A 57,671-nucleotide genomic window follows, 5' to 3' on the forward strand; every position below is an offset into this window, starting at 1 on the left:
CGGTATCGGCGAGTTCATCTTGGCTCTCGGTAATGTCAGCTGTCATTACACCCGAGAGGGACGCCGCAGTGACACATTTACCTTTTCATATTGAATTCTTATTCAAGTGTCTTGGTAACAAGAATCAACTATCAATCTCAGAAAACGTAACCGCTCGGAGGAATTCGTTCGACCGGGTTACCGGGTCGGTACGCCGACCACGGGAGTACTGCAAACAGAAACAGTTGGAGATATTTGTGCGGGAGTAGCGGAACCGCCGACGGCACGGACGGCGACGAGTCGCGAATCGGTGGCCCGACGGCGCTCTACGCCCGGAAAATCGGGAGATACGGACCGCCCACTACCGAGCAACTATGAATCATCATCCTAGTCAATGAGATAAAAGCCGATACAATTTTATATCATACTTTTATAACGTGAAAGCATGTGGGACGTTCCTCAGTTGTTTCAAAATACGGTGAAGAGTGCGCCCGAACGGACTGCTATCGTAGACCCGATAGCCGAACAGCGGTTTAGCTACGCCGAAGTAGACGAGAAGGTAGACCGAATCGCCGCGGGTCTCCAGTCGTTCGGTATCGAGAAGGGTGACAGAGTTGGAGTGGCCCACCGCAACTCGCCGGAGAACGTCTTCGTTCTGCTCGCCATCCAGCGAGTCGGTGCCGTCGCCGTTCCCTTCAACTTCGACATCAACAACGACAAACTCCGCTACTTCGTCTCGGACGCCGACATGTCGATGCTGGTGTTCGGGGACGTGATAGCCGACCAAGTGATGGACCTCCGCGAAGAGTTGGAGTGCAACACGTTCGTCACGACGGCCGACGTGTCGGCACCCGACGTGACCGACTACGAGGCGTTGCTCCGGGAGTCCGACGCGCCGGACCCGGTGTCGATAGGTCCCGACGACACCAGCATCATCCAGTACAGTTCGGGGACCACCGGCGACCCGAAGGGCATCGAGATTACCCACCGCGGCGGCATCAACCGAGTCTTTCTCAACATCCACAGTCAGCGAGTCTTCGACAGGGAGACCGTCCTCGGCCGGATACACCTCTATCACACGCTCGGATTCCACGGACTGCTCCTCTCCGCGTTCGTGACGGGCGGCACCTTCATCCCGTTTCCCGAGTTCGACCCCGACCTGTACCGTCGCGTGATAGCCGAGGAGGATGTCACGGTCCTCCACGAGGCACCGGTCATCTACCAGCGACTGCTCGACCCGAAAGACGAATTCGAGCAACCCGACGCGGACGAGGACCGCGAGACGTTCGAGTCCGTCGAGACGGTTAGCTTCTCGGCGGCACCGATGAGCGGAGAACTGTTCGGCGACATCAAGCGAATCATCGACCCCGACCAACTCTACAACATCTACGGGATGACCGAAATCTTCTCGTCGTACACGAAGGTCAACCTCCGGGAGAAGAACAACCCGGCGATATTCGCGTACGCCGAGACTGCCGAGGACATGCGAATCGTGGAAATCGACGAGCGCGACCCGTCGGCGGAAGTCGGCGTCGGCGAGGAAGGAGAACTCATCGTCCGCCACGACACCCCCGGCGCGTTCGAGGGCTACCTGCGCGACTACGAGACTGCTGGCGACTCCTTCGAGGGCGACTGGTACTTCACGGGCGACGCCTGCCTCGAAACCGAGGACGGATACTACAGGCTGACCGGCAGACTCAGCAACCGCATCAAGTTCATCGGAGAGAACATCTACCCGAAGAACATCGAGGCAGTCCTCCGGTCGCACCCGGCAGTCGAAGCGACCACCGTCGTCGGCATTGAGGACGACGAGTGGGGCGAGGTTCCGAAAGCCTACGTCGTCGCCGACGGCGACGTGACCGCCGAACAACTCCAAGACCACTGCGTCGAGAGCGAAGCGATAGAGGACTACAAGAAGCCACGCGAATTCGAGTTCGTGGACACCCTCCCGAACAGCGGTAGCAAGATATAACTCGCCGCCGATAGCTGAACGGCCCACACTCTCCGTGGTCCCCGCGGCGACGGATTCGCTCGCACTAGCGTATCGAATCTCAGACATTTGAACCACATACCTTATTTTATTAAATTTACGAAGATATAGGAGTTATTTTCTTGAGGAAACGTTATAAGTGCCGGGTGAAAACGCGCTCCCGTACACGTCCGTCCGTGAGCAGGGTCGAGAGTTCGCTCGGCGCGCACGGGCGGTATCGTGTCGAAGGACAACTATCAGTCATGAACGTCAGACGATTCTTCGAGGACGACGGCGCGGTCAGTCCCGCCGTTAGCGTCGTTCTGATGGTCGCGGTTACGGTCGTCTTAGCCACCACCATCGGAACGTTCGTCCTCGGGTTCGAGGACCGAGTGAGCGAACCGCAACCGAACGCCCAGTTCGCGTTCGAGTATCGGGAGGACGCGATGGACGCCGACGGCGACCACGGGCGGGTGGACGAGGCGGTCAACATCACCCACGACGGCGGACAGGCGGTTGAAGCCACGCAGTTGCGGGTGACGATAGACGGCGTGGTCGCTTACGAGAACGGCCGAATCAACGAGTCCGGACCGAGCAAACCGTACCCACAGCACTTCACCGGGTCGAACGAGGGATGGACCGGCGAGATTACCGCCGACGACCGCATCGTCATCACGGAGAACGAAGAGACAGTCTACGACTCGATTCGGGACGGCGACGTGGTGCGAGTCGTCTGGACCGCGCCCGGTAGCGACGACACCGCCGTCGTCGGCGAGTCCGAGGTCAGCCTCTGAGTCGCCGCGGGTCGCCACCAGTCAGAGGACGCGAAACACCCGGACGGTATCGCGCTTGCCCGGTTCACAGAGGAGTTGGGCGAGACCCAACTCCGAGAACACTTGCTTCCAGTCGCGGTGGTACAGCGGAAAGTCGTCGTGGACGCAACTCACCTCGGCACCCTCGCGGCCGCGATTAGGGCTGTTACCCTCGTTTTCGGCGGTTATCAGCAGGTCGGACGTGACGCGGGCCAACTCCTCGAACGCCCACGCGTTCTCGGGGTGGACGTGTTGGAGCGTCTCGACGGAGTAGACGACATCGAACTCGTCGTCGGGGAAGTCGGGAACGATGTCCTCGATTGCGCCCGTGTGGAACGTTCCGGTTTCGGCGAGTCGCGGGTAGTGGTCGGCCATCACGTCGAAGGAATCGTCGTTGATGTCGATGCCGGTCAGGTTCTCGAACCCCTCGTCTAACAGGTGGGCGAGATGTCTCCCGGAACTGCACCCGACTTCTAAGATTGCGGCGTCGACGGCGGCGTAGTGGTCGAGTACCGCCGCGAGCGTCTCGGTGACTTCGTTCTGTCCGATTTCGGCGTAGTGGGTCGGCGAGAACTCCGCCGAGCGGTTGGCCCAGTAGCGATGGTTGTCTTCCGGTTCCATGCCCGACGGTACGGGGTCGGAGAGTAAAGAGGCGATGAAGTTCCGGCCGACAGCAAGCAGTACTACGAAGTGCGCCGTAGTCGTCGTGGCGAACGCACGTGGACCACGTACGCGAAGACGACCGAATCGTCGTCCGCCTCGAACCGGGCGAGGAAGTCCTCGAATCGCTCGACGCGGTGCGCGAGGAGTACGACATCGAGAACGGCTTTCTGACGGGTATCGGCGCGGTGGACCGGGTGACGCTCGGCCACTACGACACCGACGCACAGAAGTACAGCGAAGAGGAGTTCGCGGGCCAGTTCGAAGTGACGAACTTTTCGGGCAATATCGGACCGGACAAGATTCACACCCACATTCAGGTGGCCGACGACTCCTTCGAGGCGTTGGGCGGTCACTGCTCGGGGGCCAGAGTCTCGGGCACTTTCGAGATACTCGTGACCCTCGGCGAGACGCCGCTGACCCACCACCTCGACGAGCGGACCGGTCTCGACGTGTTCGACATCTGACTGCGGTTCGAGTGCAGGGCCACAGACCACCGCTTCGTCACCCGTCGTTCGTCGGGGGTTGGTTTTTCTTCGTCGGGAGTTCGACGTAGTGAGGAACGTACGCGGGGGATTGGGCGGCCGAGGGGTCGGTTCGTTCAGTAGTAGAAGGCGTTCAAGGCGGCTTCGAGGCTCGTTTTCTCCGGAATTGGCTGGGTGTCTGTAGATTCTGGCCGCGACAATTTCTCTGCATCCGACATAATAGACCCGTCTAACACCACGCCCTTATAGATAAGCCGTTAATACGCTGTCAGAAACGCCAATTACAATATCACAAATAGGTGAAATATATTTTCGAGAATGTATTTTCGAACAGGATTTCGAGCGTCGGCGCGTTCGTAAGCGCCGGATTGTCCGCCGTGACGACTTCGGGGACCGAGAAGGCTACGGGGCGATTCGGAACCACGCGATAGTGTCAATCCGGATGCGCCAATCCGTCCAAGAGATAAATATAGTTATCTTTCACAACTATTTGTATGGCTATAAGACTTCTATCTATTTTCTTAAAAATTATGTTCCTATTTTTCCGGCGTCACGGCTTCGGCGCTCCGATTTCGGTCGTCGGACTCGGAACATCCGGACAGAGTTGCTTCGCTCACCGACGCGGCCGAGCCGTCTGTCTATTCGTTCGGCGTTGGGGGTTCGGAAGCCGGTTTCGTGTCCGGCGTCCACTCGAATCCGCGAGGGTCCGACGGCGGGGAGAGGGGACTCCCCGGCAGGTCCGTGGCGAGTCCCGGGTCGTTGTACGCCCGCGGAGCGGTGTCGTTCGGCGCGTCGGGGTAGAACAAGGACGCGAGCGCCTGAATGTGCTGACGGCCCACGTCGAGTTCGAACTGGCCGCCGCCGTACATCCGGATGTCCCGTTCCCGACAGTACTCCACCGTGTCGAGGAGCGACTCAACCGTGCCGAAGCGCGAGGGCTTGACGTTGAGATACTCCGGTTCGAAAGGGAGGGCTTCGACGCTCTCGACGCCGGTAATCGGATGGTCCCACGTCACGCGGCCCTCGATGCCGTCGAACGTCGGACGGGTCTCGTCTGTCAACGCGGGGTCTTCGAGCAGTGCGTCGGGGAACGCCTCGGCGACTTGCTCGTAGACCTCGGGAAGCGGAGGTTGGGCCACCGGTACTTTCTCGTACTGGCCTTTGAAGTCGAGGATGCGTACGGCGTCGGTAGCGGCGAGTTCGTCCATCAGTTCGGGAGTCCACTCGGGGTTCGGGTCGAGTTTGAACTCCAAGTCCGGGTCGTCGTCGAGCAACCCGCGCACGCGGTCCGTACTCGGTGGGTCGCCGAGACCGGTGCTGACGACGAATCGCAGGGGGTCGTACTCCTCGTCGAGGGCCTCGGCGAGCGTCAGGTCCGATTGCTTGAGCGCGAGGTCCAGCGCGGCACTCTCGAACGCCCATCGCCGGAAGCGGTAGTCCGAGTCGCGCGGCGGCGTGCGGTCGGGAAATAAGTCGGTCTCGTCTAACAGCGCCGAGAACTCGTCGAAGGTGTACTCGCCCGCGAACGGGAACTCGACCGTCGTCTCGCGTAACGCGCGGTGGTCCTCCTCGGTGTAGATAACGTCTTCGCCGCGGCCGGTCTCTCCGTCGCCGTGGAGCGAGACGGTGGTGGTCACTCGAGGAAATCCGGTGTCTTGGTGGTTGCGCGCGAACTCGTAGCCCTCGATGTCGAGCGAGAGGTCGGCGATTCGGTCGTAGAGCGTCATGGACCAGAAGGCACGTCGCCGAACCATATCTTTTTTGCACTAAAATTCTCTGCCGGAGCAAATCGCACTGACGGCGACTGTCGGGGACAGTCAGCGGGACTCGACGCGAGACTGCGATTGTTATTTGTATTGTCAAAAAACGATGCTCTTATATATTATTTTCAAATACGAAGTTAATAAATGAACGTCTGTGAGAGATTCGATAGAGTTGCGGAAAACAACGACGACATCGCTATCGAAAATCCCACCGGCGAGGACAAGTCCTACCGACGACTCCGCCGGGAGTCCGGATACGTCGCCGCGTTGTTGAGAGACGAGGGCGTCGAGGCGACCGACCGAATCGCTCTCCACCTCCCGAACGACCCGGCTTACCTGTCGGTCGTGCTGGGGATTTGGCGAGTCGGCGCTATCGCCGTTCCGATTGACGGCCGATGGGACGCCGACGTGACCGACCACGTGGTCGCGGACTTGGAGCCGGAGATGGCGATTACCACCGACGAGTACGCCGAGAAACTCCGAGTGCAGACGAGCGACGACACCTTGACGGACGTTCCCCTCGAACAGATCTGCATCGGTGCGGACGGGGACCTCGGACTGTCCACCGTCGAACGGCCCTCTTTCGAAATCGAGAAGCAACTCGACGAGGACATCGCAAAAGTGGTGTACACCTCGGGGACGACCGGCGTCCCGAAGGGCGTCATCCACACCCACAGAAACGTCACCGCTTCGACCCAGATGTCCATCGACGTGTTCGACATCACGGCGTCGGACGGCTATCTCGCGGCGGTGTCGCTCGCGCGAAGCCCCGGAATCTACGGGTCGGCCCTCCCGGTCCTCTGCACTGGCGGGTCGGTCGTCGTCCAGTCCGACTGGGACGCCGAGCAGTGGGCGCGACTGGTCGAGGAGTACGAACCCCGCCTGTCGCTGTTGAAACCCGAACAGGTCCGTGAGGCAATCGACGACGAACGCGCCGCGGAGTACGACACCTCTTCGATGGAGACCTGTCTCGTCACGACGGGTCTGCTCCGCGCCCAGTCCACGTTCAACGACTTTCGGGACATCTACGGCATCGAGAACGTCATCAACTACTACGGCCAGACCGAATCGCTCGCGGTGAGTATGGCGCGACTCTCCGAGGACTCGCGGCCCAACTGCATCGGGGAACCGGTCAGCGTCGTGGAGACGAAACTCGTGGACCTCGATAGCCGCCGAGAACTACCGCCCGGCAACGAGGGCGAACTGCTCCTGCGCGGTGACGTGGTGACGCCGGGGTACTGGAACCGGAACAACGAGGCGTCGGAGTTGTTCACCGACGGATGGCTTCGCACCGAAGACGTGATTTATCAGGACGAGGACGGGTGTCTCTACTTCCGGAACCGTCTCGACAACCGCCGAGACGACTGATTTCGTCCCGTCACGTTCGCTCCACCCCGTCCGCTCCACCCCGTCCGCTCCACCTCGTCCGTTCGTCCCCCTCGACGCGTCACACGTTCTAAACATTCTACACCGTCCGGAAGTTGCACACATTTCAAACAGTGCGGAATTTCTCCGCGCGGTCGCCCGTCGGAAGCATTATACACTCGTGTGTAGACTGTTTACAATGTGTAGCGTGTCCGAGCGGGTCGCCCTTCGACCGGCATTCGGGTGTCCGACTCGGGCGCGCGAGGGAGTTACGCGAGTCGGACCGCGGTCCCGTAAGCGATGACTTCCGAGCCACCGTTTGCGATTTCCGAACTCTCCAGTCTGACGTTGACCACGGCGTCGGCACCCATCGCTTGGGCCTCCTCCTCCATGCGCGAGAGGGCCTCGTCGCGGGCCTTCGTCAGGAGTTCGGAGTAGGCCTTGAGTTCGCCGCCGACGATGTTGCGGAGTCCCTGTGTGATGTCTCGGCCGACGTTTCGCGCTTCGACGGTGTTTCCGCGCGCGATGCCGAGACTCGCTTCGATTTCTTCGCCCGGAATCGTTTCGGTCGTAACGGTTTCCATACCGGGACATGTCGCCACGCCGATTTAAACCCCGACGCCGGACTTCAGTCTGTGAAGACGGCGACTCGCCGCGCGGTTCCGTCGCCTGCCGGTTGCTGAACCCTTTTCCGACCGTCACCCGTAGCGATAGGCGTCTATGACGAATTTGGACGCACTCGACCTCGATTTCGTCCGACTCGGTGGGACCGGCGTACAGACGAGCGAACTCCAGTTCGGGACGTGGCGATTCGGGAAGGAGACCGAAGAAGGGAACGTCGAAATCGGCGAGGAACGCGCCCACGAGTTGCTCGACGCCTACGAGTCCGCTGGCGGGCGGTACATCGACACCGCCGACGTGTACGGCGGCGGCGAGTCCGAAGAGTGGATTGGCGACTGGTTGGCCGACCGGGACCGAGAACGGTTCACCATCGCCTCGAAGATTTACTGGCAGATTCGTGACGGCGACCCGAACAGTCGGGGCACCAACCGCAAGAACCTCCGACACCGCGCCGAGAAGATTCTCGACCGACTCGGCACCGACTACGTGGACGTACTCTACATCCACCGCTGGGACGACCAGACGCCCACCCGCGAGATGATGAAGACGCTCAACGCCCTCGTCGAGGAGGGCAAGGTCCACTACCTCGGGGCCTCGACGCTCCGACCGAACGCGTGGAAGGTGGCCAAGGCCAACGAAATCGCCCGCGCCGAGGGCTGGGAGCCGTTTACCGTCCTCCAACCCCGGTACAACCTCGTGGACCGCGAAATCGAGGGGGACTATCTGGAGATGGCCCGCGCCGAGAACCTCGCGGTCTGTCCGTGGAGTCCGCTCGGACAGGGCTTCCTCACCGGGAAGTACTCGCGCGAGGACGGACTCACCGGCGAGTCCCGCGCCGCCGAGTCGAGTCGCTTCGTGGATTCGTACCTGACCGAGGAGAACTTCGACCTCCACGACGAACTCGACGCGGTGGCCGACGAAGTTGACGCCACGCCCGCCCAGACCGCGCTCGCGTGGCTGATGCACCGCGACGGCGTGACCGCGCCCATCGTCGGCGCTCGCACCGTGGACCAACTCGAAGAGAACCTCGCGGCGGCCGAAATCGACCTCTCTGACGAGCAGGCCGCCCGTCTCACCGAGGCCAAGAGCGGCCCCTACCCCGGACTCTGAGGCGTCTCGGCGGGAAACGACCGCTTTTGCTCGACTGCTAATACGACTTCGAGCGGCGAGTCGCTCGAAGCACTCTTTTTCGTTCTCTTAGAAAGAAAACGGATTTAGTGACAAATAAATAGATTGCTAAAGAAAACGTATAGGTTTCTCAGACCCGACCGAAACGCTCTCGTTTCGTCCGACAGTCGAACGGTGTCCACCCCTCCCGCCCCCGTAGTCGGGATTACTCCGTCCGGGCTACCCCCGTCGTAGCGACACGCTGTCACTACTTCCGACCGAGTGGGTCATCCACGGTCCCTGCGTCTCGTTCGGATTTCGATACCCGAGGGCAAGCGCGAGAGCGTTCTCGTGGCCCTCTACGGGGGGAAATCGCCGGATGTCACCTCAGGACTGTCGCCTCACGCCCGACGCGAGGTAGCTAAAAAAGCGTTACTCGGAGACGGTGACGACGAACTTGTGGTCCTCGGCGTCGGCCCGATTGCCGCAGAACGGACACCAGTCGTAGTGGTGCAGTCCGTCCTCGACGTTGAATCCGTCGGTTCGGTCACAGGAGATACGGGTTCGGACGGCGGGTGGGGGAGTTTGGCGTCTCATCTTCTCGGTTTGCGTTAGCAAGTAACGCAGTACGTTCCACGGATTTAAGCGTAGCGAGTTGACTCGGCGCGACGGGCGTCGGTTATCCCACGACCCGGCGGGCGAAATCGCGGCTTACGGTCCGGTAGACCGGGTTTCGCGGCGACTCTCCCCCGGGAGCGACCCGCTTCCGTCGTGAACAGCCAACGGTCGGTAATCGGCGATACCGCGGAGATGGCCGTCGTTTTCGACCTGAACGCTTGCCACCGTATAAACCGACCGGTGGCGAAGGCCCGTCGGGGGACAAACACAGTGAGCGAACTCGTCGTCCTTTCGTTCGACGGCAAAGATAGCGCGTTCGAGGCCCGAGACAGGCTAATCGAGTTACAGAAAGAGCAACTGGTCACACTGAAAGACGCCGCCGTCGTCGTCCGAAACGAGGACGGCGGCGTCGATGTCAAGCAGGCCCAGAGTCTCGTCGGCGCAGGTGCGCTCGGCGGCGCGTTCTGGGGGATGCTCGTCGGACTGCTGTTCTGGATGCCGTGGCTCGGGTTAGCAATTGGCACGATTACCGGCGCGATTTCCGGCAAGTACGCCGACTACGGCATCGACGACAACTTCATCAGGGAAGTCGGCGACACCATCGAACCCGGCGACTCCGCGCTGTTCCTGTTGGTCGAGGATGTCGTCGCCGACCGGGTTATCGAAGAGATGAAGCAGTTCGACCCGGAAGTCGTTCGGACCAACCTCTCGGGCGACGAGGAACGGAACCTTCGGGACGCCTTCGCCGCCGAGGAAATCGAAGCCTGAACTCCGCGGTTCCGTTTTCGCGGGGTGTCTCCGACCCGGCGGCGGACCGCACCCGCTCGGACCCGGAAACGTCGCGTTTCCGGGACTCTCTCGGTTGCTCGACAGTTGGACGGTAGTAATCGTTTTTCGGAGTCCCGACCTATCGGATACCGAGAGGGCCGTCGGTCCGATTCGTGGCCGGTCGCCGGTCGGCGACCGGCCCGTGACCGGCCTCTCGGGGGGAACGCCAACATGAGTCAACAACTACCCGAAGAATGGTTTATCAAGGACACTCGAATCAACGCGGCAATCGCGTGGCTACTCGTCGGCGTCCTCGTCGCCGTGGCGATAACCGCCTTCCTCGACGTGTTGCTGGTCCGGATGGCGCTGGCGGCCGTCGCCGCGTTCGTCGCAATCGCGCCAGCGTTGGTCAGTCGGTCGTGGACCCGCACGGTGCCGTGGCCGCTTCTGTTGGTGTGTTCGATACCCCTCGCGGCCGGGGCCGTCGGACTCAGTTTCTTCGCCGACTTCGTGACCGGTCTCAGCATCGCCGCGCTCGGAATGCTCGTCGTGGTCGCGCTCCAGTTGACGAGTTCGGTCCGGATGACGCCGAACTTCGCGGTGTTTTTCGTCGTCCTCGCAACGATGGCGACGGCGGGGTTCTGGGCGGTGGGGTCGGCGGCGTCGGCCCGGTATCTCGGCACCGCGTTCGTGGAGACCAACGACGACCTGATGATTATCTTCACCGCCGCGACCCTCGCGGGGTTCGTCGCTGGCGGTCTCTTCCGAGTGTACTTCCGGCGGCGTCTCAGGGCGAACGTAGACCAAGTCGGCGGCGAGGGAGTGACGGTCCCGTGAGCATCCGGAACCGACTGCACGTCTCCGACCGCGTGCAGGCGAGTCTCGTCAGAGTCCTCCAAGCCGTGATGGTCGCCATCTTCGCCGTCGGGTTGTACATCGGCAACCCCGGCATCGCGGTCAACGCCGCGGTCGGACTCCTCGTCACGTTCCTCCCGGCGGTCCTCGAACGGCGGTACCACATCACGATGGACGTGGCGCTCGTCCTCTGGATAACGATAGCGATGTTCCTCCACGCACTCGGGACGGTTCCGCTCCCCGGTATCGGCTTTCTGACGCCGTACAAAGCGCTGTGGTGGTGGGACCACATGACCCACGCCCTGTCGTCGTCGCTGGTCGTCGGGTCCGCCTACGCGGTGACGCGGGCGTTGCAGGAACACACCGAGTACATCAACATGGGACCGAAGTTCACCTTCGCGTACCTGCTCGTGTTCGTGATGGCGTTCGGCGTGTTCTGGGAACTCGTCGAGTTCTACATCGCCGTGACCGCCGAGTTGGTCGGCATCCCGAAGGTCCTCACCCAGTACGGTCTCGAAGACACGGTTCTCGACCTCTTCTACAACACGATGGGCGGTCTGTTGGTCGCCGTCTTCGGGACGGCCCACCTCTCGGGCATCTCCGACGAACTGCTCGCTCGCTTCCAGTCGGAGTCCGCGAACCGGTGACTCACGCCCCCTGCCCTCGCTCGCCGGTGGGCGTGCCGCCGCGGGCGGCGCGTCTGCTCTTCATGCCGACCATGACCAGCGTGATGCCGGTGACGAGCAGGTTCACGCCGAACAGGAGACCGACGGCCCACGCCGCAGTCGACGGGAATCCGGCGAAGAGCAGGACCGCAACGGCCAGCGACAGGACGCCGCTTGCCAGAAGCCACACCCACCCGTCGTTGTCCCGGCCCGCAATCGCCCAGACGATTTCGACCACGCCATCCACGAGGAAGAACGCGATGACGAGGAGCGTCAACGTCGCTAGCCCGACGACCGGGTTCGCCATGAACGTGATTCCGGCGAACCCGTAGAGGACGCCGAGGACGACTTGCCAGACGGCCCCCCAGAAACTCCCGGCCGAGAACGCGTGGGCGACGTGGACGATGGCACCCACCACCAGAAGCGCGCCGAGGATGACCGCGAGCGAGAGTCCGGTGAGCAGCGGCGAGAAGACGGCGACGACGCCGAGCGCCGAGATAATCGCTCCCGCGACGATGCTTCCGCGGATTGGTGTCGATTCCGTCTCGAAGGTCGTGGTTTCACTCATGGTTATTCGTTCTGCGAGTTCGACGCCCGAAGCCAAAAAGCGGTCAAATCGTTCAGAAGGTCGTGACGCTCCGTGCGGCGTCCACCGGGGCGTAACGTCGAGTAATTGGGGATGAAAACGGCGGCGTGTCACAGTTCCGAGAGACCGGGGACTGTCGGGCGTCGGGTCCGAGCGCCGCGGCGTCCCTCGACGCCGGACCCACTGACACGCCGACTGGGACGACGACGAACGGGACGACGCGCCCGGCCGGTCTTCCCGCCGGAGTCCCGACTGCGGTTACCCGCCGTCAACTGTCGCTGACAGAGCTTGTCATCCAAACGCGACGTGTCGCCGCGGATTAAACTGAGGAGGGCAGTTAACTACTCCGGAGGCGTCGGACCGGTACGGAACGAGTCTCGTAATGTATTCGAACGCGCGAGAGGGGTGACTGCCAGTGAGTCCGACGCCGAAAAGCACGCCGGGCGAATCGACCGCACGGACCGAACAGATGGAGGAGACGAGTCTACCCGACTGGGCGACGCTCGCCTCCGGAGAGCGCGTCGTCTGGGTCGGTCAGCCGAGTCCGTACATCGTCAAGAAGTGGCTCGCTATCTGGGCGGCCGTCGTCGTCGCGGGACTCGTGAGTTTCGCCGTCCTCCCGTCGCGGTTTCGACTGATAACGCGCTTGGTCTTGCTCGCAAGCGTCCCCGTCGGCGCGTGGGCGTACCTCCGGTACCGCACCGTTCGATACGTCCTCACGACCGAGAAACTCTACAAGAAGACGGGCGTGACCAGACGGACTCTCGAAACGATTCGGTTGGACCGGATTCAGAACGTCGCCGTGAGCCAATCGTTCGGCCAGCGAGTCGTCTCGTGTGGAAACGTCGAGATTTCCACCGCGGGGACCGGAACCGAATCGCTCGTCCTCCTGAGCGTCCCGGACCCCCAACGCGTGAGCGGCCTGCTGGTGAACCGGTCGGAGTTCGGTCGCTCGTCCGACGCAACCGATACCACGACCGAAGGCGAACGCTGAGTCACGACCCGTATCCGTGTCGCCTCAGCGAGGCGTCAGTCCGACGCCCTCGGCCAGTAGTTTGTGGGACCGAAGCGCGTCGTCGTGGTCGGCGACGACGTGTTGAATCATCACCTCGTCCACCCCCACGCGGTCCGCGAGTTGGTCCAACACGTCGGCGAGCGTTTCGGGGCTTCCGGACACCGCCCGCGGCCACTCGTCGGCGTCGAGCGTCGCCGGTGTCGGTTCGGGGACGCCGCCGAGTTCGTCGATTGCTTCCTCGACCGACGGCGTAGTTCCGGCTTCGCCGCGCTTCAGGCGCTCGAACGACGCTTCGGCCACCGCCCGGAGTCGCGCCGCTCGCCCGTCGGTGTCCGCGCTGACCGCGTTCACGGCGACCATCCCCTCCGGTTCCTCGGCGCTCCCGGCCAACCGCGAGGGTCGGAAGTGGTCGCGGTACTCCTCGAACGCGCGTTCGGCGAACTGCGGGCGGATGAACGCCGCGAAACAGTACCGGAGTCCGAGTTCGCCCGCGATGGCCGCGCTCGACGGACTCGACCCGAGGACCCACGGCACGGGCGGGTCTTCGGCCGAACGCGGGAGTTCGAGGTCGGCGTAGGGGTGTTCGTCGGGGTAGTCGTCGTAGAGGTGGTTGACGACCGCCTCGATTTTCTCGGCGTGGTCCTCGTCGGGATTCTCGACGCGCCGGGAGGTTTCGAGGGCGCGGTCGGCGGCTGGCGACCCGTTCGCGCGGCCGAGACCCGCGTCGATGCGTCCGGGTGCCAGCGCGTCCAGCGCGCCGAACTGCTCGGCGACCTTGAACGGACTGTAGTGGTTGAGCAACACCGCGCCGGAGCCGAGTCGAATCGAGTCGGTTTCGGCGGCGAGATGCCCGAGCAGGACTTCGGGGGTCGTCCCGGCGAGTCGGTCGGCCATCCCGTGGTGTTCGGCCACCCAGAAGCGCGAGTAGCCGAGTCGCTCGGCCCGTCTCGCGGCTTCGACGGTGTTCGCGTAGGCGTCGGTCGCGGTGCCATCGTCGGGTACCGGGGAGAGGTCTACGACGGAGAGGTCCATGTCCACGTTCGGGGTCTGGGAAGGATAACGGTTGGGCTACCAGCCGTTTTCGGTCGGACGCCGTAGACGGCCCGTGGGAGAACGGACAACGCTTTCAGACGCGCCCGTCACGTTAGGGTATGCGCTGGTGGAAACGGGGCGCTGTCCTCGGGGTCGTGGTTCTGGTCGTCGCGCTCGGCGGCGTCACCGTCTACTTCGCCGTTCCCCACCACGGAACCCCGTCGTCGGTCCAGTCGGTCAAGGACGACCCGCGGGTGTCGGTGGCGACCACCGACGGCGTACACGTCCTCTCGCCGACGAACGCGACTTCGACGGTCGGACTCGTCTTCTATCCGGGGGCGCGCGTCTCCCCGGACGCCTACTACCGGTCGCTCGCGCCGGTCGTGACGCGGGCGAACGTCACGGTGTTCGTCCCGAAGATGCCGCTCAACGTCGCGCTCCTCGACGCGGACGCCGCCGCGGAAAGCCGGACTCGCAACCCCGGTATCCGGACGTGGTTCGTCGGCGGCCACTCGCTGGGCGGAGTGGCGGCCTGCCGATACGCCGACGGCCACGACGTTCGGGGTCTCGTCCTGTTCGCGTCCTACTGCGACGCGAACGTGAGCGACCGGTCGCTGGCGGTTCTCAGCGTCACCGGAAGCGCCGACACCGTTCTGGACCGTGGCAACTATCGAGCGGGTCGGACCCGCCTCCCGCCGACCGCCGACTTCCGCGAGATTCGGGGCGTGAACCACACGCAGTTCGGGTCGTATCGAGGCCAGCGCGGGGACTCGCCCGCACCGCTCTCGTACGACGAGGCCCACCGCCGACTCGCCGACCGCCTCGTGCCGTGGCTTGCGAACCAGTCGGCGACGACTGGCCCGACTCCCGGAACGGGGACCGCATCGTCGGCCGACCTCGGAACCAGAGTTATGCGGATAGAGCGCGTGGGACGAGAACATGGCTCATCAACCGGAGCATCCGAGGCTGTACGTCTGTAACGCGTGTCAGACGGTCCACGCTGGCACCGTGGTCGAACACACCGATTCGGGCCATCACTACGAAGCGCCCGATGGCTGTGGGGCGTGCAGAGAAAGCGAGTTCACTCCCATCGAGGACTGGCCCCACCGCCACGACTGAGGGGTCTCGCCGTCACGATTGGGGAGTCTCGCCGCCGTCAAGAACGTACCCGTCTGACCGAACTAACGGTATGGAGACGGCCGTCCTCGTCGTCGGTGGCGGTGCGACCCGTGCCGGAATCGCGCGGGACCGTCGGCGGGCGAATCGAACCGGAGTGCGTCGTCAACGCCGCCGGAGCGTGGGCCGAGCGAGTCGCGGCGATGGCGGACGTGAGCGTCGAGATGCGACCCACGCGCGGCGTGATGATTTCCGTGGAGTACGACCGCCTCGGCCCGGTCTTGAACCGCTGTCGCGCACCCGACGACGGCGACATCGTGGTTCCCCACGACCCGGAGGCCGTCCTCGGAACCACCGGCGTCGGCGTCGAAGACCCCGACGAGTTCTCGACCGAAGAGTGGGAAGTCTCGGAGACGGTTCGCCCCCGAGACAAGTCGTGAGCCTTATTATCCGAGAGTGTAGAATTCGGAGGGGTTATGAACGATTTACGCACCGGACTGAGCTATGGCGACGTACTCCTCGTCCCGAAGCGGTCGCCGGTCGATAGCCGAAGTAACGTCGAACTCTCGGCGAACCTCACGCCGGGCATCGAGCTAGAGACGCCGCTGGTCTCGGCCGCCATGGACACCGTTACCGAGGCCGAACTCGCGGCCGAACTCTCTCGGGCAGGTGGCATCGGCGTCGTCCACCGGTTCCTGTCGCCCGAAGCGCAAGCCGAAGAGGTCACACGAGTCAAAGCCGACGGCGAGCGCGTCGGCGCGGCGGTGGGTATCAACGAGGATTACGTCGAGCGCAGTGCGCTGTTGGTCGAGGCGGGCGTGGACGCGCTCGTCGTCGATGTGGCACACGGTCACATGGAACGGACGCTGGACGCCGCCGAGACCCTCGCCGACGAGTTCCCCGACGTAGGACTGGTCGCCGGTAACGTGGCGACGCCCGAGGGCGTGGCGGACCTCGCGGCCGCGGGTGCCGATTGCGTCAAGGTCGGAATCGGTCCCGGTTCCCACTGCACCACGCGGAAGGTCGCCGGGGCTGGCGTCCCGCAACTGACCGCCGTGGACGACTGCGCGGACGCCGCCGAGAAACACGGCATCACAATCTGTGCGGACGGCGGCATCCGCACCTCCGGCGACGCGGTGAAGGCGCTGATGGCCGGGGCCGACACGGTGATGCTCGGCAGTCTCTTCTCGGGCACCGACGAAGCGCCCGGCGAGATGGTCGAAGTCGGCGGGACGCGGTACAAGCGCTCGCGCGGGATGGCGACCACCGCCGCGGCCGACGAGCGCGACGACAAGGAGAACAACGTCCGCGCCGACGAGGGCGTCGAGGCGCTGACGCCGTACAAGGGACCGGTCGCGGGCGTCGTAGAGGAGTTCTGCGCTGGCATCCAGTCCGGACTCTCCTACTGCGGCGGACACACGATTCCCGCGGCGCGCGAGAGGGCCGAGTTCATCCGCGTCGCCCCGAGTGCGAAAGAACGCGAGGGCTACCACACCGACCACGACTGGGAGGGTGTCAGCGTGGACAGCGAGGCGAAAGACGCCGACGAGTCGCACGTCGGAACGGACGAAATCGGCGGTGCCGCCGCCGAGAGCGACGACTGACCGCGACGACACCCCCGCTCGCCCGTCCCCTCACTCGACAGTAGCAATATATAGATTGCTAAAGAAAATAAAAATGCGTCTGAAAGACAGTTCTATGTTTCTTCGAGCGAGGTCGTGACGCGTCCGGACGGGGCGTGCGCGTTTCGTACCCGCATCGTATGGGAAAGTCTAAAGCCGAGTTGAGCCAAATCTTTTGGCGGGATTTAGATGGCTGGATACGACCGGAGTCGAGACCACGTACGGACACCGACCGACGCGACCGACGGGAGCGTCGAATGACGGACGTACTCGTTCACGACGCCCTCGTCGTGACCGTAGACGACCACGACAACGTCTACGAGTCCGGAACGGTCGTCGTCGAAGACGACCGGATTACCGAGGTGCGGCCCACGATTCCCGACGACCGTACTGCCGACGCCGAAGTAGTCATCGACGGGTCCGACAAACTCGTCATGCCGGGGTTGGTCAACGCCCACGCGCATCTCGAATCGAGCGCACTGCGCGGTGCCTACAGTGACCTGAGCTACGGCGAATTACTGGTGGACATGACCGTCATCTGCCAGCAACTGGCGAAGGGGGAACTCGATTACCTCGCGGAGGCCGGAGTGCGGTTGGCGGCGTTGAACTTCATCCGGAACGGGATTACGTCGGTGTGTACGATGGACATCCGGTCCGAACTCGGCGTTCCGATACTGGGCGAGTCCGGCCTTCGGGCGCTGACCGGGCCGCTCATCTCGGACCTGTTCTGGGACGAACCCGTCGAGAGTCAGTTACGCAGGGCCGAGAAGTTCATCGACGACCACCACGAGACGTACGACGGACGGATTCACGCCACGCTCTGTCCCCACGACGACATGACGCTGACGCGGGGGATGTGGGAGTCGGTGGCCGACACCGCCGAGGAGTACGATGTCGTGGTCCACACCCACCTGCTCGAAGACAGCGTGTCGGACCTCAACGCGCGGGCCAACAAGGGAGAAGACTCCATCGGTCTGTTGGACGACGTTGGTCTCCTGAACGACCGGTTGCTGGCCGCTCACTTCCGGGCCGCCGACGAGGAGGACGCCCGGCGAATCGCCGAGGCGGACGCGAACGTCGCTCACTGCCCGTCGGTCTTCGCCTACTGGTCGCCCGACGAGACGTGCGAGTGGATGCCGCTCCCGTCGCTTCGGGACTTCGACGCGACGGTGGGTCTCGGACTGGACGACCACTACTACCACGACAACAACGACATGTTCGGGGAGGCCCGCCAGACCAGACTGATGGCGAACCACGAGTGGACCGCCAACCAGATTACGTCGCTAGAACTCGTCCGGATGCTGACCGCCGAGGGTGCGCGGGCCCTCTCGCTCGACGACCAGACCGGGTCGCTCGAACCGGGGAAGAAAGCCGACCTGACGGTTGTGGACATCGACGACCCGAACTTCAAACCGCTCACCAACATCTACTCGCTCGTCAGTAACGCGGTGACGGGCCGGGACGTAGAGACGGTCATCGTGGACGGAAACCTCCTCATGCACGACAACGACATCGAGACGATGGACGAGGAGGCGGTCTTCCGCGAGGTGGACGAGGCGCTCGAACGCTACACCGACGAGACCGACTGGGAGATAACGCTGACCGGGAGCAAGCGACCGGGAACCATCTCGAACGTCCGGGACCTGCCCAAACGAGGACCGGCGCACCTCGTGGGTCGGCTAGCCTACCAGAGTATCAAAGACCACTTGCCGCTGTAACGGCGCGACGACACCGGTACCCTCTTTTGCTTCGGTAGTCGGTCGCCGAGACTCGCTCGATGAAAGCAGTTAAACTTAAAAATATTATCTCGTATGTAAGATTCGCATATATTTAACGCGTTTTTTGCCACTTCGAAAAATAATATTCGTCTGATTTATCGAAACTAATATGAGTATATTCCGTTATGTTTAGATTGATGTTTGCAGGAATAGACCACTCAACGACAGGCGTGAAGACCTGCCTCTTGTCCGAAGACGGGTCGAGGGAGGTCTTCACCATCGAACGGTCGCCCGACGAAGACGGCGACTGGTCCTACATCGAGACTTTACGAGAACATGTCAATCCGAACGACATCGAGATGGTCTCGTACGGATACAGTTACGGTGACAACATCGACGGCATCGTGGACATCTCCGAGACCCAGAACCGGGGAATCGTCGATACCCTCGGTCTGGGCCACGAGTTCGGCACGGGAACGCTCGTCTACGACCAACTCCAGCAGTCGGACATACCGACGACCGTTTTCCCCGGCATCCACGACGGATTAGATACCATACACCCGTACTTCTGTCACTACTCGCCGCTGACCGGGGCCGACAAGTTCGCAACCGCTCGCTACGCCCAAGAGGTCGTCCAGAACGACGACATCGGTCCCGAAATCGACGGCGACACCTTCGTCGCGGCGAACGTCAGTTCGTCGGCGATGGCAAGTTACGTGGACGAGGGGGCGCTTCGCGGTGCGTTCCACTGGATAGGTCTCATCCACGGGTGGGGCGATGTCGAGTGCCTCCGCCAGATTCGCAACGACGAACAGGACCTTCAGGACGCGTTCATGAAGTCGGGTCTCCTCTGTCGCTCCGACTACGACTTCGAGGACGTGAAAGGCGTCCCCTCCGAGGAACTGCTGGAGATAGTGTACTGTGCGACCCTGCACAACGTCTACTCGCTGGTCCCCTTCACGGAGCATCTAGGGTCGGGTCTCGACGCCGTGATTCTCAGCGGTCGGTTGAGTCGGGTCGAAGAACCGTTCGACGTTCGGGGGCGACTGTCCGAGGACCTCTCGAACGTCGGGACGGTCCACGTCTGTCAGGAGAAATCGACCGCGCTCGGTGCCGCACTCGTGGCGCGCGACGTTGCGCGAGGCGACTCCGAGACGCTCGGCGTACCGATAGAATTTAACGAAGCTGATACCTCTTCGAAGGTGACTAGTACCAATGTGTAGAGTTTTCGTCGCGGGACCCATCGACTTTCACGACCTGTCGGACCTCGTGGAGTACCGACTGACGTACAGACGGGCGCTTTCGGACGCCGGATTTACGCCGGTAGACCAGTACTCCGGTGCGCTCGACAAACTCGAAGGCGCGGTCGGAGAGGACGGCGGCGTAGAGGACGTTCTCGAAAACATCGGCGACCTGCCCGACGAACCGTACGTCCACGCCGTCGGGTACGCCATCGGGGAGACTTCGATAGCGGAGGTCATGGAGAACCCCGAGAGAGTCCCCGAGATAGCGCCGGAGTCGGTCATCTCCGACATCGTGGAACGGGACCTCGAACTCCTCCGGTCGTGTGACGCGATGGTGGCGTACTTCCCCACGCCCTCGTGCGGAACGACCGTCGAACTCCTCCACGCCGTCGAACACGACGTTCCCGCCCTCGCGGTGAGCGAGTCGCCGCCGATGTTCATCCAACACTACGCCGACGAGTGTTACGATACCTTCGACGCGGCGCTCGACGACCTGACCGAACGGTTGGACCCGGAACGGGTGGCGGAAGGTGACCGCGCGCCGGTCGAAGAAGAGCCATGAGTCCCGATTCCACCCACGACAGTTCCGGTCACGCGACCAGTCGCGGCGACGCGACGGCCGACGCTCCCGACGCGGGTGGAACGCGCGACGGCGGAAACGTCGTCCTCCGGGGTACCGACCTGTGCAAGACCTACGGCGGTTCGCTCCCGTTCACCGCGGCGACCGAAGTTCTGGACGGCGTGAACGTCGAGCTGTACGGGGGCCAGATTACGGGTATCGTGGGCGCGAACGGAAGCGGCAAGTCCACGCTCCTGAAGATACTCGCGGGCATCGACAGCGCCGACTCCGGGACCGTCGAGCGAATCGGCGATGTCGGGTGGTGTCCCCAGTCGAGTCGCCTCTACGAGCGACTCACGGTCCGGGAGACCTTCGAGTTGTTCGGGACCGGGCACGGACTCGACGACGACGCCATCGAAGACCGGATGCACGACATCGCCGACAGACTCGATTTCGTCTCGGACCTCGATACGCTGGTCGAGGACTTGAGCGGCGGGAACCGCCAGAAGGTCAACCTCGGCGTCTCGCTCGTCCACGAACCCGACGTGCTGTTGTTGGACGAACCGTACACCGGGTTCGACTGGGAGACGTACCTCGCGTTCTGGGAACTGACCGACGACCTGAAGGCGTCGGGAACCGGGATTGCCATCGTCTCGCACCTCCTGCGAAAGCGGGACCGGTTCGACCGGGTGTACGAACTCGAAGACGGGACGCTACGGGAGGCCGAACGTGACGAGTAGATTCGCCGCTGGCGTCCGGTCCCACGGCAGGGAGTTCTTCCGGGCGCGAGTGAACGTCGTGTTGCTCGTCGTGTTACCCATCGTGTTGGTCGAGGGCTTCGGCCGCGCGATGGGCGTCGTGCCGGACCTCCCGTTCATGGAGGCGGTGCCCGCCAACCGGGGTCGGATGCTCGGTGCGGTGTTCAGCACCGCGTTCATCACCGGTCTCCTCGGCCTGTTCCAAATCGTCAGCGCACAGCGTGCCGACCGCCGACTCGTCCAGACCGGGTACTCCGCCGCGATGCTTCTGGCCACCCGTCTGGCGACCGTCGCCGGGTTCGGACTCCTCGTCGCAACCGTGAGTTTCGGGGTCCTGCGCGCTTCGCTGTCGCTGGACGCCCCGGTCGTCGCGTTCTTGGCGCTGATTCTGGCGGGAGTCACGTACGGTCTGCTCGGCGTCCTCGTGGGCGCGGTCGTGCCGAACGAACTCACGGGGTCGCTCGTCCTCGTGTTCATCGCCGACTTGGACGGGTTCCTCGGCGTCGGTCTCAGAAACCCGCCAGCGGTCAAGAAACTCTTCCCGCTTCACTACGCCCAGACGCTCTTCGAGTCGGCGGCCCTAGACGGGACCGTCGCCGCCGGAAACGTCGTCGGCGGACTCGTGTACGGCGGCGTCCTCGCAGTCCTCGTGATACTCGCGTTCCGACAGGCGATGCGAACGGAGGGGGTAGTGTGAACGTCGAACACGTTCGGACGGCGCTCGGACTCCGGTTCCGCCAGTACGCCCGAGACCGCCTGTTCCTCGTTCTGCTGGTCTATCTCCCCGTGATGTACATCGGACTCATCAGTCAACTGACGCCGCCGGTGGACCTCCCGGTTCGGGTCTCGGTGGGCACGTTGACCATGGAGTTGATGCGACCGATGGGACAGATAAACGGGGTCGTGATGACCGCGGCGGCGAGCGTCTTCGTCACCGGGATGGTCGGCCTGTTCACCATGTACCGGAGTCGCGGGGCGGACCGGCGACTCGTCCGTGCGGGGTTCGGTCCGACGAACCTCGTGGTCGCTCGCCTCGGACTGCTGGTCGCAGTCGCCGCCGTCGCCACCGCGTTCGGCACCGGCGTCTTGCTGCTCAGCGTCTGGCCGAACCACCTCGGACAGTTCGTGTTCGGCGTCGTCACCCTCGCGGTGACGTACGGTCTCGTCGGACTCGCGGTCGGACAGACGTTCGACCGCCTCGCCGGACTCTACGTGATGCTGTTCACCCCCACGCTCGACATCGCGGTGTTCCAGAACCCCACGTTCATCCGCGGGGACCCGCCGACGTGGATGACCCTGCTCCCGAGTTATCACGCCATGCAGGTCGTCTTGGACGCCGCGTTCGGCGACGGCGCGCGACTGCTGAACGCGGAGTTGGCGCTGGTCGTCCTCGGACTCGCGGGGCTACTGGCGGCGGCGGCACTCCACCGCGCGGGGGTGGTCGAGTCGTGACCTGCGCGAGCAATCTCCTCGTCGCCGCGCTGGTCGTGACCAGCGTCCTCGCCGGTGCGACGGGAATCGGCGTCGGGTCCGGAGACCACGACCCCGACCCGTCGGCGGCGTTCGCCACCGACGGGTCCGAGAACGCTACGCGCGCGGACGCGGGAACGAACGTGAGTAGTTCTCGGGTGCGTGCTGGCATCGACGACTCCCGCGGATACCTCCTGAATCAGGTCTCGGACGGTCGGTGGTTCGCCAACCTCTCGTACCGAAACGAGACGGGACCGCGGTCCGTTCGAATCACGCTCAACTACGCGCTGATGCTCGAACTCGTCAACGGGTCCGACCAGAGCCAGCGAAAGGCGCTGTCCTACGCGCTGGACCGGCGTCGCGCCGACGGCGGGTGGAACGACACGACGGCGAACTACGCGGCGCTCCTCCTCCTCCGGCAAGCGTATCCCGGAGAGTACGGAGATGTCGTCGCCGACATCGAGCGCGAAATCGAGACCCGGAACATGTCGCTCGAACCCTTCGAGGGCGAGACGTTCCTGAACGCGTCGTTCCTGACGCGGGTGTACTACCTCGAGTTGAGCGACCGGTACAACCGCTCGGAACTGTTCGTCACCGAGTCCATCAGCGGCGGCGCGGAGGAAATCGCCGACATGACGCCCGCGTTCGAAGACGGGTTCGACCCGGACGAGCGGTTCATCGTCACCTACTCGGTTCTCGGGTCGATGACGACGAGCATCTTCGTGGCCGAAATCAACGACAACCGGACTGAGGCCGCCCGAGACCGGCGGGAACTCGCCGCCCAGATTATCCTCGGTCGGCAAGGTCACGACGGCAACTGGGAGGTCACGCAGGGCGGCGTCCGGGCGCTGACCGCGCTGGCGTTACAGAACTTCACCGCGGAGAACCGGAGCGTCCGGAAGGGTATCGACGCCCTCGAACGGATGCAACGGGACGACGGGCGACTGCCGCCGTTTGCGATGTCGATAACCGACACGGCGGACGCCCATCGCACGCTCCACCGGACGGGCGTGCCCAAGGACAACGAGACGCTTCGGCGGGCGGCCCAGTGGCTCTTAGACGCCCGAACGACCGGACCGAACGGGTCGAATCCGGCACCCGCGATAATGTTCCGGAAGTACCACGGTGCGGGATGGGCGTTGATTCCCTCGACGTACAGCGACTGGGACGACACCGCGCTGGCAATCGACGCGCTCAACGTCTACGACGACCGTCTCACGAACCGGTCGGTGCAGTTCCTCTTCACGGTCCAGAACGACGACGGCAGTTGGGGAACCTACATGACGAACTTCTCGCCGCTCAACGAGAGCGAGCGCGAACGCGCAATCGACGAACTCGGTCGTGACGCGTACAAAGGGTTGTTCGTCGACCCGGAAGCCCACGCCGTCACCGCCCACGCACTCACGGCGGTCGGTGAGAACGGGTACACCGTCGAGAACAACGAGTCGGTCCGGCGCGCCGTCGAGTACCTCTTGGAGAACAACCAACGGAACGGTCTCTGGGACGCGGCGTGGTACAACGAGTACACGTACGGAACCGCGGCGGTTCTCCTCGCGTTCGAGGATGTCGGCGTGGACATGGACCGTCCCGAAGTCCAGCGGGCGGCCCAGACCCTCATCGACAAGCAGAACCCCGACGGCGGTTGGGGAGAACGCTGGGACCCCGACGAGTCCGACTACCATCGCTGGGGTCGTTCGACCGTCGAACAGACCGCGTGGGCGGTACAGGCGCTGTTAGCCGCGGGCGTCTCGCCCGACCACCCGGCGGTTCGTCGCGGCGTCGATTATCTCCTCGACCACCAGAACGCCGACGGGTCGTGGGCGGTTCACCCCTCGTTCAGACTCGGTGCTGGCGTGCCGACCTACCGGAACCCGGTGTTGACACAGACCGGTGGGCTGATGGCCCTGACGATGTACGCCGAGTCGAAGGACATCCCGACCGCACCCGAGCGCGAAGAACCCGGCACGGTAGACAAAGCGACCGAACCCGAGACGCTCGTTCCGATAGTGTCGCTTGCCACGCTCCTCGTCGGTCTCTTCGTGCGCCGATGGAGGAAGTAATGCCTGTCTCGGTTTTCTGCTTGCGAAAGCGATATTCAAACGACTAAAATTTTCGGATTGGCCCACCATCGTCTACTTTTATGTGCCATTAGTTATATTCAGAATATAGAGAAAATGAGTCGAGAAGCGCATCGTATCGAACGCGAAGGGAGGTATCGATGAGCCGAAGTGACAGACTGGCGGGTATCGTCAGCGAACACAGCAAAGCCGTCGTCGTCGTGCTACTGGTAGCGACCCTCGCGGTCAGCGCGGGTAGCATCCACGTCGAGGAATCGACTTCGTTCCAGTCCGTCGAAGGCCAATCGACGGTGATGAAGAAAAACACGTACGTTCAGCAGAACTTCGGTGGGTCGGAGAATCGGACTGCACAGGTACTCGTCGTCACGCGAAACGAGAGCGGGAACGCCCTGTCGAAGGAGTCGCTCGTTCGAACGCTCCGCTACCAACAGTCGTTGCGGAACAACGACACGGTCAACGAGACGCTGGTCGAAGACGCGCCGATAACCAGCGTCGCCAGCATCGTCGGGCAGGCCGCCGTGCTTCAGGAGCGACGTGCGAAACGGCAGGCACAGCGTCAGTCGGGAGGTAACGCGACGGCCGCCGCCAACGTCACGACGCCGACGCTCGACCAGCAAATCGAACAGTTGGAGTCGATGAGCGAGAGCGAGGTCGATACGCTGGTGTCGAACCTCTTCCGGACGGACACGACGAGTCCGCTCGGCCAACTCGGTCTCCAACTGCTCCCGAAGGACTACGAACCGGGGACGGCGACCGCGGACGCGCGGATGATGGTCGTCACCCAACGAACCGAAGTGGACACGACCAGCGGAGCGACGCTCACCGACGCCACCATCGACGCGCAGGTGGCGGTCCGTGAAATCGGCGAGACGCAGGCCGGGTCCCAAGACCACGTGGTCTTCGGGAAGGGGTACGTGACCATCGAGGAGACCAACTCGATGTCGGACAGTTTCGCCATCATCAGTCCGCTGGCGCTGATATTCATCCTCGTCACGCTACTGCTGGCGTACCGGGACCTGCTGGACATCGCACTCGGCTTCCTCGGCATCGTCCTCGTCCTGATGTGGACGTTCGGGTTCATGGGTTGGGCCGGGATGGTGTTCAACCAGATGATGATAGCGGTCCCGGTCCTGCTCATCGGTCTCTCCATCGACTACAGCATCCACGTCGTGATGCGCTACCGGGAAGAACGGGAGGCGGACGACCGGAGCATCCGAGACGCCATGCGGCGTTCGGTGGGGAAGGTCGGAGTCGCGCTCGCGCTCGTTACCGCCACCACCGCTATCGGGTTCATGACCAACCTGACGAGCAGTCTCCCGGCGGTCCAGAACTTCGGCGTCGTGAGCGCGGCGGGCATCGTCTCGGCGCTGATAGTGTTCGGTGCGTTCATCCCGGCGCTGAAGGTCGAACTCGATAGCCTGCTCGCGGGGTTCGGATTCGACCGGCGCAAGCGCGCCATCGGCACCGACGGCGGCCGGTTGAGTTCCGTGCTGACTCTCGGCGTCCGGGTCGCCCGGCGCGCCCCGGTAGTCGTGCTACTGGCCGTCCTGTTAGTGAGTGCCGCCAGCGGGTACGCGGGGACCCAAGTCGAGAGTTCCTTCTCCGAAGAGCAGTTCATCGCCGACGACCCGCCGGAGTGGACCGAATCGCTTCCGGGACCGCTCGCGCCCGCCAACTACACCGTCAAGGAGAACCTCCACTACATCGAGTCGAACTTCCAGACGCCGGACAAGCGGACGACCGTCCTCGTGGAAGGGGCGGTGACCGACCCGAAGACGCTCGACAAACTCGACGCGGCGGCGGCCGACGCCGCCGAGTCGGACACGACCTACGTCGGTCCGGGCGGCGAACCCGCGGTGTCGTCGCCGGTCTCGCTCGCCCATCGAATCGCGGACCGGAACCAGACGGTCAATCGGACGCTCCGGGCCGCCGACACCGATGGTGACGGCGTCCCCGACCAAAACGTCACCGCGGTCTACGACTCGCTGTTCGGGGCGGCACCCGAACGGGCCAGTCAGGTCATCTACCGTGACGACGGCGAGTACGAGGCCGTCCGGATAAGCATCTCGGTCGTCGGAACGGCGTCCCCGACCGAGACCGCTTCCGCGACGAAAGACATCGCGGCCACCGCCGAATACGACGCCGTCACCGTCACCGCGACCGGCGGTCCCGTCGTGAACAAGGAGTTCATGGAGCGAGTCACCTCGACGGTCGCCGAGAGTCTCGCGCTGACCATCGGTCTCGTGTTCGTCCTCCTGCTCATCGCGTTCCGACTCTCCGGACGGCGCGCGACCCTCGGAGGTCTGACGCTCGTCCCGACCCTCCTCAGCGTGAGTTGGATAGTTGGGACGATGTACCTGCTCGACATCCCGTTCAGCTTCACGACCGCCGTCATCGGCAGTATCTCCATCGGACTCGGGGTGGACTACGCCATCCACGTCACCGAGCGGTACAGCCACGAACTGACCCAGCACAGCGACCCGTGGGACGCGCTCACGACGACGATAAGCGGAACCGGCGGCGCACTGCTGAGTAGCGCGGTCACGACCACCATCGGATTCGGCGTACTCGCGTTCACGTTCCTGCCGGGACTCCAGCAGTTCGGCATCATCATCGCGCTGTCCATCGTGTACGCGTTCTTCGCCAGCGTGTTCGTGTTGCCCTCGCTGTTGATACTCTGGACGCGAGCGATAGGTGAACAGACGCTCACCGGTGGAAGCGGGTCCGTCGAGACAGCTACTGCCAACGACTGAGTAACCTAATGTACGACGCCCCCTCTGTCCCACCGTTGGACGACGTTCCGGCCGCAGGTTCGAGTACGGAGAACGGTATCGACAGCAGTACGCCGCCGTCCGCAGTGTTCGAGTGGCTCAAGAGCGACGTTCGGCCGGTCGTCGACGACCGCATCGCCGACATCGTGGGTGACTCGTCGTTCAGTGAGCGACTGGCGTATCAGGTCGAGACCGGCGGAAAACGAGTTCGGCCCGGACTCACGCTCACCGCGGCGGAACTCTGCGGTCTCGAACGCGACCGGGCGCTCGACATCGCGGCGTGTGTCGAGTTGATACACACCTACTCGCTGGTCCACGACGACTTGGCGGACGGCGACCGGACCCGACGGGGAGAGCCGACGTTTTGGGACGTGTTCGGGCGGCCCGATGCGGTCAACGTCGGCGACATGCTCCTGTCGTACGCGCTCGAAGCGCTCCCCGAATCCGTCACCGAGCGGGCAATCGCCACGGTCCGGACGATGACGGAGGGTCAACAGCTCGATTTCGACTTCACCGGCCGTCGGGACTGTACCGTAGAGGACTACCTCACGATGGTGTGGAAGAAGACGGGGGTGTTGTTGGACTTCTGTATCGCCGCGCCGCAGTTGGCGAGCGGAACCACGCTCGCGGTCGATGAGAAGCGACTCGGGCGACTCTGGCAGGCGTTTCAAATCCGGGACGACGTACTCGACCTCGAACCGAACAGCGGTCGGGACGCTATCGGGTCCGACGTTCGAGCGGGCAAGCGAACGCTCATGGCGGTCCACGCCGACGACGAGGCGATTTACGACATCTTGGACAAGCCGCCCGCCGAAACCTCGGACGCAGATGTGGAGTTCGTCCGCGAGAGATTCGAAGCCCACGGCAGTATCCAGTTCGCTCGCCATCGGATGCGGGTTCACGCCCGAGACGCCGTACGGACGCTCGACGACCTACCGGACTGCCCACAGCGGGACCGACTCCTCTCCCTCTGTGAGTACGTCGTCGCGCGCGGGACCGATTCGCAGGGCCAGTAGGCCGGTCCGCGCGGCGACGAGGGCGAGAGGCCACCGTGGGCCTTCGGTTCGCCAGCCACCATCCGGGCACACGACCTGACCGACGACCGATTTCAGTGACGATTCACCGTTTCGGACTCTATCCGCTGTCGAAAGTCGCAAAAAGTAAGTAGTACCATAATTATTATATTTACGTTAACCCTGCTCGAAAACGAGCGTCGAACGTACATGAAAAATTTCCAATGGGACCGAAGACGGCCGGACTCGCATCGGTCGCCGGGGTTCCGACTAGAAATATCAGATAGACGCATTAGAACCCGTCCGAACGACGAACCGGGCGCGAGCGCGCTCGAAAGTAACACGGAAAATCATGAGTGTAGTTAACAACCTCGCACTGTTAGCAGGTGGTATCGGCGTCGGAGTACTGGCTCTCTTGGCCCACTCGGTCCAAGCGACCAGTTCGCTCCTGAAGCGAATCTCGAAGATGGTCCCCTGCACCTTCGCGTACTGGGCGATGATTGCGTTCGGGATGCTGTTCGAGTTGAAAGACGGGACGTTCTCGACCGAACTCCTCCCGCTACTGGGGGCCGCGGCCGTCGCCGTCTCGTTCGCTAACTGGGGTCAGTGGTTGATAAACGACCTCTACGACAAGGACACCGACAAGCACTCGAATCAGGACCGAGCGACCACCCAAAACGAGATTTCCGACCGAGTGACCTTCTACACCGGTACCTCGCTGTCCGTCTTCGGATGCCTCTTCGCACTCGTCATCAACGTGTACGCACTCCTCAGCGTCCTCGGATTCATCGTCGTGTTCGGTGCGTACTCCATCCGACCCATCCGCCTGAAGTCGAACGCCTACACCGCGATGCTCTCGATTGGACTGCTCGGCGGATTCTGTTTCCTCCTCGGTTCCGCGACGGTCGTGAACCAACCGTCGGCGTTCACGCTGTTCATCTTCGCGCTGATAACGCTGGTCATGACCATCAACGTGTCGTACAAAGACATCAAGGACGCAGAACACGACGAGAAGTCCGACAGCGAGAACTTCGTCGTCAAGTTCGGTCGTGACCGCGTTCGCCGACTCCTCATCGTGGGTCTCCCGATTTCGTACTTCATGTTCGGTCTCGTGTTCGAGCTCTACTCGTGGCTTCCGGTCTTCGCGGTACTCGCACTGGTCGTCGTCTACCTGCTGTACGACAGAGACGGCAAGTACCACCGACTCGTCTACGAACTGGACGCACTCAACGGCGTCTACCTCCTGATGCTCGGTCTCGGATACTACGGCGTCCAACTGCTATAACGTCGTTCTCACCGACGACGCCTTTGTGTTGACGCGGTGAACGCCCGCGTCCGACCGTCAGACACAACAATTTAATGACTTCGCTATGTATCGAACGTCGTGAACAACATGGGTACCGAGGGAAACCCAGTGAAAGCGGTTCGAGACGAGGTAATCGACTCGTTCGAACACAGCGCCGAAATCTACGGTTTAAATCGGAGCTACGGCCGGTTGTACGGCATCCTCTTTTTCGCGGGCGGTCCGGTGTCGCTCGACGAACTCGTCGAGGAGAGCGGGTACGCTAAATCCACGGTGAGTACGGCGATGAAACAGATGGAGCAATTACACCTCGTCTACCGGCGGTCGGTTCCGGGGGAAGGGAAGAAGGCGTTCTACGAGGCGGAGTCTCACTTCTGGCGGGTCGTCCAAGAGTTCCTCCGCCGCGAGGTCCAACACGAAATCCGGATTATGACTGAGACGCTGGAATCCGCGGAGGCGGACCTCGAAGCAATCGACGACGAGGCCGAACACGACCTCGAACGGATTCGGTCGCTCAAGCAGACGTACGACCAGAGTCAGGCGCTCCTCGACGTTCTCACGAGCGCGTCGGTCGATGACCTCGACGACCTCGTGGAACGACTTCGGCGCGACTGACGCCGCCGAACGGCGTATCCAGCTCCTTTTTAGGCTTCGACGTGACGCGAACGCATGGAGTACGTCGAGACCGGTGCGGCCAGAATCCCGAAAGTCGGCCTCGGAACGTGGCAGAACACGGGGTCGGACTGCGCCGAGACGGTCCGGACCGCACTGGACGTTGGCTACCGCCACGTCGATACCGCCCAAGTGTACGACAACGAGGCGGCGGTCGGCGAGGGCATCGCTCGGTCGGACGTGGACCGCGAGGAGGTGTTTCTGACGACGAAGGTGTGGCGCTCGAATCTCAGGTATCGGGACGTGTTGGACTCCGTGCAGGAGAGTCTGGACGAACTCGGCGTCGAGTACGTCGATTTGCTGTTGGTTCACTGGCCCCACCGCCGCGTTCCGGTCGCCGAGACGCTCGACGCGATGACCGAGTTGTACGAGTCGGGCGCAGTCGAGCATCTCGGCGTCAGCAACTTCACGCGGTCACAACTTCGAGAAGCGAGGGAAGTCGCCGACGTGCCCCTCGTGGCCGACCAAGTGCTCTACAACGCGTACAAGGACCAGTCTTCGCTCCGGCAGTACTGTACGAGAAACGATGTCGCGCTCACCGCGTACAGTCCGCTGGCGAGAGGCGACCTGCTCTCGGACGCGCTCTTAGCGCGCATCGGGGAGCGATACGGCAAGAGTGCCCCACAGGTGGCGCTTCGCTGGCTCGTCCAACAACACGGCGTCGTCGCCATCCCGAAAGCCAGCAGTCGTCGCCACCTCGAACAGAACCTCGACGTGTTCGAGTTCTCGCTCACCGACGACGAGATGGCCCGAATCGCCGACCGCACCGGGTCGCTTCGGGTGCGTCTGCGGAACCGCCTCCCGTCGGTCGTTCGTCGCCTCCCCTGACAACCGAAACGTCCGTCTCGGCAGTCTCGGGCGTCTGCTACTACGAACCTTCATATGATGGTAGCCACTGTACCCCAGCATGGACCGTGACGTTCTCACGCAGGCACTCGAGTACGCCGACCTGACCGCCTATCAGGTCGATGCGTATCTCACACTGCTAGAGATGGGTGTCTCACCGGCTATCGAAATCGGTCGAGAGGGTTCGGTCCCCGTCTCTCAAGTGTACGACGTTCTCCGAAGTCTGGAGTCGAAAGGGTACGCCGAGACCATCGAGCGGGAGAAGCTCTACGTCCGCCCGTGTGAACCGGACAGTTTAATCGAGGACCTCGAATCGCGGGGGGAACTGCTACAGGACGCCGCCGAGGAGGTCCACGACCGGTACCGGAAGCCGGTCCAGATGGACGCCAGAGTCGGAGTCACGAAGCGCGTCGAGACGGCGGTGGAGAACGCGCGCGACCTGATTAGCGACGCCGAAACCGTCGTGGAAATCGCTGGCACGGCCGACCAGATACAGTTACTCCTCCCGGCGCTCCGCGAAGCGCGCGAACGCGGGGTAATCGCCAGAGCATCGGTCTACGCCAGCGACGGTCGGACGACCATCGAGGGGTTCGACCCGGAGGGTGCGCTCTCGGAGCTACGAGTCTGCTCGATTCCGGGTCCGTTTCTCGTCGTCATCGACCGGCATCGGACGTGTTTCGCGCCGAACACCCGGTCGGACGAGGACTACGGCGTCCTCGTCTACGACCGAATCCTGCCGTTCGTGTTCCACTGGTACTACTTGACCTGCCTCTGGAACCTCTACCCCACGGTCTACGTCGACGACAGCGACCAGTTTACTTACGTGACTCTCGAAGAGTTCGTCCTCGATTGCTACCGACTGGTGGCCGACGACTACGACCTCCGAGTGCTACTCGAAGGTGTCGATTTGGCCACGGGAGCCGAGACGACTATCGACGGGACCGTGACCGACATCTCGTTTCTCGGCGACCACCGGAAGCCCGACCGGACGGCCCTGTCGGACCTCGGAGCGTACACCGTCGTCAGCCTCGACGCGGGCGACGAGACGTACACACTCGGTGGCTGGGGTGCCGTCTTCGAGGATGTCGAAGTCCGGCGAATCTCGTTGGTGGGTGTCGGCGCGGGAGGGACGCTAATTCCGGAGGAGAAACCGGAAAAGAGAGGGGACAGACGCGACCGTCCGGAGACGTAGCGTCAGTCGTCCGCGACCGCCTCCAGCGACGCGTCGAGGGACTCACAACGGAGCGAGAGTGGTCCCGACTCGAAGCGACTGGTGGCGTCGGGACGCACCACGTCGAAGTCGTCCGCCGAGACAGCGAACTCGACGGTGGTCTCCTCGCCGGGGGCGAGCGAGACGCGCTCGAAGTCTAGCAGTCTCTCGACCGGCGTGACGACCGAGGAGCGTTCGCGGCCACCGAAGAGTTGGACGACCTCCTCGCCCGCTCGCTCGCCAGCGTTCGCCAGCGTCACCGAGACCGTGACCGACCCGTCGGCCGCGAGTACGTCCTCGGAGACCGAGAGGTCTCGGTAGTCGAAGGAGGTGTACGAGAGACCGTGGCCGAACTCCCACAGGGGGTCGTAGGACGGCAGGTGTTCGTCGTCCCCGATGGGGTAGGGGTGTGGCAGATAGTCGTGTCGGACCGGGAGGTGTCCCGCCGACCGCGGGACCGAAATCGGAAGCTTCCCGCTCGGGTTGTGGCGTCCGAACAGCGTCTCGGCGACCGCCAGCCCGCCGCCCTCGCCCGGATAGTACGCCTGTAGGATGGCGTCGATGTGTTCGGCCGCCCACGGAACCGCCAGCGGTCTCCCCGAGACGAGGACGAGCGCAGTCGGCGTCCCCGTCTCGTGGACCGCTTCGAGGAGGTCGCGCTGGGCGTCCGGGAGCGTGAGTTGGGCGCGGTTCGGGAACTGCTCGGTCCGGCCGTTCACGTCCTGCGGGCCGAACTCGTGCAGATACCAGTTCTCCCCGAGGACGACGACTGCGGCGTCGGACTCCTCGGCCGCGGCGACTGCCGAGTCGAGGTCGTCTTCGGTGTCGATACCGGCACCCCGTTCGTAGCGAACCGTCGTCTCGGGACCAGTGACCGACTCGATGCCCTCTCGAATCGTCGTCCCGTCGAGTTCGTCTTCCTCCTTGAGGCTCCAACCGCCGACTTGGTTCGTCACCGCGTCGGCGTTCGGACCGGTGACGAGAACCTCGTCCAGTTCGGGGTCGAACGGGAGGCGGTCGTCGTCGTTCTGCACGAGCGTCATCGACTTTCGCGCCGCGTCCAGCGCGAGACCCCGATGGGATTCGGACCCCAGCGTCTCGGCGGACGCCGCCGCGTCCACGAAGGGGTCGTCGAACAGTCCGAGGTCGGACTTGAGTCGGAGAACCCGCCGAACGGCCGTGTCGATGGCCGACTCGTCTACCAGACCCTCCTCGACCAACGAGACGAGGTGGTCGACGTGGTCGAGTTCGCCGAGCGAGTGAACGTCTACGCCCGCGGTGAACGATTTATGGATGGCGTCTCTCTGGGACCTCGCCACGTTGTGGTGCTGGTAGAGCATGTTGATACCGTTCCAGTCGGAGGCGACGTAGCCCTCGAAGCCGAGTTCGTCGCGGAGAACCGACGAGAGCCAGTGAGACGAGGCGTGAGACGGTTCCCCGTTGATGCAGTTGTAGCTCGGCATGACCCCCTCGACGCCCTCGGCGAGTACCTTCTCGAAGGGCGGGAGGTAGTCGCGGTAGAGCGACGAGACCGAGCGCTCGACCGGTGCGGCGTCTTCCCCTCGCTCGGGACCGCCGTACGCCGGGAAGTGTTTCGCCATGGCCGCGACATCGGCCGTCGCCGCACCGATTCCGCGGGCTTTCGCGGCGGCGAGTTCGCCACAGAGGTACGGCGACTCGCCGAACGTCTCGAACGTGCGTCCCCAGCGCGGGTCGCGGGCCACGTCGCAGGTCGGCCCGTACGTGAGACCCGCGCCGGTCGCGGCGGCCTCGGTCGCGGTGACGGTCCCAATCTCCTCGGCGAGCGAGCGGTCGCGCGCCGCCGCGACCCCGATGTTGTGCGGGAACACGGTCGTATCCTCGACGTACGCGTGGCCGTGAATCGCGTCCACGGGAATCAACACCGGAATCCCGAGTCGCGTCTCCTCGCGGGCGATTCGCTGGAGTTCGTTGGCTATCTCGACGACCTCCGTGGAGTCTCGATGCGGTGACGCGCCGTAGCCGAACGGCGTGACGAACCCGATACCGTGGTCGCGCACCAACTCCTCGGCGTCTTCGACGGTTCGGGTCTCGTCCATCGTCCCGACGTAGGTTCCGGCCAGTTGCGCGGCCTTCTCCCGGAGCGTCATCTCGCCGAGGAGTTCCTCGGCCCGGTCGTCGGTCTCGCTCGTCTCGTCGGTCCGGGTCGTCTGTGGGTCGTGAGCCGTCATAGAGATGTCGTGTTGGTAGTCGAGTTGCCCGCCGCGTCGGTCACCGTCAGGGAGACCGACGACGGAGTACTCTTCGACCGAGTGTTCGTCGACCCCGAGGCAGAGCCGCCGGAGACGGAGACGTTCCGCGTGTCCAGCACCGTGCCGGAACCGTCGTACAGTTCGATGACCACGGACTGGAGGTCACCGTCGGCGTCGGAGACGGCCCAATCGACGGTGGCGTTGTTCCACGCTCCGCTGGAGTAGGCGTTCACGGACATCGAGTCGATGGTGGGGGCGCTCGAATCGCCGGACCCGGAGTCGCCGCCCGTCGTCGCCAGCGAGTTCGCCGGAACCGAAAGCGACGTGCCGTCGGAGAAGTTGACGGTCGTCTCGGTGTCGGCGGCGTTGTAGGCGACGTAGGTCTTCGCGGTCCCGTCGTCGAAGACGGCCGCGAGCGGCGTGTCGGCGGTCACGCTGTCATCGACAGCCCCGAGACCGTCCATCGCGGTCAGCCAGCGGTAGGTGTGGGCCTTCGACTCGCCGAACTCGACGGGGTAGCTCGACGCTCTGGCCTCGAACAGACTGAGCGCGTCCGCCGGGTCGCTGAACGCGCGGTACGACCAGAGAACGTCGGGCCAGTAGTCGAAGTAGTCGCCGCCGTTGGCGGTGACGAGTTCGTCGTACGTCGCCGACGCCGCCGCGCGATTGCGGCCGAGCGACAGCGAGTGGCCCCCGACCGGGAGGACGTTGATGCCGTGAATCGCCTCCACGTCGTCGGTCCACCACGTGTCGTACTTGTAGCCCGCGCCCCAGACCATCCCGGCGTAACTGTAGTCCCAGTCGGCGGGATGGTTCTCCTCGTCCACGTCGTACCAGTACTCGTCCACTGCGGTCGTCTCGTGCGCGAGGAGGTACGCGCCGAGGTCACGCAGTTCGGTGTCGCCGGTGTACTCGCCGTAGAGTAGAACCGCGGCGTAGGCGTTGACCGCCTCCGACGACGACTCTTGGTTGTTGCCGAGTTCGAAAGCCGGGTTCCCCGCGGCCCACGAGTGACCGGCGTAGGGCGCGAAGTTCCGCAGGAACGGATACATCGAATCCGTCCGCGAGGGGTTGGCGAAGTCCCGAATCAGGTGTTCGACCATCCCGCCGTAGTTCGTCGCGTCGGCCCACGTCGGGTTCGTCCGCGCGATTTCGGCGGCACCCTTGACGTAGTAGCCGTAGTGGAAGTGGTGGTCGTTGAGTTCCGGACCCGACCCGAACGAGTCGTTGTAGCCGACGAGCGCCCCCCACGTATCGTCGTAGTAGAACACGTCTTCGGAGTCGCTGGACCCCGAGACGGTCGCGTCGAGCCACGTCTCCAAGTCCTCGCGGAGCGCGGTGAGGAAGGTGTCCGCGGCAGTCGCATCCCCGACCTGTTCGGCGATGGGCCGCAGTTGCGCGAGTCGCTCGTAGTTCTTGCCCGTCCAGTAGGTCCCGTCACCGGGGTCGTCCGGCCCGGCACGGACCAGCGGCGACTCGGCCTCCACGTTGTCGACGTAGGAAGCGAGTCTGCTCTGGTCGGCAGAGCCGACATCGGGGAGATACGGCAGGACCGGCGGGAGCGAAAGCACCGTCTCGAACGAGGTGCCCGTGGTCGTCTTCATCGTCCCGCGCGGAGAGACGAAGGTGTCGCCGTCCAGCGTGGCGGTGGTGTGCTTGTGCTGGTGGGGGTAGAGCGCCGCGATAGTTCCGGTCGCCGACGACTCGGCGCGAGCGTTCGTCTCGAACGTGTGGGTCGTTCGCACCTCGCCAGCGGCTTGGTCGTAGGTCCACGAGACGGTCGTTCCGGTAATCTGGTTGTAGGCGTACGACTCGTAGCGCGAGAGCGCCGTCGCCGTCGCCTCGGGAAGCACGGCGACGGCGAAGTACCCCGCCCCGCCGAGCGCGCTGGTCAACGTCGTCGAACCGAGTCCGCTCCACGTCGCTCCGCTGGGAGCGAAGACGCCATAGTGGTGACCGTTGACTGAGAGTCCGAGGACGTTGCCTTGGTCGGCCCACACGGTGGGCGTAGACGCGAACGAGAGTTCGGCGTCTGCTCCCGTCAACTCGGCGAAGACGAACGGGGAGCCTTGTGCGAGTGTCAGGTCGAGCGTCGGGGTAGTCGAGTCACTCGCGCCCCATCGGACCTCGGTGTGCCAGTCGCCGTAGCCCGCACACTGCGTGTCGGCGAACGACCCGCCGGTGGTCGATAGCGTGAAGTCGGTGGTGTCGTCCATCTCGGCGATGTTGTCGCGGTTCGCGTCCCCGTTCTGGTTCGAGAACAGCCACTCGGTCGGATGCGAGAGGTCGAGTCCCTCGCTCGTCGGCGTGCCGACGAGCGGATGTGCCCACGTCGCCGACCCGTACTGTTCGAAGAGGACGCTACTCCACCAGTCGTTCGTCGGATAGGGTGCAGAGAGGTCACTCGTGGCGTAGGGTTCGCTGGGGGGTGTCCCCTCGCCGGACGGGAGGGTCGTGGTGTAGCTTCCGGCACCGACATCGACCACGCCCGAGGCGGAGACTGCCTCGTTCGTCGCGTCGAGAGCGCGGTCGGTGTCGCTCGTCGTGCGGGCCTCGGCCAAACGACCGGCGAGTCCGGCAGTCCCGAGTGCGCCGACGCCGGTGAGATACCCACGACGGGAGAGCGGCCGATTCTCGTCGGCTTCGGAGTGTTCGTCGGTAGTGCGATTCGTCTCGGTCTTGGAGTGTTCGTCAGTCATCGGTAGTCGTGTCGTCAATCGCAACTGTTGCACCATCGAGTGGGTCACTGTTCCAGTAGGCGTCGTCGTCGGTCGAGCGATAGCAGGCGACTCGGTGCCGACCGTCGCTATCGACCGAAGTCACGTCCGGCGCGGTCCGCTTGCACCGCTCGGTCGCGTTCGGACACCGGGTGTGGAACCGACAACCGGACGGCGGGTTCACCGGGTCCGGGATGTCGATTTCGCGCACCGGTGGCTCGCTCGGTCCCTCGTCGCGACCGAGTTCCGGGGTGGCCCACTTCAGCACCTTCGTGTAGGGGTGTTGGGGGTTCCGGAGAACCTCGTCGGCGGGACCGAGTTCGACCAGTTCGCCCAGATACATCACGCCGAGTCTGCCGTCGGCGTGTTCGGCGATGTACCGGGCGTTCGAGAGGTCGTGGCTGATGAACAGAAACGAGGTGTCGAACTGCGTCTGGAGTTCGAGGAGCAGGTCCATCATCTCGACCCGCAGGCTCACGTCGAGGGCGCTCACCGCCTCGTCCGCGAGGATGAGGTCGGGGTTCATCAACAGCGCCCGAACGAGCGCGACGCGCTGTTTCTCGCCGCCCGAGAGTTGATGGGGATAGCGATGCGCGTAGTCGTGGGGCGGCGTCATCCCCACGCGCTCGATGAAGTGGAGAACTCTCGCCTCGCGGTCTTCCGGGCCGAGCGACGGCTCCCACTTCTTCAGCGGGGCCGAGAGCGACGACAGCACCGTCCGGTTCGGGTTCAGCGCCGAACCGGGGTCTTGGTGGATTATCTGGAGCGACCGGCGAATCTCGTCGTGGGGAATCGACGGGTTCGACCGCCACCCCTTCGCCTGCCAGATGTCCTGTCCGCGGTAGCTGACCGAGCCACCGGTCGGCTCTTGGAGTCCGACCGCGGCCTTCCCGAGCGTCGTCTTCCCGCTCCCGGACTCGCCGACGATGGCGACGACATCGTTCGCCCCGATGTCGAGGCTCACGCCGTCGACGGCGCGTACCGTCTCGCGGTCCGAGAACGGGTTCAGTCCGCCGCCCTCCTTCTCGAAGTGGACTTCGAGGTCCGAGAGCGAGAGGACCGTCTCGTCGCTACTCATCGGTCCCCCTCCGTCGCCAGCGAAACGTAGTCGTCCACGTCGGGCCAGTGGTGGCAGGCCACCTCGTGGGTCTCGGACACCGGTTCCATCCGGGGCTTGGTCTCACGACACTCGTCGGTCGCCATCGGACACCGCCCGTGGTACGGACACCCCGCCGGAATGTCCACCGGGTCGGGTGCGGACCCCGAAATCGGTTGCATCTCCGAGAGCGGCGCGTCGAGATTCGGTACGGCGTTGAGCAACGCACGGGTGTAGGGGTGTCGCGGTTCGCTCACCATCTCGGCGGTGTCGCCGACCTCGGCGAATTCGAAGGCGTAGAGGACGCCGATACGGTCGGCGAGTTTCGTGACCAGCGGCAGGTCGTGGGTGATGAACACCATCGTGAGGTCGTACTTCTCGCGCAGGTCCGACAGGAGGCTGACGATAGACCGTTGCATCAGGAGGTCCAGCGCCGCCGTCGGTTCGTCCATCACGAGTACCTCCGGTTCGAGGACGAGCGAGAGCGCGATGAGCGCGCGCTGTTGCATCCCGCCCGACAGTTCGTGCGGGTACGAATCGAGGACGCGCTCCGGGTCGAGATAGAGGTCCGCGAGCAACTCCTCGGCCCGCTCCATGCCCTCGGCAACGTCGTAGTCGTGGGCTTCCAGCGTCTCCACGAAGTGTTCGCGGAACGCCATCGTCGGGTTGAACGAACTCATCGCCCCTTGGAACACCATCGAGATGTCCGCCCAGCGGAGGCTCCGCAGGGGCCCTTTGTCGAGTTCGAGAACGTCCACGGGGTCGCCCTCCCGCGGGTAGTAGGTCACGCTCCCGTCGGTCCGTCCGGGGTCCACGACGGCGTTCAACAGCGCCGAGGCGAACATCGACTTCCCGGAACCGGACTCGCCGACGATGCCCAGAATCTCGCCGCGTCTGATGTCGATGTCCACGTCGTTGACGACGTAGGAGCTTCCACGGTCCATCTCGAACGAGACCGAGAGGTCCCGACATTCGAGGACGACATCCTCCTCGTCGGACCGAGACGCCTCGGTCTCTGACCCGGAAGTCCGACTCATAGGTCACCTCCCAGCGAGGCGGTCCGGGGAGAGGACTCGGCCGGTTCGTCGCCGCCGTTCGCCGTCGTCTCCGCGTGTCGCGCCCGGACGCGCGGGTTGAACACGCGGTCCATCCCCTGCGCGAACAGGATGAGTCCCATCGACAGCAGGATGATGGAGACCATCGGCACGAGGAGCCAGTGAGCGGCGTCGAGCGTGAGCAGGCCGCCGTTCGAGTAAGCGAGTTGGAGCATGACGCCCCAGTTGACGACCTCCGAGAACGGCAGGAGACCGAGGAAGTAGAGACCGACCGACGCGAAGATGACGTTCCGCATCGCGTTGACCATGTTTATCATCACGAACGGCATGATGTTCGGGACGATTTCCTTGGCGACGATTGCTGGCGTCGACAGCCCCATCGCCCGTGACGCCTCGACGTAGGAAGTCGAGCGAATCGTGAGGACCTGCGACCGGATGGCGCGGGCCATCCCCGCCCAGCCCTGTAGCGAGAGGACGATACCGAGGACGACCGGACTCTCCGGTTCGAGGAGCGCCACGAGGATGAGCAACAGCGGGAGTCCCGGCAGGGTCAACACGATGTCCACGGCAGTCGAGAGCAACTGGTCGAGTCGGCCGCCAGTGTAGCCCGCGAGCGCGCCGACGGTGGTTCCCAGAAGCGTGACGAACAGCCCCGCGGTGGCAACCATCGTGAGCATTCGCGGCGTCGCGTGGACGACCTGTTCGAGAATCCCGCGGCCGACGTTGTCGGTGCCAAGCGGCCAGTGGAACGCGAGCCACGGCACGGAGAGACCGAACAGCGACGCGTTCGTCACCTCGTACCAGCTTCCGCCGACGATACCGCCGCGGAAGGGACCGACGAGCAGCGGTGCCTGTCCGACGCGGGGTTCGGCGACCAGCGCGGGTCCGACGACCCCGACGGTGACGAACCCGAGGACGAGCGCGGTGCCGATGCGCGCGCGAACGTCGTTCCAGACGACGCGGAACGGCGCGACGACCCAGAGGTCGAGGACGCGCCGATAGCGCTCGCGGCGACTCAGCGACGAGTCGGCGACGGTCCCGAACCCGCCGCTCCCGGCCGGTTTGGTTTCGGACTGGTTGCCTTGGCTCACGAGGCGTCACCTCCGGTCGAGACGCGGGGGTCCACGAGTCCGTAGGTCACGTCCGCGATGAACGCGCCGACGACGACCCCCAGCGTGATGAGGACGAACCCGCCCATCATGAGCGGGTAGTCGCGCGCTTCGACTGCGGCGACGATGTAGTAGCCGAGTCCGGGGTAGGTGAACACCTGTTCGAGGATGGCCGACCCGCCGACGATGGCACCGAACGCCAACAGCAGTCCCGTGTACATCGGGAGGATGGCGTTGCGGGCGACGTACCGCAGGGCGATTCGGGTGTCCGAGAGACCCCGGAGTCGGGCGACCCGGAGGTAGTCCTCGCCGAGTACTTGGATGCTGTTGCCCCGCATCGCCAGCGCGACGCCGCCGAAGCCGGTGATGACGACGGTGGCGATGAGCAGACTCGCGTGGTACACCGCGCTGGCGACGAACTGGGCCGTCGCGACGGGCCGCAACGGGTCCACGATGGGCACGATGCTCGAAGAGATGTGACCGCTTGTCGGGAACCACCCGAGCGTGAAGCCGAACACGTAGAGGAACAGGAGCGCCGTCACGTAGTTCGGCGTCGAGTTGAGGACGATACCGAGACCCGTCGTACTCACGTCGAACCGACTACCCTCCTTGTAGGCCATGAGCGCGCCGAGGGAGATGCCGACGGCGAACATGAGCAGGATGGCGACCGAGAACGCGAACACCGTCCACGGGAGCGCCTCACCCAGAATCTCCGAGACCGGCGCGTTCTGGCTGACGGACTGACCGAGGTCACCCTGCAGGATGCCCGAGACGTACGTGAGATACTGCTCGTGTAGCGGCCGACTGTAGTCGATGTTGATGTAGTTGGCGACCCGGCGGTTGATTTCCTGCTGGGAGAGACTCGGGTTGTTGCGGATGAGTTGCCCGCGAAGCTGGTCGGCCGGGTTCCCCGGCATGAGCCGAACCAGCACGAACGACAGCGACATCACGAAGAAGGCCGTGAACGCCGCCTGTAGCGTTCGCTTGACGAAGTAGCCGTACATCGGTGACTTACTCCGGCTTCGCGGTCAGTTTCCCCTCGCGGGGCAGGTAGTACTGCGGGTAGTCCACGATGGCGTCCTCGTCGTCGCCCGTGACCGTGTTCCAGTCGTCGGTCGTCACCCACGACTGGTCTATCTTCTCCATGAGCGGAGCCATCGGGAGATGGCGGTTGACGACCCACGCGAGTTCTTGGGTCTTCTGTTTCGCCGCGTCACCGGTCAGTCCGGCGAGTTCCTGTAGTTCGGCTTCGAGGTCCACCGACCGGAGTTCGCCGTCCGGTTCGCCCAGCGGCGGCACCTCGACCGTCGAGGGGAAGTTCAGAACCGTCTGTGACCGGAAACTGTTCAGAAGCTTGTTGAGCGAGAAGTACGGGTAGAGCTTTCCGTCGGCCCAACCGAGTCCGGCGACGACGTATTTTTGACCGTCGTTGATGTCGCCCCAGAACGACTGACTCGGGTTGAGCGACGCCTCGATGCCGAAGTCCTGAAGGTCCTGCACGATGGACTGACCGCCCGCGGTCCAGTCGTTCCACCCGGCGGGAATCTTGAACGGGAACGAGAGCGTCTTGCCGTCCGCGTCGGTCCACGTCCCGCCGTCCTTCGAGAAACCCGCCTCCCGGAGGAGACTCGCCGCCCGGTCGGTGTCCGTCTCGTAGGCGTCGAACGACGACAGCGAGTCGCCGAGCCAGTCCTCGTAACTCCCGTCGAAGTTGCCCGGCAGTCCGCAGGGGACTTCGACGGGAACGTGCATCTTCTCGCCCGCCGTCCGTGCGAGCTTTTTCCGGTCGATGACGTACTGGACGGCCCGCTTGACGTTCTGCTGACCGTAGTGTTCGTGGTCGTGGTTGAACATGATGCCCATGCCCCAGTTGGCGGGCATCTGAATCTCCCGAACGTGGTCGCCGTACGACTGGGCGATGTTGTCGGGCGTGAAGATGTTGTCGAGTCCGTCCACGGTATCGGTGCGCAGTGCCTGCCACTGCTTCTGGTTCGACTGGAGGTAGTTCCACTTGAACCGGGCGAAGTTGACGTGTTCCGCGTCCGGGTGGTCCTCGAAGCGCTCGGCGACCAGTTCCTGATTTCGCGCGTGGACGAACGCGAACGGACCCGTCCCGTTCGGTTCTTCGAGCGTCTTCTCGGTGAGTCCGGGGGCCTTCCCGTCCGCCTCGTACGCGTCGAGGAACTCCCGGAACTCCTCGGGAGGCGTGTCGAGGGCGATGGGTTTCAGCGAGTAGAGGAACACCTCGTCGGCGACGGCCCGCTTCAGGCCGACTTCGACCGTGGTTTCGTCGGCGACGGAAACGTCGTCCGGCGAGACGACGTTTCCGAGCGCCGCGCCGTCGTGGATTTCGAGTTTGAGTTTGAACGCGACATCCTCGGCCGTGACCGCCTCGCCGCTGTGCCAGTGGAACCCCTCGCGAACCGAGAGCGTCACCGACTCCTCGCCGATGTCCCACGATTCGAGGACGCCCGGCATGAACTCGCTCGTCGCTTCGTTGACGTAGATGAGGTTCTCGAACAGCGCGAGCGCCGCACGGTCGGGGTACTGCTGTCCGTACGGGTTGAACTGCATGTCCTTCGGGACGTTCGTCGTCGAGGTGACGAACGTCCGGTCGGTCATCTCGACCGAATCCGACCCCTGCGTGGTGGCGTCGGTTTCGCCGCCGCTTTCGGACTCCGTCGTTTCGGTCCCGTCGCCTTCAACGGCGTCCTCGTTCGAACCCGCACAACCAGCGAGGCCAGCAGCGCCTACCGCCCCGATGGATTGTAGAACGCGCCGACGCGTCTTTCTGTGGTCTCTCCGCCTATGTCCCGTATGCTCATGGGGCATACTGTACCAGTATATCCCATTATATATACATATTTTTCATGATAATTTTGGTGTAGGTGCCTAATAAATACCTGTGCTGTCATTTTGGAACGCGCGAGCGGCCAAGAGAGAGAGACGGGTCGAGTAGACGACGTTAGTAGTCGAAAAACGTCAGATTGCGGCGCGCCGCAATCGAGATGCCGATACCCGTCAGGACGATGACGGCGAACGACACCTGAGAAATCGCGTACTCGGGCGTTCCGGGTTCGACGAACTGGAATCCAATCACGAGGAGAACGAGAAGTATCGCGTCGAGTGCGAACAGAACGGAGAGTGGACTCCGGGACATACGGACGCTGAGAGGGCCACCGACAAGAATATTGCGCCGTCCCCGCGACCCTCGCCCACTCGGTTCCGGACTCAGTTTCACCGGCGGATTGAATGGATTTCTGATAAATTTGGACCGCCGGGAACGGTGCCGACAGATTTGCCAGTAACTCACAGAACACCTGCCGTTCGTGGTCGCCGACGTACTAGTCAACGGAGCGAAGTGTGTTAACGAACGCCTCGCCAACTCGACGACGGCCTCGCCTCAGGGCAAATAAACGCCCCTGCGGTCGCTAGCGGCGATTTCAAGCGAAACGAGGCGCGGAAACGGGGGGGTTTCCGTATGCGGGGCAGAACCATACTTATTAGACGGTCAGGCCGTTATTTGTGATTCAAACCTAATGGCCCGGCCAAATCGCCAGCGCGAACGGACGCGCGAACGCACGTCGGAAGCAGAAACTAACGAGAAGGAACGAGAGGGTCAGCAGTGTCCCGAATGCAACGCTGAGAGCCTCGTTACGAGCGGTGACAGCAACGAGGTCGTCTGTGAAGACTGTGGACTCGTTATCGAAGAACAGACGATTGACCGTGGCCCGGAGTGGCGCGCGTTCAATCACAGCGAACGCGAGAGTAAGAGTCGGGTCGGTGCCCCGACGACCCAGACGATGCACGACAAGGGATTGACCACCCAAATCGACTGGAAGAACAAGGACGCCTACGGGCGGTCGCTCTCCTCGGAGAAGCGCAGTCAGATGAGTCGCCTTCGGAAGTGGCAAGAGCGCATTCGGACCAAGGACGCGGGCGAGCGAAACCTCCAGTTCGCCCTCTCGGAAATCGACCGGATGGCCTCCGCGCTCGGCGTCCCCCGGTCGGTCCGGGAAGTTTCGTCGGTCATCTATCGGCGGGCGCTGAAGGAGGATTTGATTCGCGGGCGGTCCATCGAAGGTGTTGCGACCAGTTGTCTCTACGCCGGATGCCGCCAAGAGGGTATCCCGCGGAGTCTCGAAGAGGTGTCGGAGGTCTCTCGCGTCGAACGGAAAGAGATTGGTCGGACGTATCGGTACGTCGCCAAGGAACTCAGCCTCGAGATGGAACCGGTAGACCCCAAAGAGTACGTGCCGCGGTTCAGTTCCGACCTCGGGGTGAGCGAGGAAGTGAAGATGAAGGCGAACGAGATTATCGACGAGTCCGCAGAGCAGGGTCTCCTCTCGGGGAAGTCGCCGACGGGCTTTGCGGCCGCGGCGATATACGCGGCGTCGCTACTCTGTAACGAGAAGAAGACCCAGCGCGAGGTCGCCGAGGTCGCCCAAGTAACCGAGGTCACGATTCGGAACCGGTATCAGGAACAAATCGAAGCGATGGGTCTCCACTGAGACGCGACGAACGGCGGTCCGTCTCGGTGAGCCTCGCCGTCAGATAACTTTCCTTACAGAAATGCCGACGTTCATGAGGGTGTGTCGCCTTTCGAAGAGTGATGGAGCGGTCCTCACCGTCTCGACCACTACCGACGTATGCAGAGGAGGTACTCGAGAGCTTGCAACCGAAAATCGAGCCGACGGCCGATGGACTGCCGCGAGGCGAAGTAGAGACGTACCTACGCGCGGAGGGTTTCGAGGACTCGACAATCGACGTGGCGCTCGACGAACTCCTGAATCGCGGCTACATCTACGTCGTGAACGACTACGTTCGGCTCACGGACAGCTAATTCACGGTTCGTTCCCCGAGTATTCGGTCTCTTCTCGCGCGCGCTCTCCGACGTACCACCGGGAGATTCCCCGCGACTGTCGCGCGGTTCGAGCGCCCGGACAGGTTCGAACGGTGGTATTTATGTGATACTGGTGTGCAACCGTCACGCCATGCTCTCGATTCGAATCTGTGAGTTCCGGCGGGAAGGAAATCGGAGGGCCGATACCGGTGTCTGAGTCGCGTTCGTTCGACGGGACGCTCGTCACGGTTCCGTTCGCAACCGGAGCGTTGCGCGACACGCTCGCCGAACGGTACCGTCGGTTGCTCGAGTCGCACGACGCCGAGGAGGTGGTGGTGATTACCGGAACGCCGACCAGCATGCGGACGTTCCGAAGCCTCCTCGACGGAGCGGTTCCGGGTGCTGGCGTTCCGCGAGTGACTTCGCTCGTCGTACAGGCGACGGACGTGGTGAACCGGACCGACGACAGAACCGTTCTCTCCGACGACATGCAACGCGAACTGGTCCACCGGTTCCTCGAAGGCCACGAGTGGGACACCGACTACCTCCGGCGAGCGTCGGCGAACCCCTCGTTCGAAGACGACGTGGCGCAGTTGATGGAAACCGCCGCGTGGCAGGACGCGCCGATGGACGAGACGCCGGAACTCGCGGACATCGCCGACGCACTCGACGCCTTCCACGCGTGGCTCGCCGACCACGACTTCCTCGAACGCGGGCAACTCGTCTCGGAAGCGACCGAAGCACTCCGCGAGGCCGACGACCCCGACCGAATCGTCGGTGCGGACGCGGTGTTGGCCGTCGAGTTCGAGGAGTTTCTGCCGCCCGACCGAGAGTACCTCTCCGCGCTGGCGGACGGCCGGGAACTCGTCTGCATCGCGGAGACGGACGCGAGCGTCCGACGGACGTGGGTCGAACCCGGTCCCGTCACCAACCACGTCTCGTTCTCACGGCGACGGGACGAACGCGAGCGTCCGCCCGCGACTCGGCCGATGGCGACGGCGGCGCACCTCGCACGCGGAACGGTCCCCGAGGACCCCGAGGTGGGGTCGGTGCGCGTCCTCTCGTCGGAGACTCCCGCCGACCAACTCGGCGCGATAGCCGACGAAATCGGGGCGCTCAGAGCGCGAGAGGGATTGGCGTACGACGACTTCGCCGTCGCCGTCGAACGGAGCGGGACCGCCGTGACCGAGACGATTAGCGAACTCCGGCGGGAGGGAATTGCGACTTCCTCGGCGACCGTGACGGGATTCGGGGACGACCCGGCCGTCCGCGAGTTGCTTCGCGTCGCGCGCTCGCTCGCGGGCGACGACCGAGAGGAACTCGCCGCCGACCCGGAACTCGCCGCCGACCCGGAACTCGCCGCCGACCCGCTTCCGGACGCGTCGATGCTCGAAGAACTCGACGCGATGGACGGACTCGCCGACCCGCTCCGGCGGTGGGCGACCGAATCGAACCTGAAAGCCCGCATCGGCCGAGCGGAGTCGCCGCTGGACGCCCGAACCCAGTTTAGCAATGTAAAGAATGCTTTCGCAATTGCGGAGTCAGTCGAAGACACGGATTACATTGCTTCGACGTGGGAGTCGCTCGTCACGGTTCTCGAACGCGCTCACGAGTACGCCCCGAAGCGAACCCGGACCAGTTCCATCGACCGGGACGGCGGGGTCCGAGTGGACCACCTTCAGTCGCTCAAGAACGGTTCCTTCGCGGTCGTGTTCTTGACCAACGTGGTTGACGAGGCGTATCCCGGCGACCCGTCGCTGACGCGACTGTTTCCCGACGAACGGGTCGCGGGGATGGCCGACTATCCGGGCGTCACCGACGTAGACGACGGCGGCGTCGAAGCGACGTTCCCCACCGATTCGACCGCTTCGAGTCGTCCGTTCCGCCGGTACCACGCCGAACACGCGCGCCGTCGCCTCGCCGTCGGCGCGGCGACGGCGCGAGACCGACTCTACTGCTGTCTCTACGAACACGAGGGCACGGCGCTCGACCGGCGCGTCCAACCGTCGCGGTTCCTCGCGGAGGCCTACCGACGACTCCCGTGGCTTACCGAGGCGACCGAATCGGGCATCCACGGCGAGGGCACCGCCGAGGAGTATCTGCTCTCGCGCCCCGACCGAGCGCTCGCGGACGTGCGCCGGACCAACAGCAGGGACGTGACCGTCTCGCTCGACGCACTCGAAGCGGAGTTCGGGGAGATAGACCGACTCTTGGACGAGAGCGGCGAACGCGGTGAAGACCTCAGGGAGGCGCTCCGTGCGCGCATCGACTTCGCGGATGGACGAGTTCGGCGCGACGCCGACGGGAGGGTTCGGCGTGACTGACCCGACGTTCCTTTCGCCGTCGCGGTTGGCGACCTACGCCGACTGCCAGCGCAAGTACGACCACGAGTGCGAGCAGGAAATCGAGACGCCCGACGAGACGCGACTCTACCCGAATCAGGGCCGCGTCTACCACGAGACGATAGAGGCCGTCTGCGAGGCGACCGACCCGAGCGACGACCCCGAGACCGTCCACCGGCGAGCGATGGACATCTTCCCCGAGAAGTGGGACGAACACGAAGACGAAGACGAGTACGCCTCCCGAGCGCACCGAAAGTTCCAGCGCGCCGAGAACCGCGCGGCAATCGACTCGTTCTTCGACCCCGAGGACGGCGACGGCATCGACCACGCCCGCCGGTCGATTGCGACCGAGAAGTGGGTCGAGTGCGTCCACGAGGGGATAGGTCTCCACGGGAAGGTAGACAACGTTCTCTACGACGAGTCCGAGAACGAACTCCACCTCGTGGACTACAAGCGAACCGTCGGGGGCGTCCTCGGCCACTGGTCGGGCGACCGACTCGTAGCCCACCTCGACGGCGAGGCCCACGAAGCCAAGCGAGTCAAAAACGCCTTCCAGACCGCCGCCTACACCGAGGGCATCAAGCAGTCGGACCGCTACGAAGAAGGAACGTCCGTCCGGTTCAGTTTCTACGGACTGCTCCACGACCGGGACTTCGAGGCGACCCCCGACGGGTATCGCGTCTCCGTGACCGGGAAACCCCGCGAGACGACGCGGGCCTACGAGGAGTACTACGACGCGATTTGGGCGCTCGCCGAGCGCGCCCACCGCGGCATCACCGACGCCGACTACGACCCCGCGCCCGCCTCGCTGATTCGTGAGGAGGCGTGTCCCGACTGCGACTACCGAGCGATGTGCCCCGAGTATCTCACCGAGGAGGTCCGACGATGACCGACGAGGCTCCCGACTGGTTGCCGACCACCGACGACGACGAGGAACCGAAACCCCGACAAGAGACTATCATCGAGTCCGACGACTACCCGATGCGCGTCCTCGCGGGCGCTGGCACGGGCAAGACGTTCACGATGGTCCGGAAGATAGAGCATCTCGTGGACGAACGCGGCGTCTCGCCCGACCGCATCCTCGCGCTGACGTTCACGAACAACGCCGCCGACTCGATGCGCGAGAAACTCAACGCCAAACTCGGGACCGCGGGCTACGACATCGACGCCTACACCTACCACTCCATCTGTAACGAACTCCTGACCGACTACGCATACGACGCCGGAATCGACCCCGACTTCGAGGTGGCGACAGACGCCGAGACCGACGCCGTCCGCCTCGACGTGCTGGACGAAATCGAGTACCGGTCGGTCAAGCCCAACGTCTACGGCCCGGACTCCTACGCGACCGGCGCGGCCTCGAAACTGCGCTCGTTTATCGAGTCGATGAAGCGAAGCGCCGTTACGCCCGAGGACATCGACGCCTTCCTCGGGTCGCCAGCGCGCGTCTACGAACTCGCCGAGATTCCGGACCGAATCGAGGCCAGCGCCAGCGACCACCTCGGCGGCCGGTCGGTCTCGACCGTCCTCGACGGAATCCCGGACGTGCGCGCCGACCTGACCGAGGAGCGAGACGCCCTCGGCGACGAGGGCGTCGAGGCCAGCGTCGCGGACTTCCTCGACCGACTGCTGGACCTCTGTGACGCCCTCGTTGCCGCGTTCGAGGCACACGAGAACGGCGAGCGCACGCTCCCCGACGACGCCCACAAGCTCCCGAAGTACCTGCTCGGCGGCTACGCCAGCGGCGCGCCTTCGGGGATTCCCGACGACCTGAACCTCGAACTCACCGACGAACTCCGGACGTTCACCGACGAGTGCAAGACCGCGCGCGACCTGAACGCTGGCTACGCCGCCTACGAGCGCGAACTGGCCGAGCGCGACCTGCTGGATTTCGACGGTCTCGTGGTCGAAGCCGAGCGTCTGCTCGACTCGGCGGTCGGCGACGAAATCGCCGACCGATGGGACTACGTGTTCTGCGACGAGTTTCAGGACACCGACCGCCTCCAGTTCGACCTCGTGACCTCGCTGGTCTCGGAGGGCCGCCTGTTCGTGGTCGGCGACGACGACCAAGCCATCTACGAGTGGCGCGGCGCACACGTCGCCAACGTCACCGACGAGTTGGACGACGAGTTCGGCGACGACCTCGCGGACGAACCCCTCGAACAGAACTTCCGGTCCCACCAGCCGATTCTGGACCTCGCAAACGAGGCGCTCGAACGACTGGACGAACGCGAGAGCGAGAAGACGCTCACGCGCGTCGAGGAACCGGAATACGACGCCAGTCCCGTCGCCACCGTCGAAGAGGCCGACGACGAGGACGAGCGCGTCGGGCAACTCGTGACCGTCGTCGAGAACCTCCTGAGCGGGGAGGCCGCCGAACTCGACCGCGGGTACGCTCCCGGCGACATCGCGCTCCTCGTCCGGAAGAACGACCACGCGACCCCGATTCTGGAGGCGTTCGAGCGCGCGGGCGTCCCCTATCGAGTCGCGGGCGACCTCACCTCGGAGTCGGTCGGCGTCCGGACCGTCGTCGCGTACCTGAAGGCGCTCGCTCGCCCCGACGACGGCGTGAGTTGGAACCGAGTGCTGACGATGCGGTACCGACTGACCGACGCCGACCTCCGGCGTCTCAACGACCACGACGAGGGCGTGCTGGCCGGACTCCGCGAGATTCCCCTCGACGCCTTCGAGGAACCGGACCGCGTTCGGGAAGCGCGCGGTCACGCCTCGCAACTGCTCGAACTCCGCGAGACGGTCTCGCTCTCGCGCCTCTACCGAGAACTCAAGGACATCACGAACGTCGAGTGGTATCTCAGCGAACGCGAGCGCCGCGACCTCACGCGGGTCGAGGAAGTGGTCGAGCAGTACGGCGACGGAGCGGTGCAACCGCCGCTCACCGCGGAGTTCGTGGACTCGCTCCGACGGTACGACTCGCTGTTAGACGAGAGCGGGTCGTCCCCGGCGAGCCAGCCCGAACTCGCAGACGACGCCGTGAACGTCATGACCGTCCACAAGAGCAAAGGTCTCGACTTCCCGGTCGTGTTGATGCCGAGACTCACGGCCGAGGAGTGGGCACCCGACGCACGAACCTACGACACGCTCGAAACCGCGCTCTCGGGCGACCCCGAGTCGGCTTTCAGCGAGGACCTCGTGGCCCGCGACGCCAGAGAGAGTCGCCGCGTCCTCCACGTCGGCCTGACTCGCGCGGAGGAACTGCTCGTTCTCCACGGCGGACCGGCGGCCGACGAAACGGACGACGAACGCGCGGTCCGCGAGGCAGTCGAGGAGATTCTTCCCGAGACCGCTCCGTGGCGTCCCGGAAGCGGCCACCTCCCGATTTGGCGCGACCTGCGGGCGTGTCTCCCCGAGACTGCGACCGACTGGACGGACTCGCTCGCTTCGACCGTCGTCGGCGACATCGGCGGCGAAGTCCGGTACGACGGCGACGTACTCTCGCCAGCAGAGGGTCGTGAGCGGGTTCTCGCGCTCGCGGACCGCTCCGCGGCCGGTGAACTCGATGGCGCGAGCGAACCAGACGTGTTCGATGTCGATAGCCTCGGCGGAACGCCGAGCGCCGACCCCGCGATTCGACACAGTTACACCTCGCTCGAACGCTACGAGCAGTGTCCGCGACAGCACTATCTCGACTTCGTGGTCGATGCCTTCCCGGATTACCGGACTCCCGAGAGCGACGAGACGGGCGGCGTCTCACAGCGCGAAATCGGCCTGCTGTTCCACGACGTTGCCGAGGCGGCGAACACGCAGGGGAAGACGGACCCCGACGCGTGGTACGAACTCTGCGACCGACTCGGGGGACGACGAGGCTCGAAAGCCCCGGTCGATGCAGTCCGGGCGTGTATCGACCGCTACTTCGAACTCGACGTGAGCGAATGGGAACTGCTCGACGCAGAGCGCGAATTCGAGTTGACCCTCGACGGCCACGAAGTCGTCGGGTTCGTGGACGCGGTGTATCGGAATCACGACGGCGAGTTAGTCGTCATCGACTACAAGGCGACCGAGCGTCACCGCGACATCGAGGGCGACAGACAACTACCGCTGTATCTGCTCGCGTGTCGCGACCTGTACGACGAACCCGTCTCCAAAGCCGGGTACGCCTACGTCGGTGAACTCGGGCCGAAAGTCGAGATGCGCGCGTTCGATGAGGGTGAACTCGACGCCGTGCGTTCGGACCTGACCGACACGATGAGCGACATCGAGGCGACGGCGTTCGACGAGTATCGTTCCGGGGACCACTGCCGGTGGTGCCAGCACGGCGGACTCCCCTGCGCCGAGAGCGAGTGAGAGCGGGGACGGGCAGTTCGGCGGTTCCCCTCCGTCGCGCACGCCTCGCAGTCCACGCGTCGGAAACGGCGGAAGTTCCGGACCCGGCCGTCGATACGGCACTACGGCGGGGTCGGTGAGTTTGCGACACGCAACGCTTTTAGGTTCGCCTAAAATATCTCGGAGTGGTGATTGTACTTTCGAGCGTAGTCGGCCGAACGCCTCTCGCCCGTTTTAGGCTAGCCTAAATTACATGAATTAGGCCGTATAGAAATACTTTTCAATTTTTAGGTCGGCCTAAAAACTGTGACGCGACCAAATCCACTCCGACTCGAACAGGCGACCGACCGAACTGCGTTCGCCGAGGCGGTGAACTGAGATGGCGTACGCGGGCGCTTCGAACGCTCGGTTGCTCGACAAGCAGGCCGACAGAGAGTCCAACGCGCGGAGCTACCCCCGTCACCTCCCGATGGCGATTCGGGAAGCCCGAGGCGTCGAAGTCACCGACGCCGACGGCGACACCTACTACGACTGTCTCGCCGGGGCCGGAACGCTCCACCTCGGACACAACCATCCGGTCGTCGTCGAGGCAATCGAGGACGCGATGGCGGCCGACCGGCCGATGCACACCCTCGACATCACGACGCCCGTCAAGGAAGCGTTCGTTGACACGCTGTTCGACAGTCTCCCCGACGAGTTCGCCGACTCCGCGAAGATTCAGTTCTGTAGTCCGGCGGGTACCGACGCGGTGGAGGCCGCCCTGAAACTCACCAAGACCGCGACCGGTAACCGCTCGGTCCTCTCGTTCCGCGGCGGCTACCACGGCATGACTCACGGTTCGCTCGGTCTGATGGGCGACACCGACCCCAAAGCCGAGGTGCCGGGGACGATGGGGAACGTCCACCACCTTCCGTACCCCTACTCCTATCGGTGCCCCTTCGGAATCGGCGAGGGCGGCCACGAAGTCGGAAGCGAGTACGTCGAGCGACTGCTCGCCGACCCCGAACGCGGATTCACCGACCCGGCGGCGATGGTCCTCGAACCCGTGCAGGGCGAAGGCGGGTCCATCGCTCCGCCCGCCGACTGGCTTCGGGAGATGCGCCGAATCACCCGCGAACACGACGTACCCCTCGTGGTGGACGAGATTCAGTCGGGACTCGGCCGGACCGGGGACCTCTACGACTTCGAGCGCGCCGGTATCACCCCCGACGTGGTGACGCTCTCGAAGGCGGTCGGCGGCGGCCTTCCCCTCGCCGTCGTCCTCTACGACGAGGAGTTAGACGAGTGGGAGTCGGGCGCGCACACCGGCACCTTCCGAGGCAACCAGTTGGCGATGGCCGCGGGGAAGGCCACCATCGAGTACATCGTCGAGGAGGACCTGCCGAGTCACGCCGAGAGGATGGGTGCGCGCCTCCAGAACCACCTCGACGCGGCGGCCGACGACTTCGCCGAAGTCGGCGACGTTCGGGGTCGGGGGCTGATGCTCGGTGCCGAGATGGTCGATACCGCGGCCGAACCCGACAGTCTCGGCGCGCACCCGCCCGACCCCGACCTCGCCGAGGCGGTCCAGTCGGCGTGTTTCGACCGCGGGCTAATCGTGGAACGCGGGGGCCGCGAGGGTTCGACCGTCCGGTTCCTGCCGCCGCTAATCGTCTCGAAGGACCAAATCGAGGACATCGGCCGAATCTTCCGCGAGTCGGTCGAAGCGGCCGTCGCGGAGACCGACGCCCGGTCCGCGGAGGTCGGCGCGTCGCCATGACGAGCGCCGACGACCTCTTTCTCGGCACCGAGGCCGGGAACGACGCCTACCGCGAAGCCGTCTCGCAGGCGAGCGAGGCAGTGGTCGAAGCGTTCGCCGAGAACGCGACCCCCTACTCGGGCGCGGCCTCCGAGCGTCTGGACGACCGATTCGCCGAGCGCGACTGCCTCCCCGACGAGGGCCAACCCCTCGCCGAAACCGTCGCGGAGGTCGGCGACGATGTGCTGGCCGACTCGGTGGGCGTCCCGGACCCGAGTTGCATCGCGCACCTCCACTGTCCGCCGCTGGTGCCTGCGCTCGCGGCCGAAACCGCCATCGCCGCGACCAACCAGTCGCTCGACTCGTGGGACCAGAGTCCCGCGGCGACCCACGTCGAGCGCCGGATGGTAGACCGGCTCTGCGAGTTGTTCGGCTACGGTCCGGGCGGTGACGGCGTGTTCACCAGCGGGGGCACCCAGTCGAACTTTCAGGCGCTCCTGTTGGCTCGCAACTGGTTCGCCCGCGAGCGATTCGGTCGCCGAGTCAAGGAGTCGGGTCTCCCGCACAAGTCGAAGTCGATGCGAATCCTCTGTTCGGAGGCGGCCCACTTCACCGCAGAGCAGTCGGCGGCCCACCTCGGTCTCGGCGAGAACGCGGTCGTGACCGTCCCTACCGACGACGACTACCGGATGGACCCCGACGCTCTCGACGCGACAATCGCGGACCTCCGGGAGCGCGAACGGGAACCGTTCGCGCTGGTCGGCACCGCGGGCACGACCGACTTCGGGAGCATCGACCCGCTCGACTCGCTCGCGGACCGCGCCGACGAACACGGTCTCTGGTTCCACGTGGACGCGGCCTACGGCGGGGCGCTCGCGCTCTCTCCCGCCCACCGCGAGAAGTTGGCCGGAATCGAGCGCGCCGACTCGCTGGCGGTGGACTTCCACAAACTGTTCTACCAGCCAATCAGTTGCGGGGCCTTCCTCGTGCGAGACGGCGACCGCTTCGACCTGATTCGGCGGTCGGCGACCTACCTCAACCCCGAGGAAGCAGACCTCGGCGCGCCGAATCTGGTCTCGAAGTCGGTCCAGACCACCCGCCGGTTCGACGCGCTCAAACCGTACGTCACGTTCCGGACGCTCGGCCGCGAGGGGTTGGCCGAACTGGTCGAATCCACGCTCGAACTCGCCGACGAGGTGGCCGACCTGTTGGCCGACGCGCCCGACTTCGAGTTGGTCAACGACCCGACGCTCAACGCGGTCGTGTTCCGGTACCGGCCCGAGGGCGTCGGCGACGACCGGGTGGGTCGGCTCAACGCCGCGCTCCGGGCGGCCCTGCTCCGGAACGGCGACGGCGTGGTCGGCCGCACCGAGGTCGATGGCACGACCAGCCTGAAGTTCACCCTGCTGAACCCCAAGACGACCGTCGAGGACGTTGCCGACGTGCTGGACGCCGTGCGGAACCGTGCGCGAACCATCGCAGTCGCAGACCGGACACTCCGACGATGAATCCGACAGACATCGCAGAATCCGCGACGTTGCACAGCTTCCTCAACTGCTACCTCCGTGAGACCGGCGACTACGAAGTCGTGGACGCCGAGTCGGTCCCCGCGCCGACGAACGGTCGCGAGCGGGCGGTCCGGGTCCCCCTGCCCGAACAGGCGACGACCCTCTACGTCCCGGTCCGGTATCGGTCGCCGACCGACCGCCACCTGTTCGAGTTGCCGGGGTACTACCGGCAGGGCGAGGGCGACGGTGAGACGCTGGAACTCGACTACGTGACGCTGGCGTCACTGGTGACGAAGGAACTCTCGCTGACCCGCGAGGACGCCGGAAACCGCGACGAACTCCTCCTGCGGGTCCTCAAGAGTTGCGAGAACGTCGCCCGGTTCGTGGAGGCCCGACGAGACGACGCCGACCGACTCTACGGCTTCGAGACGACGTTCCGCGAGGCCGAGCAGTCGCTGGTGTTCGGCCACCTGCTCCACCCGACGCCGAAGAGTCGCCAAGGCATCCCGCCCCACGAGTCGCCGACCTACGCGCCCGAGTTGGAAGGGTCGTTCGCGCTCCACTACTTCCGGGCCGACCCCGAACTCGTCTGGCAGGACTCGGCGCTTCCGGCGTCTCGCCGAGACGCCGGAAGCGCCGAATCTGTCGGTGCGGACTCGGCCGGTGCGGACTCGGCCAGCCAGTGGGTGAAGGCCGCGCTCCGCGAGGACCCCGAGGTTTCGGACTCGTTCGTCGCCGAACACGTCGAGAGCGACGACGTGCTGATTCCGGTCCACCCGTGGCAGGCCGACTACCTGCTCGAACAGGACCACGTGCGCGAGCAGTTGGGCGACGGACTCGAATCGCTCGGGCAGGTCGGCCGGGAGTTCCACCCGACGAGTTCGGTCCGGACCCTCTACGCGCCCGACGCGCCCTTCATGGTCAAGGGGTCGCTCAACGTCGAGATTACCAACTCCGAGCGCGTCAACAAGCGCCCGGAACTCGACCGCGGGGTCGCAATCGCGGAACTGCTCGACACCGAACTCGGCGACGACCTGCGCGAGCGATTCCCCGACTTCGACGTGGTTCGGGACCCGGCGTCGCTCACCCTCGACATCGGCGAGGGGGCCGAATCCGGCTTCGAGGTCGTCCTGCGCGAGAACGCCTTCCGGGGCGCGGACGCCGAGAACGCTGGACCGGTGGTCGCGCTCTGTCAGGACCGGATTTCGGGCGACGGGTCGCGGTTGGGCGAAGTCGTCCGGACCCTCGCCGACCGAGAGGGTCGTTCGACCGAGGCCGTGAGTCGGGACTGGTTCCGCCGATACCTCGAAATTTCCCTGCGACCGATTCTGTGGCTCTACCTCGAACGCGGACTGGGCGTCGAGGCCCACCAGCAGAACGGCGTCCTCGCGCTGGAAGATGGCTACCCCGACGCCTTCTACTACCGGGACAATCAGGGCTACTACTTCCCAGAGTCGCAGTACGAGGAGTTAGACGACCTGCTACCGGGCGTCGGCGAGCGCGCGGACACGATTTGCCCGGACGAGGTGGCCGACGAGCGCATCCGGTACTACGTCGTGTTGAACAACCTGTTCGGCCTAATCAACGCCTTCGGGACCGCGGGACTGGCCGACGAGCGCGACCTGCTCGGGATTCTGCGCGAGGAGTTGGAGCATTGCCGGAAGTTCGACCGCGAGTCGTCGTCGCTGTTGGACGGCCTGCTGGACGAGGAGACCCTTCCGTGCAAGGCCAACCTGCTCACGCGGTTCCACGACATGGACGAACTCGTCGGGTCCTTAGAGAACCAGTCGGTGTACGCCGACGTGGAGAATCCACTCGTCACGGAAGTCCCGCGGGAGGTGACTCGGCGATGACCGGTCCCGGAGGCATCGTCGCCGCACCCTACGACTTCCAGACCCACGACGAGGAAATCGACAGGACCGTCTCGTTCCGGCGGGCCGAGATGGACGACTTGGGGATGCTCCACGCGTGGCTCAACGAGGACCACGTTCTCCCCTACTGGCAGTTGGACGACCCCCTGCCGGAGTTCCGCGACGCGCTGGCCGAGAAGTTGGCCGACGACCACATGACC

Annotated in this window: 49 protein-coding genes and 1 pseudogene (2 of these 50 cut by a window edge); 35 read left to right on the forward strand and 15 right to left on the reverse strand. The window is 64.3% G+C overall.

The features are described 5' to 3' along the window. A protein-coding gene (locus P2T60_RS19835; RefSeq protein ID WP_276282699.1) for an MFS transporter crosses the window boundary here: on the reverse strand, positions 1-46 show its start. The gene continues 1,190 nt to the left of window position 1, outside the view; only the first 46 of its 1,236 coding nucleotides appear in the window; its start codon is at positions 44-46; its stop codon lies off the left edge, out of view. A gap of 378 nt (positions 47-424) precedes the next feature. Between P2T60_RS19835 and P2T60_RS19840 the strand changes: the two genes are divergently transcribed. Together P2T60_RS19840 and P2T60_RS19845 are read left to right on the forward strand one after the other, a co-directional pair. After that, entirely contained in the window at positions 425-1,951 is a 1,527-nt protein-coding gene (locus P2T60_RS19840; protein WP_276282700.1) for a class I adenylate-forming enzyme family protein, read from the forward strand. 260 nt (positions 1,952-2,211) lie between these two features. Next, entirely contained in the window at positions 2,212-2,742 is a 531-nt protein-coding gene (locus tag P2T60_RS19845) for a type IV pilin domain-containing protein (protein ID WP_276282701.1), read from the forward strand. Between the two features lie 21 nt (positions 2,743-2,763). Here P2T60_RS19845 and P2T60_RS19850 read toward each other — a convergent pair whose 3' ends face one another. Further along, positions 2,764-3,381, reverse strand: a complete 618-nt coding sequence (locus tag P2T60_RS19850) for a class I SAM-dependent methyltransferase (protein WP_276282702.1) — start codon at positions 3,379-3,381, stop codon at positions 2,764-2,766. A 98-nt stretch (positions 3,382-3,479) separates the two neighbouring features. On the opposite strand from P2T60_RS19850, the gene P2T60_RS19855 reads away from it, so the two are divergent. Beyond that, positions 3,480-3,887 carry a PPC domain-containing DNA-binding protein gene (locus tag P2T60_RS19855; RefSeq protein WP_276282703.1) on the forward strand — a complete coding sequence of 136 codons (408 nt, stop codon included), beginning with the start codon at positions 3,480-3,482 and terminating at the stop codon, positions 3,885-3,887. Between the two features lie 656 nt (positions 3,888-4,543). Here the strand turns inward: P2T60_RS19855 and P2T60_RS19860 are convergent. Next, entirely contained in the window at positions 4,544-5,632 is a 1,089-nt protein-coding gene (locus tag P2T60_RS19860) for an enolase-like domain-containing protein (protein WP_276282704.1), read from the reverse strand. A gap of 180 nt (positions 5,633-5,812) precedes the next feature. Between P2T60_RS19860 and P2T60_RS19865 the strand changes: the two genes are divergently transcribed. Then, the gene (locus P2T60_RS19865) at positions 5,813-7,036 is read left to right on the forward strand and encodes a class I adenylate-forming enzyme family protein (protein ID WP_276282705.1); all 1,224 of its coding nucleotides are present in this window, start codon (positions 5,813-5,815) and stop codon (positions 7,034-7,036) included. 266 nt (positions 7,037-7,302) lie between these two features. Here P2T60_RS19865 and P2T60_RS19870 read toward each other — a convergent pair whose 3' ends face one another. Then, entirely contained in the window at positions 7,303-7,617 is a 315-nt protein-coding gene (locus P2T60_RS19870) for a YbjQ family protein (protein ID WP_276282706.1), read from the reverse strand. 136 nt (positions 7,618-7,753) lie between these two features. Between P2T60_RS19870 and P2T60_RS19875 the strand changes: the two genes are divergently transcribed. Further along, positions 7,754-8,764, forward strand: a complete 1,011-nt coding sequence (locus P2T60_RS19875) for an aldo/keto reductase (protein ID WP_276282707.1) — start codon at positions 7,754-7,756, stop codon at positions 8,762-8,764. 429 nt (positions 8,765-9,193) lie between these two features. Here P2T60_RS19875 and P2T60_RS19880 read toward each other — a convergent pair whose 3' ends face one another. Then, entirely contained in the window at positions 9,194-9,358 is a 165-nt protein-coding gene (locus tag P2T60_RS19880; protein ID WP_276282708.1) for a hypothetical protein, read from the reverse strand. A 291-nt stretch (positions 9,359-9,649) separates the two neighbouring features. On the opposite strand from P2T60_RS19880, the gene P2T60_RS19885 reads away from it, so the two are divergent. From P2T60_RS19885 to P2T60_RS19895, 3 genes are all read left to right on the forward strand, one after another. After that, the gene (locus tag P2T60_RS19885) at positions 9,650-10,147 is read left to right on the forward strand and encodes a DUF1269 domain-containing protein (RefSeq protein WP_276282709.1); all 498 of its coding nucleotides are present in this window, start codon (positions 9,650-9,652) and stop codon (positions 10,145-10,147) included. 231 nt (positions 10,148-10,378) lie between these two features. Then, positions 10,379-10,984, forward strand: coding sequence for a hypothetical protein (locus tag P2T60_RS19890; protein ID WP_276282710.1), 606 nt, complete (start codon positions 10,379-10,381; stop codon positions 10,982-10,984). Next, positions 10,981-11,649: a DUF2238 domain-containing protein gene (locus P2T60_RS19895; RefSeq protein ID WP_276282711.1), complete on the forward strand. Its 669-nt coding sequence runs from the start codon at positions 10,981-10,983 to the stop codon at positions 11,647-11,649. The genes P2T60_RS19890 and P2T60_RS19895 overlap by 4 nt, the downstream gene beginning before the upstream one ends. A gap of 1 nt (position 11,650) precedes the next feature. Here P2T60_RS19895 and P2T60_RS19900 read toward each other — a convergent pair whose 3' ends face one another. Further along, positions 11,651-12,235 (reverse strand): HdeD family acid-resistance protein, encoded by a 585-nt coding sequence (locus P2T60_RS19900; RefSeq protein ID WP_276282712.1) that lies wholly within the window; start codon positions 12,233-12,235, stop codon positions 11,651-11,653. Between the two features lie 433 nt (positions 12,236-12,668). Between P2T60_RS19900 and P2T60_RS19905 the strand changes: the two genes are divergently transcribed. Continuing rightward, positions 12,669-13,247 carry a PH domain-containing protein gene (locus P2T60_RS19905; protein WP_276282713.1) on the forward strand — a complete coding sequence of 193 codons (579 nt, stop codon included), beginning with the start codon at positions 12,669-12,671 and terminating at the stop codon, positions 13,245-13,247. Positions 13,248-13,271: 24 nt separating this feature from the next. Here the strand turns inward: P2T60_RS19905 and P2T60_RS19910 are convergent, their stop codons facing one another. Next, on the reverse strand, positions 13,272-14,300 hold the full coding sequence (locus P2T60_RS19910) for an LLM class flavin-dependent oxidoreductase (RefSeq protein WP_276282714.1): 1,029 nt from the start codon (positions 14,298-14,300) through the stop codon (positions 13,272-13,274). Between the two features lie 119 nt (positions 14,301-14,419). Between P2T60_RS19910 and P2T60_RS19915 the strand changes: the two genes are divergently transcribed. From P2T60_RS19915 to P2T60_RS19995, 17 genes and pseudogenes are all read left to right on the forward strand, one after another. After that, positions 14,420-15,280, forward strand: coding sequence for an alpha/beta hydrolase (locus P2T60_RS19915; protein ID WP_276282715.1), 861 nt, complete (start codon positions 14,420-14,422; stop codon positions 15,278-15,280). After that, positions 15,240-15,419, forward strand: a complete 180-nt coding sequence (locus tag P2T60_RS19920; RefSeq protein WP_276282716.1) for a hypothetical protein — start codon at positions 15,240-15,242, stop codon at positions 15,417-15,419. Before P2T60_RS19915 ends, P2T60_RS19920 begins: the two co-directional genes overlap by 41 nt. A gap of 125 nt (positions 15,420-15,544) precedes the next feature. Further along, positions 15,545-15,835, forward strand: a pseudogene (locus P2T60_RS19925) (FAD-dependent oxidoreductase); the annotation flags it as partial. Between the two features lie 57 nt (positions 15,836-15,892). Beyond that, positions 15,893-17,020 (forward strand): guanosine monophosphate reductase, encoded by a 1,128-nt coding sequence (locus P2T60_RS19930; RefSeq protein WP_276282717.1) that lies wholly within the window; start codon positions 15,893-15,895, stop codon positions 17,018-17,020. 275 nt (positions 17,021-17,295) lie between these two features. Then, the gene (locus P2T60_RS19935) at positions 17,296-18,756 is read left to right on the forward strand and encodes an amidohydrolase family protein (RefSeq protein WP_276282718.1); all 1,461 of its coding nucleotides are present in this window, start codon (positions 17,296-17,298) and stop codon (positions 18,754-18,756) included. A 197-nt stretch (positions 18,757-18,953) separates the two neighbouring features. Beyond that, the gene (locus P2T60_RS19940; RefSeq protein ID WP_276282719.1) at positions 18,954-19,979 is read left to right on the forward strand and encodes a hypothetical protein; all 1,026 of its coding nucleotides are present in this window, start codon (positions 18,954-18,956) and stop codon (positions 19,977-19,979) included. Then, positions 19,972-20,562, forward strand: a complete 591-nt coding sequence (locus P2T60_RS19945; protein WP_276282720.1) for a hypothetical protein — start codon at positions 19,972-19,974, stop codon at positions 20,560-20,562. The genes P2T60_RS19940 and P2T60_RS19945 overlap by 8 nt, the downstream gene beginning before the upstream one ends. Continuing rightward, a complete protein-coding gene (locus P2T60_RS19950) occupies positions 20,559-21,299 on the forward strand; it encodes an ATP-binding cassette domain-containing protein (RefSeq protein WP_276282721.1) in 741 nt (246 codons plus the stop codon). The genes P2T60_RS19945 and P2T60_RS19950 overlap by 4 nt, the downstream gene beginning before the upstream one ends. Then, a complete protein-coding gene (locus tag P2T60_RS19955; protein WP_276282722.1) occupies positions 21,289-22,014 on the forward strand; it encodes an ABC transporter permease in 726 nt (241 codons plus the stop codon). Before P2T60_RS19950 ends, P2T60_RS19955 begins: the two co-directional genes overlap by 11 nt. Next, positions 22,011-22,769, forward strand: coding sequence for a hypothetical protein (locus P2T60_RS19960; protein WP_276282723.1), 759 nt, complete (start codon positions 22,011-22,013; stop codon positions 22,767-22,769). Before P2T60_RS19955 ends, P2T60_RS19960 begins: the two co-directional genes overlap by 4 nt. Beyond that, complete coding sequence (locus tag P2T60_RS19965; RefSeq protein ID WP_276282724.1) at positions 22,766-24,847, forward strand: prenyltransferase/squalene oxidase repeat-containing protein; 2,082 nt, start codon at positions 22,766-22,768, stop codon at positions 24,845-24,847. Before P2T60_RS19960 ends, P2T60_RS19965 begins: the two co-directional genes overlap by 4 nt. Positions 24,848-25,005: 158 nt before the next feature. After that, a complete protein-coding gene (locus tag P2T60_RS19970) occupies positions 25,006-27,618 on the forward strand; it encodes an efflux RND transporter permease subunit (RefSeq protein ID WP_276282725.1) in 2,613 nt (870 codons plus the stop codon). 35 nt (positions 27,619-27,653) lie between these two features. Next, positions 27,654-28,652 carry a polyprenyl synthetase family protein gene (locus tag P2T60_RS19975; protein WP_276282726.1) on the forward strand — a complete coding sequence of 333 codons (999 nt, stop codon included), beginning with the start codon at positions 27,654-27,656 and terminating at the stop codon, positions 28,650-28,652. A gap of 349 nt (positions 28,653-29,001) precedes the next feature. Further along, on the forward strand, positions 29,002-29,934 hold the full coding sequence (locus tag P2T60_RS19980) for a UbiA family prenyltransferase (RefSeq protein ID WP_276282727.1): 933 nt from the start codon (positions 29,002-29,004) through the stop codon (positions 29,932-29,934). Between the two features lie 108 nt (positions 29,935-30,042). Then, positions 30,043-30,567: a GbsR/MarR family transcriptional regulator gene (locus P2T60_RS19985; protein WP_276282728.1), complete on the forward strand. Its 525-nt coding sequence runs from the start codon at positions 30,043-30,045 to the stop codon at positions 30,565-30,567. Between the two features lie 54 nt (positions 30,568-30,621). Continuing rightward, complete coding sequence (locus P2T60_RS19990) at positions 30,622-31,452, forward strand: aldo/keto reductase (protein ID WP_276282729.1); 831 nt, start codon at positions 30,622-30,624, stop codon at positions 31,450-31,452. 79 nt (positions 31,453-31,531) lie between these two features. Then, positions 31,532-32,662 carry a TrmB family transcriptional regulator gene (locus P2T60_RS19995; protein ID WP_276282730.1) on the forward strand — a complete coding sequence of 377 codons (1,131 nt, stop codon included), beginning with the start codon at positions 31,532-31,534 and terminating at the stop codon, positions 32,660-32,662. Positions 32,663-32,664: 2 nt separating this feature from the next. Here the strand turns inward: P2T60_RS19995 and P2T60_RS20000 are convergent, their stop codons facing one another. The 8 genes from P2T60_RS20000 to P2T60_RS20035 all read right to left on the reverse strand — a co-directional run bounded on the left by P2T60_RS20000 (position 32,665) and on the right by P2T60_RS20035 (position 44,048). After that, a complete protein-coding gene (locus tag P2T60_RS20000; RefSeq protein WP_276282731.1) occupies positions 32,665-34,890 on the reverse strand; it encodes a glycoside hydrolase family 3 N-terminal domain-containing protein in 2,226 nt (741 codons plus the stop codon). Next, entirely contained in the window at positions 34,887-37,610 is a 2,724-nt protein-coding gene (locus P2T60_RS20005) for a glycosyl hydrolase (protein WP_276282732.1), read from the reverse strand. Before P2T60_RS20005 ends, P2T60_RS20000 begins: the two co-directional genes overlap by 4 nt. After that, complete coding sequence (locus P2T60_RS20010; RefSeq protein ID WP_276282614.1) at positions 37,603-38,706, reverse strand: ABC transporter ATP-binding protein; 1,104 nt, start codon at positions 38,704-38,706, stop codon at positions 37,603-37,605. Before P2T60_RS20010 ends, P2T60_RS20005 begins: the two co-directional genes overlap by 8 nt. Beyond that, positions 38,703-39,761, reverse strand: coding sequence for an ABC transporter ATP-binding protein (locus P2T60_RS20015; RefSeq protein WP_276282615.1), 1,059 nt, complete (start codon positions 39,759-39,761; stop codon positions 38,703-38,705). Before P2T60_RS20015 ends, P2T60_RS20010 begins: the two co-directional genes overlap by 4 nt. Continuing rightward, positions 39,758-40,870, reverse strand: a complete 1,113-nt coding sequence (locus tag P2T60_RS20020; protein WP_276282616.1) for an ABC transporter permease — start codon at positions 40,868-40,870, stop codon at positions 39,758-39,760. The genes P2T60_RS20015 and P2T60_RS20020 overlap by 4 nt, the downstream gene beginning before the upstream one ends. Further along, positions 40,867-41,892 (reverse strand): ABC transporter permease, encoded by a 1,026-nt coding sequence (locus tag P2T60_RS20025; protein WP_276282617.1) that lies wholly within the window; start codon positions 41,890-41,892, stop codon positions 40,867-40,869. Before P2T60_RS20025 ends, P2T60_RS20020 begins: the two co-directional genes overlap by 4 nt. 7 nt (positions 41,893-41,899) lie before the next feature. Then, on the reverse strand, positions 41,900-43,510 hold the full coding sequence (locus P2T60_RS20030; RefSeq protein ID WP_276282618.1) for an ABC transporter substrate-binding protein: 1,611 nt from the start codon (positions 43,508-43,510) through the stop codon (positions 41,900-41,902). Positions 43,511-43,853: 343 nt separating this feature from the next. After that, entirely contained in the window at positions 43,854-44,048 is a 195-nt protein-coding gene (locus tag P2T60_RS20035) for a hypothetical protein (protein ID WP_276282619.1), read from the reverse strand. 379 nt (positions 44,049-44,427) lie between these two features. Here P2T60_RS20035 and P2T60_RS20040 point away from each other — a divergent pair, with 379 nt between their 5' ends. The 9 genes from P2T60_RS20040 to P2T60_RS20080 form a co-directional block, all read left to right on the forward strand. Continuing rightward, entirely contained in the window at positions 44,428-45,399 is a 972-nt protein-coding gene (locus tag P2T60_RS20040) for a transcription initiation factor IIB (protein WP_276282620.1), read from the forward strand. A 161-nt stretch (positions 45,400-45,560) separates the two neighbouring features. Further along, positions 45,561-45,731, forward strand: a complete 171-nt coding sequence (locus tag P2T60_RS20045) for a hypothetical protein (RefSeq protein ID WP_276282621.1) — start codon at positions 45,561-45,563, stop codon at positions 45,729-45,731. Positions 45,732-45,940: 209 nt separating this feature from the next. After that, positions 45,941-48,055 (forward strand): PD-(D/E)XK nuclease family protein, encoded by a 2,115-nt coding sequence (locus P2T60_RS20050; protein WP_276282622.1) that lies wholly within the window; start codon positions 45,941-45,943, stop codon positions 48,053-48,055. Next, positions 48,009-48,962, forward strand: coding sequence for a PD-(D/E)XK nuclease family protein (locus P2T60_RS20055; RefSeq protein ID WP_276282736.1), 954 nt, complete (start codon positions 48,009-48,011; stop codon positions 48,960-48,962). The genes P2T60_RS20050 and P2T60_RS20055 overlap by 47 nt, the downstream gene beginning before the upstream one ends. Then, complete coding sequence (locus P2T60_RS20060; protein ID WP_276282623.1) at positions 48,959-52,375, forward strand: ATP-dependent helicase; 3,417 nt, start codon at positions 48,959-48,961, stop codon at positions 52,373-52,375. The genes P2T60_RS20055 and P2T60_RS20060 overlap by 4 nt, the downstream gene beginning before the upstream one ends. A gap of 358 nt (positions 52,376-52,733) precedes the next feature. Further along, on the forward strand, positions 52,734-54,113 hold the full coding sequence (locus P2T60_RS20065; RefSeq protein ID WP_276282624.1) for a diaminobutyrate--2-oxoglutarate transaminase: 1,380 nt from the start codon (positions 52,734-52,736) through the stop codon (positions 54,111-54,113). Then, the gene (locus tag P2T60_RS20070) at positions 54,110-55,600 is read left to right on the forward strand and encodes a pyridoxal phosphate-dependent decarboxylase family protein (RefSeq protein WP_276282625.1); all 1,491 of its coding nucleotides are present in this window, start codon (positions 54,110-54,112) and stop codon (positions 55,598-55,600) included. Before P2T60_RS20065 ends, P2T60_RS20070 begins: the two co-directional genes overlap by 4 nt. After that, entirely contained in the window at positions 55,597-57,453 is a 1,857-nt protein-coding gene (locus P2T60_RS20075; protein WP_276282626.1) for an IucA/IucC family protein, read from the forward strand. Before P2T60_RS20070 ends, P2T60_RS20075 begins: the two co-directional genes overlap by 4 nt. Further along, positions 57,450-57,671, forward strand: partial view of a GNAT family N-acetyltransferase gene (locus P2T60_RS20080; protein ID WP_276282627.1) — the beginning only. Its footprint extends 366 nt past the window's final position; 222 of the gene's 588 nt are visible here — the first part of the coding sequence; its start codon is at positions 57,450-57,452; its stop codon lies beyond the right edge, outside the window. Before P2T60_RS20075 ends, P2T60_RS20080 begins: the two co-directional genes overlap by 4 nt.

It is taken from the genome of Halorussus caseinilyticus (genome assembly GCF_029338395.1).
Lineage (GTDB): Archaea > Halobacteriota > Halobacteria > Halobacteriales > Haladaptataceae > Halorussus > Halorussus caseinilyticus.

Excerpts from the sequence above, each read along its gene's own strand:
- P2T60_RS19840 (WP_276282700.1), top strand. The coding sequence starts at position 425 with ATGTGGGACGTTCCTCAGTTGTTTCAAAATACGGTGAAGAGTGCGCCC.
- P2T60_RS19845 (WP_276282701.1), top strand. The coding sequence starts at position 2,212 with ATGAACGTCAGACGATTCTTCGAGGACGACGGCGCGGTCAGTCCCGCC.
- P2T60_RS19850 (WP_276282702.1), bottom strand. The coding sequence starts at position 3,381 with ATGGAACCGGAAGACAACCATCGCTACTGGGCCAACCGCTCGGCGGAG.
- P2T60_RS19860 (WP_276282704.1), bottom strand. The coding sequence starts at position 5,632 with ATGACGCTCTACGACCGAATCGCCGACCTCTCGCTCGACATCGAGGGC.
- P2T60_RS19865 (WP_276282705.1), top strand. The coding sequence starts at position 5,813 with ATGAACGTCTGTGAGAGATTCGATAGAGTTGCGGAAAACAACGACGAC.
- P2T60_RS19870 (WP_276282706.1), bottom strand. The coding sequence starts at position 7,617 with ATGGAAACCGTTACGACCGAAACGATTCCGGGCGAAGAAATCGAAGCG.
- P2T60_RS19875 (WP_276282707.1), top strand. The coding sequence starts at position 7,754 with ATGACGAATTTGGACGCACTCGACCTCGATTTCGTCCGACTCGGTGGG.
- P2T60_RS19880 (WP_276282708.1), bottom strand. The coding sequence starts at position 9,358 with ATGAGACGCCAAACTCCCCCACCCGCCGTCCGAACCCGTATCTCCTGT.
- P2T60_RS19890 (WP_276282710.1), top strand. The coding sequence starts at position 10,379 with ATGAGTCAACAACTACCCGAAGAATGGTTTATCAAGGACACTCGAATC.
- P2T60_RS19900 (WP_276282712.1), bottom strand. The coding sequence starts at position 12,235 with ATGAGTGAAACCACGACCTTCGAGACGGAATCGACACCAATCCGCGGA.
- P2T60_RS19910 (WP_276282714.1), bottom strand. The coding sequence starts at position 14,300 with ATGGACCTCTCCGTCGTAGACCTCTCCCCGGTACCCGACGATGGCACC.
- P2T60_RS19915 (WP_276282715.1), top strand. The coding sequence starts at position 14,420 with ATGCGCTGGTGGAAACGGGGCGCTGTCCTCGGGGTCGTGGTTCTGGTC.
- P2T60_RS19920 (WP_276282716.1), top strand. The coding sequence starts at position 15,240 with ATGGCTCATCAACCGGAGCATCCGAGGCTGTACGTCTGTAACGCGTGT.
- P2T60_RS19930 (WP_276282717.1), top strand. The coding sequence starts at position 15,893 with ATGAACGATTTACGCACCGGACTGAGCTATGGCGACGTACTCCTCGTC.
- P2T60_RS19935 (WP_276282718.1), top strand. The coding sequence starts at position 17,296 with ATGACGGACGTACTCGTTCACGACGCCCTCGTCGTGACCGTAGACGAC.
- P2T60_RS19940 (WP_276282719.1), top strand. The coding sequence starts at position 18,954 with ATGTTTGCAGGAATAGACCACTCAACGACAGGCGTGAAGACCTGCCTC.
- P2T60_RS19945 (WP_276282720.1), top strand. The coding sequence starts at position 19,972 with ATGTGTAGAGTTTTCGTCGCGGGACCCATCGACTTTCACGACCTGTCG.
- P2T60_RS19950 (WP_276282721.1), top strand. The coding sequence starts at position 20,559 with ATGAGTCCCGATTCCACCCACGACAGTTCCGGTCACGCGACCAGTCGC.
- P2T60_RS19970 (WP_276282725.1), top strand. The coding sequence starts at position 25,006 with ATGAGCCGAAGTGACAGACTGGCGGGTATCGTCAGCGAACACAGCAAA.
- P2T60_RS19980 (WP_276282727.1), top strand. The coding sequence starts at position 29,002 with ATGAGTGTAGTTAACAACCTCGCACTGTTAGCAGGTGGTATCGGCGTC.
- P2T60_RS19985 (WP_276282728.1), top strand. The coding sequence starts at position 30,043 with ATGGGTACCGAGGGAAACCCAGTGAAAGCGGTTCGAGACGAGGTAATC.
- P2T60_RS19990 (WP_276282729.1), top strand. The coding sequence starts at position 30,622 with ATGGAGTACGTCGAGACCGGTGCGGCCAGAATCCCGAAAGTCGGCCTC.
- P2T60_RS19995 (WP_276282730.1), top strand. The coding sequence starts at position 31,532 with ATGGACCGTGACGTTCTCACGCAGGCACTCGAGTACGCCGACCTGACC.
- P2T60_RS20000 (WP_276282731.1), bottom strand. The coding sequence starts at position 34,890 with ATGACGGCTCACGACCCACAGACGACCCGGACCGACGAGACGAGCGAG.
- P2T60_RS20005 (WP_276282732.1), bottom strand. The coding sequence starts at position 37,610 with ATGACTGACGAACACTCCAAGACCGAGACGAATCGCACTACCGACGAA.
- P2T60_RS20010 (WP_276282614.1), bottom strand. The coding sequence starts at position 38,706 with ATGAGTAGCGACGAGACGGTCCTCTCGCTCTCGGACCTCGAAGTCCAC.
- P2T60_RS20015 (WP_276282615.1), bottom strand. The coding sequence starts at position 39,761 with ATGAGTCGGACTTCCGGGTCAGAGACCGAGGCGTCTCGGTCCGACGAG.
- P2T60_RS20025 (WP_276282617.1), bottom strand. The coding sequence starts at position 41,892 with ATGTACGGCTACTTCGTCAAGCGAACGCTACAGGCGGCGTTCACGGCC.
- P2T60_RS20030 (WP_276282618.1), bottom strand. The coding sequence starts at position 43,510 with ATGACCGACCGGACGTTCGTCACCTCGACGACGAACGTCCCGAAGGAC.
- P2T60_RS20035 (WP_276282619.1), bottom strand. The coding sequence starts at position 44,048 with ATGTCCCGGAGTCCACTCTCCGTTCTGTTCGCACTCGACGCGATACTT.
- P2T60_RS20040 (WP_276282620.1), top strand. The coding sequence starts at position 44,428 with ATGGCCCGGCCAAATCGCCAGCGCGAACGGACGCGCGAACGCACGTCG.
- P2T60_RS20055 (WP_276282736.1), top strand. The coding sequence starts at position 48,009 with ATGGACGAGTTCGGCGCGACGCCGACGGGAGGGTTCGGCGTGACTGAC.
- P2T60_RS20060 (WP_276282623.1), top strand. The coding sequence starts at position 48,959 with ATGACCGACGAGGCTCCCGACTGGTTGCCGACCACCGACGACGACGAG.
- P2T60_RS20065 (WP_276282624.1), top strand. The coding sequence starts at position 52,734 with ATGGCGTACGCGGGCGCTTCGAACGCTCGGTTGCTCGACAAGCAGGCC.
- P2T60_RS20070 (WP_276282625.1), top strand. The coding sequence starts at position 54,110 with ATGACGAGCGCCGACGACCTCTTTCTCGGCACCGAGGCCGGGAACGAC.
- P2T60_RS20075 (WP_276282626.1), top strand. The coding sequence starts at position 55,597 with ATGAATCCGACAGACATCGCAGAATCCGCGACGTTGCACAGCTTCCTC.